The 57,671-nt window shown below is 51.2% G+C and carries 52 protein-coding genes, 2 tRNA genes and 2 pseudogenes (1 of these 56 running past the window's edge); 10 read left to right on the top strand and 46 right to left on the bottom strand.

Annotated features, from left to right (window positions below; translation table 11 throughout):
• From J3482_RS22155 to J3482_RS11480, 3 genes and pseudogenes are all read right to left on the bottom strand, one after another.
• Window positions 1–239: pseudogene (locus J3482_RS22155) on the bottom strand (AAA family ATPase); the annotation flags it as partial.
• Window positions 240–378: 139 nt separating this feature from the next.
• Window positions 379–508: pseudogene (locus J3482_RS22160) on the bottom strand (helix-turn-helix domain-containing protein); the annotation flags it as partial.
• Window positions 509–588: 80 nt separating this feature from the next.
• Window positions 589–1,188: a ParB N-terminal domain-containing protein gene (locus tag J3482_RS11480; RefSeq protein ID WP_206922443.1), complete on the bottom strand. Its 600-nt coding sequence runs from the start codon at window positions 1,186–1,188 to the stop codon at window positions 589–591.
• A gap of 283 nt (window positions 1,189–1,471) precedes the next feature.
• On the opposite strand from J3482_RS11480, the gene J3482_RS11485 reads away from it, so the two are divergent.
• Window positions 1,472–1,693 carry a type II toxin-antitoxin system HicA family toxin gene (locus J3482_RS11485; protein ID WP_206922444.1) on the top strand — a complete coding sequence of 74 codons (222 nt, stop codon included), beginning with the start codon at window positions 1,472–1,474 and terminating at the stop codon, window positions 1,691–1,693.
• A 34-nt stretch (window positions 1,694–1,727) separates the two neighbouring features.
• Window positions 1,728–2,207 (top strand): type II toxin-antitoxin system HicB family antitoxin, encoded by a 480-nt coding sequence (locus tag J3482_RS11490; RefSeq protein ID WP_206922445.1) that lies wholly within the window; start codon window positions 1,728–1,730, stop codon window positions 2,205–2,207.
• A gap of 93 nt (window positions 2,208–2,300) precedes the next feature.
• Here the strand turns inward: J3482_RS11490 and J3482_RS11495 are convergent, their stop codons facing one another.
• Entirely contained in the window at window positions 2,301–2,585 is a 285-nt protein-coding gene (locus tag J3482_RS11495) for a hypothetical protein (protein ID WP_236018171.1), read from the bottom strand.
• A 76-nt stretch (window positions 2,586–2,661) separates the two neighbouring features.
• Between J3482_RS11495 and J3482_RS11500 the strand changes: the two genes are divergently transcribed.
• Entirely contained in the window at window positions 2,662–2,895 is a 234-nt protein-coding gene (locus J3482_RS11500) for a tyrosine-type recombinase/integrase (RefSeq protein ID WP_146823912.1), read from the top strand.
• 58 nt (window positions 2,896–2,953) lie between these two features.
• On the opposite strand, the gene J3482_RS11505 is transcribed toward J3482_RS11500, so the two are convergent.
• From J3482_RS11505 to J3482_RS11635, 27 genes are all read right to left on the bottom strand, one after another.
• Window positions 2,954–3,030, bottom strand: a tRNA-Ile gene (locus J3482_RS11505).
• Window positions 3,031–3,040: 10 nt separating this feature from the next.
• Window positions 3,041–3,115, bottom strand: a tRNA-Gly gene (locus tag J3482_RS11510).
• A gap of 100 nt (window positions 3,116–3,215) precedes the next feature.
• Window positions 3,216–5,171 (bottom strand): ABC transporter permease, encoded by a 1,956-nt coding sequence (locus tag J3482_RS11515; RefSeq protein ID WP_206922446.1) that lies wholly within the window; start codon window positions 5,169–5,171, stop codon window positions 3,216–3,218.
• Entirely contained in the window at window positions 5,146–5,922 is a 777-nt protein-coding gene (locus J3482_RS11520) for an ABC transporter ATP-binding protein (protein ID WP_206922447.1), read from the bottom strand. Before J3482_RS11520 ends, J3482_RS11515 begins: the two co-directional genes overlap by 26 nt.
• 131 nt (window positions 5,923–6,053) lie before the next feature.
• On the bottom strand, window positions 6,054–7,205 hold the full coding sequence (locus J3482_RS11525; RefSeq protein WP_188332310.1) for a sensor histidine kinase: 1,152 nt from the start codon (window positions 7,203–7,205) through the stop codon (window positions 6,054–6,056).
• A 20-nt stretch (window positions 7,206–7,225) separates the two neighbouring features.
• The gene (locus J3482_RS11530; RefSeq protein ID WP_188332309.1) at window positions 7,226–7,960 is read right to left on the bottom strand and encodes a response regulator transcription factor; all 735 of its coding nucleotides are present in this window, start codon (window positions 7,958–7,960) and stop codon (window positions 7,226–7,228) included.
• The gene (locus tag J3482_RS11535; protein WP_206917151.1) at window positions 7,953–8,594 is read right to left on the bottom strand and encodes a cyclase family protein; all 642 of its coding nucleotides are present in this window, start codon (window positions 8,592–8,594) and stop codon (window positions 7,953–7,955) included. Before J3482_RS11535 ends, J3482_RS11530 begins: the two co-directional genes overlap by 8 nt.
• Before the next feature lies 1 nt (window position 8,595).
• Window positions 8,596–10,152: a glucose-6-phosphate dehydrogenase gene (zwf, locus tag J3482_RS11540; RefSeq protein ID WP_328702248.1), complete on the bottom strand. Its 1,557-nt coding sequence runs from the start codon at window positions 10,150–10,152 to the stop codon at window positions 8,596–8,598.
• A 215-nt stretch (window positions 10,153–10,367) separates the two neighbouring features.
• Window positions 10,368–11,511, bottom strand: a protein-coding gene (prfB, locus tag J3482_RS11545) for a peptide chain release factor 2 (protein WP_328702697.1) whose coding sequence is annotated in 2 segments (ribosomal slippage) — window positions 10,368–11,432 and window positions 11,434–11,511 — 1,143 coding nt in all. Because the reading frame shifts where the segments join, the coding sequence is not laid out codon by codon here.
• Window positions 11,512–11,705: 194 nt separating this feature from the next.
• Window positions 11,706–14,087, bottom strand: a complete 2,382-nt coding sequence (secA, locus tag J3482_RS11550) for a preprotein translocase subunit SecA (protein WP_206922448.1) — start codon at window positions 14,085–14,087, stop codon at window positions 11,706–11,708.
• 268 nt (window positions 14,088–14,355) lie between these two features.
• Window positions 14,356–15,579 (bottom strand): glycosyltransferase family 2 protein, encoded by a 1,224-nt coding sequence (locus J3482_RS11555; protein WP_206922449.1) that lies wholly within the window; start codon window positions 15,577–15,579, stop codon window positions 14,356–14,358.
• Window positions 15,579–16,388: a PleD family two-component system response regulator gene (locus J3482_RS11560; protein ID WP_206922450.1), complete on the bottom strand. Its 810-nt coding sequence runs from the start codon at window positions 16,386–16,388 to the stop codon at window positions 15,579–15,581. The genes J3482_RS11555 and J3482_RS11560 overlap by 1 nt, the downstream gene beginning before the upstream one ends.
• 263 nt (window positions 16,389–16,651) lie before the next feature.
• Window positions 16,652–17,206 carry a ribosome hibernation-promoting factor, HPF/YfiA family gene (gene hpf, locus J3482_RS11565; RefSeq protein ID WP_146823907.1) on the bottom strand — a complete coding sequence of 185 codons (555 nt, stop codon included), beginning with the start codon at window positions 17,204–17,206 and terminating at the stop codon, window positions 16,652–16,654.
• A 150-nt stretch (window positions 17,207–17,356) separates the two neighbouring features.
• The gene (locus J3482_RS11570) at window positions 17,357–17,743 is read right to left on the bottom strand and encodes a flagellar protein FlaG (protein WP_206922451.1); all 387 of its coding nucleotides are present in this window, start codon (window positions 17,741–17,743) and stop codon (window positions 17,357–17,359) included.
• 106 nt (window positions 17,744–17,849) lie between these two features.
• On the bottom strand, window positions 17,850–18,233 hold the full coding sequence (fliS, locus tag J3482_RS11575) for a flagellar export chaperone FliS (RefSeq protein ID WP_188332308.1): 384 nt from the start codon (window positions 18,231–18,233) through the stop codon (window positions 17,850–17,852).
• Window positions 18,234–18,250: 17 nt separating this feature from the next.
• Window positions 18,251–18,610 carry a hypothetical protein gene (locus tag J3482_RS11580; RefSeq protein WP_206922452.1) on the bottom strand — a complete coding sequence of 120 codons (360 nt, stop codon included), beginning with the start codon at window positions 18,608–18,610 and terminating at the stop codon, window positions 18,251–18,253.
• Between the two features lie 22 nt (window positions 18,611–18,632).
• Window positions 18,633–21,398 carry a flagellar filament capping protein FliD gene (gene fliD, locus J3482_RS11585; RefSeq protein ID WP_206922453.1) on the bottom strand — a complete coding sequence of 922 codons (2,766 nt, stop codon included), beginning with the start codon at window positions 21,396–21,398 and terminating at the stop codon, window positions 18,633–18,635.
• A gap of 95 nt (window positions 21,399–21,493) precedes the next feature.
• Window positions 21,494–23,248, bottom strand: coding sequence for a flagellin N-terminal helical domain-containing protein (locus tag J3482_RS11590; RefSeq protein WP_206922454.1), 1,755 nt, complete (start codon window positions 23,246–23,248; stop codon window positions 21,494–21,496).
• Between the two features lie 112 nt (window positions 23,249–23,360).
• The gene (flgL, locus tag J3482_RS11595; RefSeq protein WP_146823901.1) at window positions 23,361–24,323 is read right to left on the bottom strand and encodes a flagellar hook-associated protein FlgL; all 963 of its coding nucleotides are present in this window, start codon (window positions 24,321–24,323) and stop codon (window positions 23,361–23,363) included.
• Window positions 24,324–24,355: 32 nt separating this feature from the next.
• Complete coding sequence (gene flgK, locus J3482_RS21545) at window positions 24,356–26,218, bottom strand: flagellar hook-associated protein FlgK (RefSeq protein ID WP_146823900.1); 1,863 nt, start codon at window positions 26,216–26,218, stop codon at window positions 24,356–24,358.
• Between the two features lie 15 nt (window positions 26,219–26,233).
• Window positions 26,234–26,719, bottom strand: coding sequence for a flagellar export chaperone FlgN (gene flgN / locus J3482_RS11605; protein ID WP_146823899.1), 486 nt, complete (start codon window positions 26,717–26,719; stop codon window positions 26,234–26,236).
• A gap of 112 nt (window positions 26,720–26,831) precedes the next feature.
• A complete protein-coding gene (locus J3482_RS11610; RefSeq protein ID WP_146823898.1) occupies window positions 26,832–27,065 on the bottom strand; it encodes a hypothetical protein in 234 nt (77 codons plus the stop codon).
• An 80-nt stretch (window positions 27,066–27,145) separates the two neighbouring features.
• Window positions 27,146–27,871, bottom strand: coding sequence for a sigma-70 family RNA polymerase sigma factor (locus J3482_RS11615; RefSeq protein ID WP_146823897.1), 726 nt, complete (start codon window positions 27,869–27,871; stop codon window positions 27,146–27,148).
• 78 nt (window positions 27,872–27,949) lie between these two features.
• Complete coding sequence (locus tag J3482_RS11620; protein ID WP_223204216.1) at window positions 27,950–28,360, bottom strand: TIGR03826 family flagellar region protein; 411 nt, start codon at window positions 28,358–28,360, stop codon at window positions 27,950–27,952.
• Window positions 28,361–28,531: 171 nt separating this feature from the next.
• Window positions 28,532–29,314, bottom strand: a complete 783-nt coding sequence (locus tag J3482_RS21550; RefSeq protein WP_146823896.1) for a ComF family protein — start codon at window positions 29,312–29,314, stop codon at window positions 28,532–28,534.
• A 74-nt stretch (window positions 29,315–29,388) separates the two neighbouring features.
• Window positions 29,389–30,735, bottom strand: coding sequence for a sensor histidine kinase (locus J3482_RS11630; RefSeq protein WP_146823895.1), 1,347 nt, complete (start codon window positions 30,733–30,735; stop codon window positions 29,389–29,391).
• Window positions 30,732–31,460 (bottom strand): response regulator, encoded by a 729-nt coding sequence (locus J3482_RS11635; RefSeq protein ID WP_146823894.1) that lies wholly within the window; start codon window positions 31,458–31,460, stop codon window positions 30,732–30,734. Before J3482_RS11635 ends, J3482_RS11630 begins: the two co-directional genes overlap by 4 nt.
• Window positions 31,461–31,675: 215 nt before the next feature.
• On the opposite strand from J3482_RS11635, the gene J3482_RS11640 reads away from it, so the two are divergent.
• Complete coding sequence (locus J3482_RS11640; protein ID WP_146823893.1) at window positions 31,676–32,995, top strand: helix-turn-helix domain-containing protein; 1,320 nt, start codon at window positions 31,676–31,678, stop codon at window positions 32,993–32,995.
• 32 nt (window positions 32,996–33,027) lie between these two features.
• On the opposite strand, the gene J3482_RS11645 is transcribed toward J3482_RS11640, so the two are convergent.
• The 6 genes from J3482_RS11645 to J3482_RS11670 form a co-directional block, all read right to left on the bottom strand.
• Window positions 33,028–33,438 carry a glycosyltransferase family protein gene (locus J3482_RS11645; RefSeq protein WP_146823892.1) on the bottom strand — a complete coding sequence of 137 codons (411 nt, stop codon included), beginning with the start codon at window positions 33,436–33,438 and terminating at the stop codon, window positions 33,028–33,030.
• 51 nt (window positions 33,439–33,489) lie between these two features.
• Window positions 33,490–34,143: a response regulator gene (locus J3482_RS11650; RefSeq protein WP_146823891.1), complete on the bottom strand. Its 654-nt coding sequence runs from the start codon at window positions 34,141–34,143 to the stop codon at window positions 33,490–33,492.
• A 272-nt stretch (window positions 34,144–34,415) separates the two neighbouring features.
• Complete coding sequence (gene metK / locus J3482_RS11655) at window positions 34,416–35,609, bottom strand: methionine adenosyltransferase (RefSeq protein WP_146823890.1); 1,194 nt, start codon at window positions 35,607–35,609, stop codon at window positions 34,416–34,418.
• Window positions 35,610–35,945: 336 nt separating this feature from the next.
• Window positions 35,946–36,701, bottom strand: coding sequence for a WecB/TagA/CpsF family glycosyltransferase (locus J3482_RS11660; RefSeq protein ID WP_146823889.1), 756 nt, complete (start codon window positions 36,699–36,701; stop codon window positions 35,946–35,948).
• 361 nt (window positions 36,702–37,062) lie between these two features.
• Window positions 37,063–38,160 (bottom strand): bifunctional transcriptional activator/DNA repair enzyme AdaA, encoded by a 1,098-nt coding sequence (locus tag J3482_RS11665; protein ID WP_146823936.1) that lies wholly within the window; start codon window positions 38,158–38,160, stop codon window positions 37,063–37,065.
• A 276-nt stretch (window positions 38,161–38,436) separates the two neighbouring features.
• Window positions 38,437–39,882, bottom strand: a complete 1,446-nt coding sequence (locus J3482_RS11670; protein WP_206917094.1) for a gluzincin family metallopeptidase — start codon at window positions 39,880–39,882, stop codon at window positions 38,437–38,439.
• Between the two features lie 522 nt (window positions 39,883–40,404).
• On the opposite strand from J3482_RS11670, the gene J3482_RS11675 reads away from it, so the two are divergent.
• On the top strand, window positions 40,405–40,965 hold the full coding sequence (locus J3482_RS11675; RefSeq protein WP_223204215.1) for a nitroreductase family protein: 561 nt from the start codon (window positions 40,405–40,407) through the stop codon (window positions 40,963–40,965).
• Window positions 40,966–41,020: 55 nt separating this feature from the next.
• Here J3482_RS11675 and J3482_RS11680 read toward each other — a convergent pair whose 3' ends face one another.
• The 3 genes from J3482_RS11680 to J3482_RS11690 all read right to left on the bottom strand — a co-directional run bounded on the left by J3482_RS11680 (window position 41,021) and on the right by J3482_RS11690 (window position 45,058).
• Window positions 41,021–42,223: an MFS transporter gene (locus J3482_RS11680; protein WP_223204214.1), complete on the bottom strand. Its 1,203-nt coding sequence runs from the start codon at window positions 42,221–42,223 to the stop codon at window positions 41,021–41,023.
• A gap of 173 nt (window positions 42,224–42,396) precedes the next feature.
• On the bottom strand, window positions 42,397–44,136 hold the full coding sequence (locus J3482_RS11685; RefSeq protein ID WP_223204213.1) for a phospho-sugar mutase: 1,740 nt from the start codon (window positions 44,134–44,136) through the stop codon (window positions 42,397–42,399).
• A gap of 106 nt (window positions 44,137–44,242) precedes the next feature.
• Window positions 44,243–45,058 (bottom strand): dienelactone hydrolase family protein, encoded by an 816-nt coding sequence (locus tag J3482_RS11690; protein WP_206922455.1) that lies wholly within the window; start codon window positions 45,056–45,058, stop codon window positions 44,243–44,245.
• A 120-nt stretch (window positions 45,059–45,178) separates the two neighbouring features.
• On the opposite strand from J3482_RS11690, the gene J3482_RS11695 reads away from it, so the two are divergent.
• The gene (locus J3482_RS11695) at window positions 45,179–45,664 is read left to right on the top strand and encodes a MogA/MoaB family molybdenum cofactor biosynthesis protein (RefSeq protein ID WP_206922456.1); all 486 of its coding nucleotides are present in this window, start codon (window positions 45,179–45,181) and stop codon (window positions 45,662–45,664) included.
• Window positions 45,665–45,767: 103 nt separating this feature from the next.
• Here J3482_RS11695 and proC read toward each other — a convergent pair whose 3' ends face one another.
• Together proC and J3482_RS11705 are read right to left on the bottom strand one after the other, a co-directional pair.
• Window positions 45,768–46,586 carry a pyrroline-5-carboxylate reductase gene (gene proC / locus J3482_RS11700; RefSeq protein ID WP_146823884.1) on the bottom strand — a complete coding sequence of 273 codons (819 nt, stop codon included), beginning with the start codon at window positions 46,584–46,586 and terminating at the stop codon, window positions 45,768–45,770.
• Between the two features lie 66 nt (window positions 46,587–46,652).
• On the bottom strand, window positions 46,653–47,417 hold the full coding sequence (locus tag J3482_RS11705; protein WP_206922457.1) for an alpha/beta hydrolase family protein: 765 nt from the start codon (window positions 47,415–47,417) through the stop codon (window positions 46,653–46,655).
• 146 nt (window positions 47,418–47,563) lie between these two features.
• On the opposite strand from J3482_RS11705, the gene glnA reads away from it, so the two are divergent.
• A complete protein-coding gene (gene glnA, locus J3482_RS11710; RefSeq protein WP_146823882.1) occupies window positions 47,564–48,991 on the top strand; it encodes a type I glutamate--ammonia ligase in 1,428 nt (475 codons plus the stop codon).
• Window positions 48,992–49,300: 309 nt separating this feature from the next.
• Window positions 49,301–49,828 carry a mismatch-specific DNA-glycosylase gene (locus J3482_RS11715; protein WP_206917088.1) on the top strand — a complete coding sequence of 176 codons (528 nt, stop codon included), beginning with the start codon at window positions 49,301–49,303 and terminating at the stop codon, window positions 49,826–49,828.
• Window positions 49,829–50,026: 198 nt separating this feature from the next.
• Here the strand turns inward: J3482_RS11715 and J3482_RS11720 are convergent, their stop codons facing one another.
• From J3482_RS11720 to J3482_RS11730, 3 genes are all read right to left on the bottom strand, one after another.
• Complete coding sequence (locus J3482_RS11720; protein ID WP_146823880.1) at window positions 50,027–51,145, bottom strand: GntR family transcriptional regulator; 1,119 nt, start codon at window positions 51,143–51,145, stop codon at window positions 50,027–50,029.
• Between the two features lie 319 nt (window positions 51,146–51,464).
• Complete coding sequence (locus J3482_RS11725) at window positions 51,465–53,066, bottom strand: xylulokinase (RefSeq protein WP_206922458.1); 1,602 nt, start codon at window positions 53,064–53,066, stop codon at window positions 51,465–51,467.
• Window positions 53,044–54,453, bottom strand: coding sequence for a sugar porter family MFS transporter (locus tag J3482_RS11730; RefSeq protein ID WP_206917083.1), 1,410 nt, complete (start codon window positions 54,451–54,453; stop codon window positions 53,044–53,046). The genes J3482_RS11725 and J3482_RS11730 overlap by 23 nt, the downstream gene beginning before the upstream one ends.
• 519 nt (window positions 54,454–54,972) lie before the next feature.
• Here J3482_RS11730 and J3482_RS11735 point away from each other — a divergent pair.
• A complete protein-coding gene (locus J3482_RS11735; protein ID WP_146823877.1) occupies window positions 54,973–55,677 on the top strand; it encodes an L-ribulose-5-phosphate 4-epimerase in 705 nt (234 codons plus the stop codon).
• 30 nt (window positions 55,678–55,707) lie between these two features.
• A complete protein-coding gene (araA, locus tag J3482_RS11740; protein WP_146823876.1) occupies window positions 55,708–57,132 on the top strand; it encodes an L-arabinose isomerase in 1,425 nt (474 codons plus the stop codon).
• A 310-nt stretch (window positions 57,133–57,442) separates the two neighbouring features.
• Here the strand turns inward: araA and J3482_RS11745 are convergent, their stop codons facing one another.
• Window positions 57,443–57,671: the end of an arsenic transporter gene (locus tag J3482_RS11745; RefSeq protein ID WP_236018172.1), read on the bottom strand. Its footprint extends 1,073 nt past the window's final position; the window shows 229 of its 1,302 coding nt (coding positions 1,074–1,302); the start codon falls outside the window, past its right edge; its stop codon occupies window positions 57,443–57,445.

Here is a 57,671-nt window from a genome sequence, read left to right on the forward strand (position 1 = left end):
GCGATGACGAGGTCGTACCGTTCGAACCGGCTTTGAAACTGGCGCAGCGTATGTTCCGTGCGGCTTTCACGCAGTCGGTTCACGAGGATGGGCACAGTCATGAACCACACCTTGTGGCCCTCCTTAATGAAATCGAGGCTCTTTAACAGCTTAAGCTTCTGTTGCGCATCTGGCGGAAGGTCAGGCACAGACAAGTCCTCAAGGTATTTCTTGTACGTGAACTTCGGGTTCGTAACACGCTACCATAACTGATACAGACGCCAGAGTTCTCAAGCTCAGAATGAGCACCGACTTGATACTTGGGCGCCTGGACAATCCCCTCCGTCAATACGCCTATCCTCATTGGATCCTTGGTTCGAATTAACTCCTCCCGCTGCTGCTCATATTCGACGATGTATTTGCGAATCGTCTTTCTATCCATCCCTGTCCTTCTTGCAATCTCCCTTTGAGAAATTCCCTCGTGAAAATAGGCCAGCAGAATCTCCTGCTTCTGCTTCAATCGAATCATCTCCTCAACCACCTCACCGTAGTGAGGCTATCATAGGGTGGGGGAATTTTCGATTGTTCCAGTGGGGTACTTTTAGGCTATCAAATACACTCGTAGAACTCGCGTTCGCTCATGTGGTCGTTTTTGATACTTCCTGCCTCGCCCTGGTAGTTCACGTTGTACGGTGGGTCCGTGCACACCATTTGTGCCTTGTGCCCAGCCATGAGCCGCAAGACATCCTCTCTCCTGGTCGCATCGCCACAGAGCAGCAGATGTCGACCAAAACGCCAGATTACGCCGCGGCGTGTGTTTGGCACCACGATGTCCTCGAGCGCCTCATCCGCGTCGAAGTTGTCATCCCGGATCTCATCCTCGCTGGAGAGAGAGAAGTCAGTCATCAGTTTCTCGATCTCGCCTTCGATCTTGTTGAGTGCGAGATTCAGAGCTTTCTCCCGTGTCTCGTCCAAATCAACGATGACGACGTCTGTCTCCGCAACACCAAGGTCCTGCAGGATTTTCAGGCGTTGATGGCCACCAACCACTTTCCCGGTTCTCTGATTCCAGACAATCGGCTCCACCAGCCCAAATTCCTCGATGCTTCGCTTCAACTTCTCGTATTCAGGGTCCCCAGGCTGAAGATCAATACGGGGATTGTACTCAGCCGGTATTAGGTTTTCGAGCTTCACGGTTTCGATCCGCATCCCAAGTCCTCTCCTAACGGACGCCCGAACGAGCAAAGGTTCGCACGCCCTGACAACGCCTGGTCATAACAAATTAGGCGTCCATCTCGGACGCCCCAGGGGATATTCACCGTTGGTATCATGATAGCGCGTTTTTCGATGCAGAAAATCCAAAAAAACTCACCAAAAACTCTAATGCACGTGCTACGTACAAAGACACACGTGTTTTTACCAGCGCCCAATATTGACACGTGTTTTTACCAGTGTTATTATATAAGTGCCGAAAGGGGGATCGGTTCTATCGATGAAAGAAAAGCCGATAGTGGACAAAAACAAAAGTTACAGTTCGGCGGAAATCATTGCGATCCTCAAGGCGCACGGATGGGAACTGGACAGAATCAAAGGCAGTCATCACTGGTTCGTAAACCCGGACAAAGGGAAGCCCCCAATTCCGGTTCCCCATCCACAGAAAGATGTGCCGTATGGGACTCGGCGCAACATCTTTAAACAAGCGGGTCTTTGGTAAAGAGGCCCGCTCCGAAAGGAAGGGATATAAGAGGATGAGCAAGCTGCCTGACCGTTATGTATATCCTGCGGTGTTTACTTTTGAAGACGATGGCGTGTCCGTTGAATTTCCCGATCTTGAAGGTTGCTTTACCGGCGGCGCTGACTTGATGGAAGCTACACGACTGGCCAAGGACGTGCTCGCTGGTTTTCTCTCCATCCTTGAAGAAGATGGAGATCCAATCCCTCCAGCTAGTACGGGGGAGAACTTTGATGTGGCAGCAAACCAAAGAGTGATGTTAATCGAAGCCTGGATGCCGCCATACCGCGATAACTATATGGATAAGTCCGTTAACAAAACAGTCACTTTACCGCGTTGGCTAAAAACTGCGGCTGAGGAACGGCATGTTAACTTTTCGCGCGTACTTCAGGAGGCTCTTATGCATCATCTGGGCATCGAGGTACCGCGGTTTAGCGACGACGTGACAACAGGATCAAATGACGGTGACTCTTCTCACACGGAACCCGCTGGCTGAAGCACCAGCGGGTTTGTCACTTGCGGTCTGCAACTGGCGACCAAATCACGTTGCTCAGGCAGATCGTTAGTTTTTCCATCACACGGCTCCGAATCACAAAAATATTCTTCTCGCTGTATCCCAATGCCTCAGCGGTTCGCCGTATAGACCACTGCTTGAAGTACCGCACTTCCACAAACGAGCGTTCTTCGTCAGTTCACGTTTAAGCGCCTTGTCAATCGAATCGACAATCATCTGATAATGAGCAATCTGTTCGTGCAGGTCAAGCGCCCGCTTCGATTCGATCCGGTCAATGGCGTACTTTTCGGTCGACGACGAGATGAAGAACGTGCCATGAGACCCTTCAGCCAGGTCGTACCTAGCGGTCATGCTCGGCATGATGTAGTCCAGCTGCTTCTGCAGGTTCCGAATGCCCACCTTGTAGGACCTATAGCACGCAGGTGTCAAGGCCGCATTGACGGCACTCGATCTTCCGCTGGTGACGTTCCATGATTTACGCCACACGCACGCAACATGGCTTTTGGAAAGCGGAGTTGACCTTAAGACGGTGAGTCAACGTTTAGGTCACTCGTCAATCACGGTAACGGCTGACGTGTATAGTCATGTCACGAAGAGATTGCAACGCGAAGCGGTGGGAAAATTGGAAAAAATGATGTCGCACGAACGGGGAGGAAAAGAAGATTTGTAGATCATTTGTAGTTGAAAATAACAAAAACCCTTGATTCACAAGGGTTTTTGGCTTTTTGTGGTGGGCCCACTAGGACTCGAACCTAGGACCAACCGGTTATGAGCCGGCCGCTCTAACCAACTGAGCTATGGGCCCTTGTAAAACTTGGAGCGGAAGACGGGATTCGAACCCGCGACCCTCGCCTTGGCAAGGCGATGCTCTACCCCTGAGCCACTTCCGCATACAGGGAACAGGCTATATTATACGAAAGATGACTAGATATGTAAAGGGGCCCTTCGTAGGAACTGGCTGTCGTCAACAGCCAACCCGCATACCGCGCCTCAGCGGGCGCGGCGTGGGTCGTCGATGTGGAGTTGGCGGGGATACGTAATGCGCGCGGCGATGAAGTAAATCACCATGAACGCGAGATATGCGAGTAACACCGCGAGACTCACTGGCCACAGGCGACCCGGCAAGGCGAGCACGTGACGGAAGTCAATCATGGCAACGATAGCGTGCATGGCCGCCAGCACGAAGGGAAAGAAGAACATGACGCTAAACTCCACGGTCAGCACGCGGCCCAGTTCGCGGTGGGTGATGCCAATGCGGCGGAGGGCTCGAAACTGAATACCGTCCTCCGCCCGGTTGTTCAGGAGTCGGAAATACAACGTATTGCCACAGGCGAGCAACATCATCAGCGAGATGAACATGCCTGAGAAGATCATCGTCGAAAACAAGCCGACAAGCGACTGATCAGTTGGTTCTGCCACATTCACCTGCGACGAGGGGAACTGTTGTTTCATGGTGGCAGGTACCTTCGTCGGATTGGCGACCGTAAACGCATGCGCCGTCCAGATGGACGCGGGCGGTGCGATGGCTTTCAGGTGGCGGAAATCAGCGTCTGACACGACGAGTAGATTGTCGCTGATAGCAGTCGTACCGAAATTAAATGTGCGCTCGCTGATTTGTCTATCGACGACGACCGATGCCGCGTTGTCGCGACCGACGGTCAGCTTTGCTTGTGTGTCGTGAAATTCATTCGGCACCGTCACGGGGAAACTCGCCACGTATAAGGCATGCCCCACTGCGAGCTTCGGTACGTCAGGGTACATGTAGGCGACCTGTTTGTGGGCGGATTGGATAGCCGTCACAAAGCGCTGAAAGGTCGATCTCGACACCACACTTACCGGATACACCCCGCGCTGTCCTGTACCTTTTTGCAGTGTACCAGCGAGCGCGGTTGCGTCCAGTTCCTGTGTCACCTTGGCACCTGAAGCATTTAGTTGATGCGCGAGATCCGCGGATGTATGTGACAATGGATGATTGACGTTGGTCCAGGTCATCACCGCGAACGGCTGGCGGACGACGTCGCCCTGTTTGAGTACCGACAGAAACCCTAACATCGTGCCTGCCCCGGTCATCACCACGGCGGACAATGTCGCGATGACGGTGAGTGCCCTGGCATGGTCTTTCATGCGATAGGCGAGTCGGCTGACCGTCAACAGCGCGACGCCAGTGCGTACGCGCCCACGCAAACGCATGAGTACCCATACCAAAACCTGCGTGTAGATAAGGTACGTCCCGATGACCACGAGGGCGATAATGACCACGAGTCCAATGAGCGTTTCCAATGTCCGCACGCTCTGCGCGATGGCCAAGTAGTACCCGACGGCGACACAGACGACACCCAAGCCCGCGAGAAGAAGCGAAGGGTGGGGGGGTTTTTGGCGGGATCGGCTGCTGAATAGCAGATGCTTCGGACCGCGACGCCGAATGCGAAACGCCATCAAGGCACCCTCAAGCGCGAAGATGAGAATAAACACGATACATGTGACTAACCACGACTTGGCGGGCACAGCGAACGGGATTTCCATAGGCAGTACCAATAAATCGCCGACGGCCAAGAGAAACAGCTTAGTGAATAGAAGTCCGAAAAGAAGTCCCAGTCCAAGCGCGACACCATCAATCATCGCGCTCTCCCGAATCACCATGCGACCCATTTGCTTTGGGGTCATGCCAAGGACTTGCAGGAGGCCAAACTCCTGACCTCGCAATCGCAGCATCGCGGTGTGGAAGTAAAAGATGAAAAACACAGAGAATAAAGCGACGAGCCAACCACTCACCAGCATCACCATTCGGGCGCCTGCGGGCATGTAACCTCCGACGACCGCCGGGTTATACACGAAATTCATAAACATAAACAAAATCATCACGGACACGCTGCTCGACGCGATATACCCGATGTAAAGGCGCTTTTGGCGCACGACATTTTTACGGACGAGTTGGCCGAATGTCATGGCATTTCACCTCCAACACCGACAACGTGTGCAGAATCTCCTGAAAGAACGATTCGCGTGGCCCGTCTCTGTCGAGGCGGCTATAGACCTTACCGTCTTGGATAAAGAACACTCTGTCACTATAGCTCGCCGCAAGTGCATCATGCGTGACCATCAGCAACGTCGTCCCATGGGACTCGTGCAAAGAAGAAAATGTCTCCAAAAGTGTGCGTGCGGAAGCGGAGTCGAGGTTACCCGTCGGCTCGTCGGCCAGCACAATCGCAGGCTGGTGGACAATCGCACGGGCGACGGCCGCGCGCTGCTGCTGCCCACCGGAGACTTCGTATGGATAACGCCTTTGACTCTCCTGGAGTCCCAGCCGAGCCATAACGTCCTCCACTCGCTTGTGTACTTCGCGCGCTGGATATTTGTCAAGCGTCAGTGGGAGTGCCACGTTCTCGGCCAACGTCAGCGTGTCGAGCAGATTGAAGTCCTGAAAGACGAACCCAAGTTTGCGCCGGCGAAACAACGCCAGTGCATCCCCTGACAGCGTTTCGACAGATTGTCCGTCAACCACCAGTTGACCACCCGTCGGCTTGTCGAGCCCTGCCAAAATATTGAGCAGCGTCGTCTTGCCACTGCCGGACGGACCCATGATGGCGACAAATTCCCCCGGCTCAATGGCGAAATCCACACCGTCGAGCGCTCGAACTTGCGCGCCCGGCTCACCTCCGTATACCTTCACCAGCCGATTGGCTGTAAGAATCGGCATATCACTCACTCCTTGTCCTTTTGCCCCCACTCCTACATAGCGACACGGGGACGTGAATGTTGTTGTCCCCATTGTCACACGCGAAGAGCAATTGGCGCCTCGTGCCAACCTTACAGACCGTCGCTTATACCTTACAATTTTGTCACCTCACGACTGGATTCAACGTAAGGCGCGATAAAGGAGGATTTGGGAATGACGACCGACACCGTTGTCCCTTCGTGAAGAACCGATTCCGCGGACAACGTGATACCAAGGCGCTGTGCCGCCTCCGCAGCGAGATAGAGACCCATTCCTGTGGCGCGCGAGTGAGTTCTACCGTTTTCCCCAGTATAAAAAGGCTCAAACATCCGCCGCAGATCTCGCGGATGCATACCAATGCCCTCGTCGCAAAACGTCACACGGATCCATTCGTCGTCTTCCGTTGCAGCAATGACAAATGTGGCCGGCTCGTTCGTAGCGCGCCCAGATGTGTCGACTTTGTACCCATACTGCAAGGCGTTGCGGACGATTTGGTCACAGATGAATCGCAGCCATTTCTCATCGGATGTCACTTCCAGGTGCCCAGGTACGTCGAGGCGGGGATAGATTTTCTGGCGGATCCACGAAGTTTTATGTTCGTTGATAACTTGGCGCAATAACGGCGCCAACGGCAGCCGAACCATGCGCACGTCGAAGGAAAAGGATTGTAACCGCGCCGTGTATAGCATCGTATCTAAAGCCGTTTCCAACTTGGTGAGTTCCGCTTGCATCTCGTCGATAGTGGGTGAGAGCGCCTGCGCGGGCTCAGTGTCCCGCTGTACCGCGTCCGCCAAAAGTTCTTTTGTAAGGAGTCGCAAAACCGTGAGCGGGGTTTTCATCTGATGGGCAAAACGCGTCGTGAAATGCTCATAAAACCGGCGTTTTGATTCCGCCTGCTGCAAATCTTCACGGTATGCAGCCAGATAGGATTCTAGCAACTGGGTGATGTACAGATGTTCGGCAGTTGTCGCGTAGCGCCGCAAACTATCAGCGGCATCCAAAGGTAGATTCGATTGCACAAGTTGCCGCGTCACAACGGAAAGCAAACGCCGCCTGCGAAGATAATGAAAAGCAAAACCCATGATAGAGATGAAAAGTGCGAGCAAAAACCCGTAAAGCGCGTCCGAGACGCTGGCGCGTTGGTGGTGACCTCTGCTCACGCCCGCGAGCCACACCGTGCCGATACCGACGACGAGGCCTAGCACGACGCACATCACCGGTACCCAAATGTCGCGCGCATAGATTCGAATGGGCGATATTCGCATACGTCCTTCCCCACCCATCGTCATCCCAGAGATTCCTCTACCACCAACTGATAGCCGACACCGCGAACCGTGCGAATCACATCTGTCGCACCAAGCTCTGTCAGACGTTTGCGCAACCGCGTCACGTTGACCGTGAGCGTATTGTCGTCCACAAACGTCGTATCATCCCAAAGTGCCGTGAGCAACAAGTCGCGCGACACAACAGCACCCTTTGCTTCCATGAGCGTTCGGAGCAATTCAAACTCTGTCTTCGTCAGGGCTGTCCAATGTCCCTGAAACCCAACCTGCATCTTTCGAACATTCAGTTCAAACGGTCCAAAGGCCAACGACTCTACGGCGTCACGAACAACATCTGGCGCATTGGCGTACGATCCATAAGCTCTGCGAATTTGAGCGCGCAGTTTAGCGACTAGCACGTCCATATCAAAGGGTTTGACGATATAATCGTCGCCGCCGTTTTCCAAAGCGAAGACCTGGTCCATACCTGCGTTGCGTGCCGACACGAAGATGATAGGTGCAACACTCGATTCGCGAATGCGTCGACACCAGTAGAAACCGTCGTACTTCGGCAAGTTGATATCAAGTAAAACAATGTGTGGAGAAATGTCATCTACAGCGCGCGCAATATCCTGCCGGCAATCGAGAAGAACCGGTTCAAACTCGTAACGCACCAATTGGCGAGCTAACGTGCTCGCCAATTGGTCGTCATCTTCGACAACCGCCACCAAGAAAGGCGGGTGCGTGCGTTCAGTCAAGAAAGCCAACACCCTCAAACAGCATCACGCGCGCCGGTGCGGCGTCAATACCCGTCAACTTGAGCGGAGCGGCCACCATGAAGTACTCGCCAGCTGGCACGTTCTTCAACCGCAAACCCTCAATGATGACAATATCTTTGCTCAAGAGCGCAGTGTGCGTCTCATGGCCGGGTTGGGCGCGTTCTACACCCAATCCGTCAATACCGACGCCAGTAATGCCGATATCTGCCAAATACTCCGCGCCATCCTGTGCCAAGTAGATAAACTCGTAGTTGAATTCCTCATCCCACGAGTTTTTCGTCTTGAACAACAAAAACTCGCCTGGTTGCGGTTTGTGCGGTTCAAGATCCGCCCGGCCAATGCCACCCTCGACATCCGTGAGGTCTAACACGCGGCAGTTGCCGACCAACTGCTTCAACTTGACCGTTTCAATTGTCTTACCATCTGGAATCATGTGCAGGGGCGCATCAATGTGCGTCCCCGTATGTGCGTCCATGTGAATGCGCGTTTCGTGACTTGAACCCGTCGAGAAATCAGAGGTCGTCTCGAACCGCGGCCGTTTTTCGTCCTTGTTCTTATAGACCTGCACGCCCTCGTGGATGAGCATGCTCACATCATAAATCGTGCGAGCCATCTTAGTACTTCACCTCCACGGCGTTCGCGCGTTCACGGCTCACCACAGTTTCCACGGACGGGGTTTGATCCCCATACACTGGCCACCACAGCCCTGGGTTCTCCTTGACCAAGTCGTGTGCCGCCTGTGGGCCCCATTCGCCAGCCGCATAAGTGTACAGTGGCACAGCACCAGTGCGGAACGCTTCTGCAATGGGATCAACAAACTTCCAAGCGAGGGACACCTCATCCCAACGCGTGAAGAACGTGGAATCGCCAATCATCGCATCGTGCAACAGGCGCTCGTAAGCTTCTGGAGACTTGTCTGCCGATTGGCTAAACTCCATCGCAATGGGCACCACGACGTTGTCGGTACCCGGGCGCTTCACGTTCAACTGCATGTACATGCCTTCGACCGGGTTGATGCGAATAACCAACAGGTTCGGCCCGAGGTTGCCCGCTTGGTTGAAGTACAAGTGTTTCGGCATGTTGCGGAACTGCACCACAATCTCCGTCGATTTGACCGGCATGCGTTTCCCTGTACGGATGTAGAACGGAACGCCAGCCCAGCGGAAGTTGTCAATAAACAGCTTCGCCGCAACGAACGTGTCGGTTTGCGAGTTTGGCGCAACATTTGGTTCTTCCAAATAACCTGGCACAGCCTTGCCATTCATCTGCCCCGCAGTGTACTGACCGCGCACGACGTAGTTCTTCACTTCATCGACGCTATAGCGACGCAACGAACGAAGGACCTTCACCTTCTCGTCGCGAATCGCTTCCGTACGCAGACGGCTTGGTGGCTCCATGGCCGTCATCATGACCATTTGCAACATGTGGTTTTGAATCATGTCGCGCAGTGCGCCAGACGTCTCGTAGTACGATGCGCGGTCCTCGACACCCACCGTCTCACTTGAAGTGATTTGCACCGATGCAATCGAACGGTTGTCCCAGAGGGGTTCGAACATGGAGTTCGCAAAACGAATGACCTCGATGTTTTGAACCATTTCCTTGCCGAGATAATGGTCAATGCGGTAAATCTCTTCCTCTGCGAACGCCGTTGCCAGTTGGTCGTTCAACTCAGCCGCAGACGCGTAGTCGTGCCCGAACGGCTTCTCGATAATCAGTCGGCGCCAGCCCTTCGTGTCAGCCAGTCCACTCTGCTTCAGATACAGAGCAGTCTCGCCAAAAAAGCGCGGAGCCATGGATAGGTAGAACATGCGATTGCCGCCGTGATCAGCCTTTTGCTCCAATTCGAGCACAAAATCGCGAAGGCGCTCGAAATCTTCCAGACGATCCACATTGCCTTGTACATAGTGGATACGCTTCGCGAACGATTGCCACACCGCGTCCTCAATGTCTTCCTTCACAAATTCCTTCAGTGCTTTATGTACTTCATCGCGGAACGCCTCGTGCGTGTATTGCGAGCGAGCGGTACCGACGATGCTGATACCATCGGCCAACGAGCCCTTACGATGCAATTGATACAAAGCCGGGAAAAGTTTACGGCGTGCAAGATCGCCTGTCGCCCCGAACAATACAAACACATGTGGAGGCAATTGATGGGTTGTCTGATTCTCCACTCCAAATCACGTCCTGTTCTTTGTATATATTTCTGTTTATCATTGTACAACAAGCCAATTTAAACATGCAGAGAAACGGAAAAAGTTTGGTAAGGGCATTAAAAATATAAAGGATTAGAACGACGAAAACAAGTTCGCCACGCTGCGCGAACCGCGCCAAAGACCGCCCGACGTCTTGCCAAGCGGTCATCGCGCGGTTCTTCGTTACCTCTACCTTAACCCTGGTTCGCCTGTTCGCGCGCTTGCTCACGTGCCAGTTGCCAGCGCAGATACGCGTTAATAAACGGATCTAACATCCCATCGACCACCGCGTGAACGTTGCCGATTTCCTCGTTCGTCCGGTGGTCTTTCACCATCGAATACGGGTGGAACACGTACGAGCGGATTTGGCTGCCCCAGCCGATATCCTTTTGCTCCCCGCGCAGTTCCGCCAACTCCGCCTCGCGCTCTTCCCGCCGCTTCTCGGCCAGTCGCGCCTTCAACAAGTTCATCGCGACAGCGCGGTTCTGAATCTGTGACCGCTCACTTTGACAGCTGACCACAATCCCAGTCGGCAAGTGTGTAATGCGCACCGCGGAATCGGTGGTGTTGACGTGCTGTCCACCAGCTCCCGTGGAACGGTACGTGTCAATGCGTAATTCCTCTGGCCGCACCTCGATGTCCGAATTATCTTCGGTGATTTCAGGAATGACGTCGACCGACGCAAACGACGTGTGTCGGCGCCCAGACGAGTCAAACGGCGAGATGCGGACCAGGCGGTGCACGCCCTTCTCCGCTTTTAGATACCCGTACGCATTATGCCCCTTAATCAACAAGGTGACACTTTTGATGCCTGCCTCGTCACCCGGCAGATAGTCAAGAACATCCACTTTATAACCGTGATCTTCCGCCCAACGGGTGTACATACGCAACAAAATCGACGCCCAGTCCTGCGACTCGGTGCCACCTGCCCCAGGGTGCAATTCGAGAATGGCATTGTTCGCGTCATACTCGCCGGAGAGCATCAGCTCTAATTCAAACGAATCCATGCCAGCCTTGAGTTTCGCTGCCAACTCGTTCGCTTCGGCGAACAAGTCCATATCGTTTTCCTCTTGTGCCAATTCCAACGCAACCTCTGCATCGCTATGCAGTTGCGTCATTTCGTTCATCTTTTCCACAACCGACTTCAGCGCGTTGACTTCGGAAATCACCTTCTGCGCTTTCGCTTGGTCATCCCAGAAGTCCGCCGCCGTCATCTGATCTTCTAATGTTGCAATGCGGGTCTCTTTGGCAGCGACGTCAAAGAGACCTCCCGAAGTCCGCTAAACGAGTAGCCATAGTCTTTAAATCTTGGCGAAGCTCGCCAAATGTCTCTGCCACAACTGTCACTCCTTCAAAATCGGCGTTCGGACACAGTTTCGGAGGCGACACCAAACTGGCGCGCCTCCGCTCGGCAACCGAACTGCCTACAAAACGTTGCGTGTGTCATTCATTGTATCAAATCCGGCAAGTTGATGTGCCACGCACATCAACCGCACGAGCGCACGATAGAAGGTTTCGTCTCGTTTGACCGATTAACCACCGACCGAATCGTGCATCTCAATAGGTTGTGGTGCCTGTTGAACCGTCGCCTTGAATACGTAGAGGACAACTTCCTCTTCGATGCTGTGAATCATCGCCTCAAACATCTCAAAGCCCTCACGTTGGTAAATGACGAGCGGGTCAGCTTGGCCATACGAACGCAGGTGGACGCCTTGGCGGAATTGATCCATCGCGTCGATGTGATCCATCCACTTGGAATCGACCGTCCGCAACAACACAAGCCGCTCCAACTGTCGCAAGAACTCACCCAGTTCCTCCTCGCGCGCGTCGTAATTCTCGACGAACAGCGCCATGAGTTTCTCTTGGAGCTCGTCCCGTTCCAGTTTGCGAAGCTCTTCTTCTTGCACCTGCCCCGGTGTCAAGAAATGCCGCTCTGCGTACTGAAGCAGCCCTTTGATATCCCAATCCTCTGGAATCTGCTCCTCGGAGCAATACACATCCAGCATGTGGCTGATGAGATCTTTGCCCATTCCCTCGATAATGCTCCGCAGATTTTCCGTCTCGAGAATCTGGCGGCGCTGCTTGTAAATCACTTCACGCTGCTTGTTCATCACGTCGTCGTAACGGAGGACGTGTTTGCGCGTGTCGTAGTTGTTGCCTTCGACTTTCTTCTGCGCCCGCTCCATCGCGCTCGTCAACATGCGGTGCTCAATTGGCTGATCTTCTTCAAGCCCCAGCCTATCCATCATCCGCTTGATGTTCTCCGAACCAAACAGACGCAGCAAGTCGTCTTCGAGCGACAAGAAGAACTGCGACGAACCCGGGTCCCCCTGGCGCCCAGCGCGACCACGCAACTGATTGTCAATCCGTCGGCTCTCATGTCGCTCCGTCCCGATGATGTGCAAACCGCCTACTTCTGCGACGCCTTCACCGAGCAGGATGTCCGTACCGCGCCCAGCCATATTCGTTGCAATGGTCACCATCCCAGGTTGGCCCGCGAGCGACACGATTTCCGCCTCGCGCGCGTGGTGCTTCGCATTCAACACCTGGTGTGGCACGCCCTTGGCGTGTAACATCTGCGACAGCCGCTCCGACTTGTCCACAGACGTCGTACCGACAAGCACCGGCTGCCCCTTCTCATGCCGTGCTGCTATCTCGTTGACCACCGCGTTAAACTTGGCCGCCTCTGTCTTGTAGATGACGTCTCCGAGGTCTTGGCGGCGAAGTGGGCGGTTCGTCGGGATGGTTACGACATCCATGCCGTAAATCTCGATAAACTCCTTCTCCTCCGTCTTGGCCGTACCCGTCATACCCGACAGCTTGTTGTACATGCGGAAGTAGTTTTGCAGCGTGATAGTCGCCAGCGTCTTCGATTCGTTTTGGACGCGGACGCCTTCCTTCGCTTCAATCGCCTGATGCAAACCCTCGCTGTAACGGCGCCCTTCCATCAAACGACCCGTAAACTCGTCGACAATGCAAATCTCATCGCCCATTACGACATAGTCCTTGTCGCGGTGCATCAGACCATGCGCCTTCAACGCCTGCGTGATGTGGTGCATCAGCGTAACGTTGTCAGGATCAAACAAGTTCTCGACCTTAAAGTATTGCTCGGCCTTATGCACACCCGAATCCGTCAGGTTCGCCGTGCGCATCTTCTCGTCAATTTCATAATCCTCGTCCCTGCGCAAACGGCGGACAAACAAATCGGCGCGGAAGTATAAATCGGCCGATTTCTCCGCAGGACCCGAAATAATAAGCGGAGTCCGCGCCTCGTCGATCAGAATCGAGTCGACTTCGTCGACGATGGCGAAATGGAGTGTCCGCTGTACCATATCTTCGAGCGACATCACCATGTTATCGCGCAGGTAGTCAAACCCAAATTCATTATTCGTCCCGTACGTCACGTCGGCAGCATACGCTTCTCGCTTTTGCTGCGGCGTCATGTCGTGGCCATTATAGCCAACGGTTAAACCGAGAAATCTGTGTACCTGTCCCGTAATTTCCGCGTCGCGCTTAGCCAAGTAATCATTGACCGTCACGACGTGCACGCCCTTGCCCGTCAATCCGTTCAAATACGACGGAAGCGTAGCGACCAAGGTTTTCCCTTCACCAGTCTTCATCTCCGCCACACGGCCTTCGTGCAGAACGATGCCGCCCATCAGCTGTACGTCATAATGACGTTGCCCCAAGACGCGCTTGGCCGCCTCCCGCACAACTGCAAATGCTTCAGGAAGCAGGTCGTCAAGCTTTTCCCCGTTCTCCAGTCGCTGGCGGAACGCCGGTGTCATCGCCTGAAGTTCCTCGTCCGACATATGTTCAAACTGCGCTTCCAGGCCATTGATCTTCTCAATTTTCCGGCGCAAACGTGCAATATCGCGTTCGTTGGAGTTAAATACTTGCTTGAGGAGTCCCACCGAACGGTTACACCCCCATAAAGATTCCTAGAGCCGTCGATCCCCCATCTACGCCCCCACAACTGCATCCATCCGTCAAGTTTCGACAGACAGACGAAGGGACGAGGTGAATCGCAATCAACCTCTAATAACAGATTGTACCGTAGGGGAAGGCAATATCACAACAGGAAGGTGTCACTGGGTACAAAAGTACAGGTTAACTTAATATAACCAGATCATTTCCAATAGCCGAAGTTCCTACCCTACCGCGCTTGACTGCCACCCTCATTTAAAAACGAATGGTCTTGTCCCAAGTGACTTCCGCGTGCGACAAACGATGCTTGATGTGCTTCAGCGACGCGCGAACAAGCAAATAAATCCACATCTGCGCATACGAAAAGTACATCAAGGATACGCCAATGACATTTCGAATGGTTACATTTGAATCGGTCATCAGTGCGCTAAAAATTTGGAGGGAGTACAACAACCAAGATTCGGCCCAAATCAACAACAAAGGTGTTCGAATGTACTCCGTATGTACCACACCAAACAAACCGAGAACAAACCAGACATCAGAAACCAGCAAAAAGAACACAAAACACACGTAAACCAGGAGCGTCTGCAGCGTGTGGATGAGCACTCTGCCCCGAATCCAGCTCGGCGTCCTCAGCGTCTTCTCGATAAGATACAAATTGCCTTGCATCCACCGCGTACGCTGCCGCAACCACACCCGCACAGTTTCCGGCTCTTGTTCCCAAGTGCGGGACTCCGGCACAATCGGCAACAATTTGCCTTTAGCAGTCAACTGCAGCGTCAATTCTGCATCTTCGGCGAGTGCATAGGGATCCCACCCCCCCACATCCAATAAGTCTGACCGCTTAACGAGCATATTGGTTCCCGTCAGAGATCCCAGTTTAAAAAAACACCATCTCCCCGACTGCATCAAAAGTTGAAATGTGGAAAACTCAAGAGAAATCATCCGCGTCAACCAGTTGCGCTGCTCATTGAGCGTTTTCACATACCCCACCGCACCTGCGGCACCAGGTGTTCGAACCGCCGCCTCGACCAACAATTTCAAGGCCTGCGGTTCAGGCTGATTGTCAGCGTCGTAGACCGCCACATAGTCTGACTTGGCGAGAGAGAGTCCATAGTTGAGCACCCGAGACTTCCCTTGAGGACTGCCTGAAGGCACTCGAACATGTTGAATCCTGGTGAATACCTCCGCATACGCATCAGCCACTTCTCCGGTCTCATCCTGAGAATTGTCATTTAACACGTACACAGTCAAGTCACCCGGATACACCAACTGAACCATCGCTCTCAACGTGTTCCCCAAAACTTTCCCTTCGTTGTGAGCCGGTATCAAAACGCTCACACTCGGATAGCTTTCGAGCGCCAAAGAAGACTTAGACGATGCCTTGGCTCGAAATATCGCACCCCCAATAGTCAACACTGTGTAATAGACCAACAGCACCCAAAAGGCGATTGCAATCACGAGTAACGTAATGGTCATTACAGCGCGCTCCGATCTACAAATGTGCCTCGCGGATAATACGCCTCTAGCAGACGGACAATTTCTCCCCGCTGATTAATCAGATGATACGAAGAGATCTCTAACATCTCTGTTGCCTTTGCGTTCAACTGCTCACTCAGCAAATGAAAAAATCTATCCGTTACAATGGACACGCCACGCGCATCCGTGTTCTGAAGCACGAGACCAATCGTGTCATCAGCCAATTTCCCCACAATATCAAACTTACTTCGGACAGATTGCAAAGCAGCTCTTTCCAACTGAGCGACAAGCGTATCCACCAACTGAAAGCTTCTCTGGTCGTTGACCACCCGCAAGAAAAGCACATAAGCGCCTTCTCCGCGCCGCCTCGCGCCAGTATATACATCATCCAGCCGATATTGAAACTCATTCACCGTTAGGACACCCTGAGTCATAGTATATTTTTCTAAACGTTGGACTCTTTCGATAGCCTGGCGATACTGCAAGACCATTCTTCGCGTAAACGTCGCAGTCAACCACGTCGTCGTGTACAACACCGTAATAGCCATGTGCTTTGCAATGAACAGTGCCTGGAGTTCAAGACCCGTTGGTGCAATCCACGAAATCAATACAAATAAAAAACCGACACATGCGATGCCAGTCGATAGAGCAATGAATCCATACATCGGTTTTGCATAGTACGACATCACTGCAAAAGCGACTGCAATGAGTCCCAAGAATATAAAGATCTTCGTTGGGTAAAGCACCGCCAGCAGCAAGATTATCGCTAGCTGAATGGCATAGAGCCCGATAAAAGATAACCGATTCATTATAATGTTCCCCTACCGCGCCGCTATATTTGTAGCAGCGTACGACTCCTGCACATTCATACGCCTCTACGGTGACTCTACTAGTATAAGTCGAATTTTGTCGAAAGAAAAAGTAAATTTGTGCATTTTGTCATCAATGATGTGAAGGGCGAAGTGAGATTCGATAGAACAGACGTGAATATACAACAGACGCCCGCGAGTCGCAGGCGTCTGTAGAATCTTGTATAAATGTCCTTCACTCATACATAAACCACCAGAGGCAATCAACCCTGTGGTTCAATCAAGCCATAATCCCCGTTTTTCCGGCGATAAACGACGTTCACCTCATCCGTTTCGGCATTGGTGAAGACGAAAAAGTCGTGGTCTAGCAAGTCCATCTGCAACGTGGCCTCTTCCACGCTCATCGGTTTAATGGGGAAACGTTTCACGCGCACCACTTTGGGCTCGTCCACTTGGTCTGCTGTATCTGAAAGTCTGCCGTGAAGCGTGGTCTGGCGAATCTGCGTCCGCAACCCTTTCTCGCGAAAACGGCGGTTTACCTTTTCCTTGTAACGCTGTACCTGTAATTCAAGCTTATCCGTAACCAAATCAATGGAGGCATACATGTCTTGCGACTTCTCTTCCGCCCGGAAGATCACGCCATGCACGTACACTGTCATTTCCACGCGATGAAACGTTCCTTCAACGGACATGGTTACATGGATGTCCTTGTCAGCTTCGCCCTCAAACAGCCGCGTAAGCCGTCCAATCTTCTTATCCACATAATCCTGGAGCGCCGAGGTGACAGAAATGTTGTCGCCATGAACTTGAATTTTCATAGACAACTCCTCCTTCGTGTGGATATATTATACCGCAGTTGGGGGAGTTAGAGTAGTCACCGATGTTTGAATTTACAGATATCCATTCCAAACCCACACTTCTCAACAAAAGCTAACGCAAAGCGTGGATGCACCGAACAAACCAAACAATCACGTGCGTACATCCGTAACAAGGCCGTTCGCCTGTTTATGCTCTTTCAGCATACGCATGGCCTCAGGCGGGAACTTGTACACGACCTGTCCAGTCGAATTATCCACCAGATTCATCCATATTTCGTTTGTCGGTGCATCTTTCGCAAATTGCACGCTCAAATTCGGTTGAATCGCGTGCTGTTTCCAATCATCAAGCAATTTATCAAAGGTTGAGGTTGGTTCAGATTTTGCTTTTTCAGCGTTCACTGAACTGGACGCTTCCTCTGGCTGCTCCACCGAAACTGTTGGCGGAGAACCAACAGGGAATCCGTTCTGAATGGGTTCCACATCATTCGGAGTCATACTTGAACTGGAGTTTACGTTGAAAATTGGTTGAATGGTCATTTTGTTCCCACCTTAGCGACTTGCGCGTAGAAGGAACCCGCCTTGGGTGTATGTCGTTGAAAGTCTTGGGCCGCACCGTACGCGCGTCAAGTCAATTCGACTTATCTTAGACCATCGAAGCGCCCAATTGTTTAATAGCTTGTTCCCAAGTATCCCGCAATCCCTTCACGATGGGATATTGCTCCACAATCGGCTGAACGCTCTTTTGGACATTCGCTTCAACCAACTGCCGTAGGAAAAACTCGTATAATTGACGAAGTTGCTTGGACACCTCATACTGCATGTCCAACGTATTGTTCAACTCATTCACGATATTCTGGGCTTTGACTAACTGCGTATGAGCTCGCGCCAAATCACCAGTCTCAATTGCATCTTTCGCAATCTCCAATGCTGATAGCCAGCCGTCATACAACATCACAACCAACTTCTCGTTACTTGTTTGTACCGCAGTTGATTTGTACGCCATTGAGGCACGACTCGCGTAACTCACAACAATCATCCTTTCACTTAAAGTTCGATATCCACCATACGCCCCTGTACAGTAGGCAAAGACGATTTTGCGAAACGCTGCGAAGCAGAGACTTTCGCCATGGCCTGCCGGACACCTTCTCGACGTTCAGAAATCCCAAGAGAGATGCGTGCATTTTGCTGCAGTATTCGCTGAAGCTCATCCGAACAACTGAATAATTCCCGCTTGTCCAGCAGCATCTCAACGACCTCCTGGAATTTTTCAAACGCGGTCTCGCGCTCACACAAACCACGTTCGATAGATTCGAACGAGACGCTGGCGTCCTCCAACTGGGCAAGGATACGTTCACCAATCGACTTCATCTTCTCAATTTGGCTCATCAGTTCTTGCTGACCCACTCAGCGTCTCACCTCAAGTCGTTTAACTACTGGACCCACCCATCATCGACACAATGTACGATGATTGGGCGTTCACTGCCTCAATTGCAGATTCCATATTTGCATACTCCGTTTGATAGCGTTGTTGCAACTGCTGCAATTGTTGGTTCATCGCCGTGGCTTGGGAATCCATCGTCGACACTTGTTCTCCTAAGAAACTCGTATTCGCAGAATCCAGGCTGAATAAAGTCGTCAAATCGGCATTCGGGTCAATCAACGTATACGCGAGCAGGTTACTGTCATCCGTTGTCGAGGACGAAGAGGTCGCGTTCGCGTTCGGCCCGGTAGGGTCATACGTATCTCCCGTACCCGCTTGCTGTTGAATTTGAGTGATGCTGTTTGACGTAGTGGTATATAACTGTTTCGCAATCCCTGTACCGGATGAAGTAAACAAATTCATCACTGCAGTCGGATCCGCCTCGACCGCCGCCTGCAGTTGCGCTGTGTTGATTTGCAACAACCCGTACGTATTGTACCCGGAAGTCGTCACACCTGGCGCAGTGGCTCCACTGCTGACGCCATTCATCACGTCAATGGGTGAAATACCAATCGATGCGAGCGAATTAAGCGTCGTCTGTTGCCCATTGATATTGACCGTAGGCTGCCCAGGAACAGTCGAGCTAATGACGTTCTTAAGATTATTCATGACGCTGCCAAGCAGCTGATCATTCTCCAGCATTCCTGCTTGAGCCTTCTGATTCCACTCAGTAATCTGAGTATCTGTCATTTGCGATGCCTGCGCTTGCGTTAATGGCGCGTAATCGTAGTTTCTCGTCGTATTGTATTGTCCCTGCATATATTGCAAAGTCTCGTTGTACTGCTGCACGAAATTGGTGATGGCCTGAACGATAGCGTCCGTATTGGCGGAAACCGTAACGTTCACGGAGGAACTCGGTCCCGTTACCCCATTTAAATTAAATGTGATATTGTTGTAGGTCGCCTGATTTGACTGACTGGACGTGACATACCCGTTGACAGAATAGTACGCATCCGATCCCGTTTGCACACTCGTCGGCAATCCCGTGGACTCAATGGTTCCCAACATTGTGTCGGTCACTGAAGTCGTCGTCGGATCAACCGTCGGGTCTGTCACCGCGATACCGGAGTACAACTGCGTATCCTGTACATCCGTCGCGCCAGTGCCGGATACCGGAGCGGAGGCATACTCGTACGTGATGTCCAACGATTGCGAGCCATTCGACGTCGCCGTAGCCGTCACCACATTCCCGCTCGCGGTACCGGTAGCACCGCCGGTGAGCGCCTCGGCCACAGCCGTTGCAATACCAGACGGGGTCTGATTGTTCACATCAATCGCCGTAATGTTCGTACCGGTCGGCGCGGATTCAGTGGAACTATCATAAAATTGAATTGTCTGTCCCGCAATGGTCATCGAATCCCCGGCTGCCGGAACACTCGAAAATGTGATATTTTGCGTCGTCGGCGTACCAGAGGAACCCGAAGTGCCAAGCGTCTGTGCACCAAATGTCACGGTTGCATTGCTTGGCGTATATTGCGTCGTAAAGTTACCACTACTACCATACGACGTAGCATTCAAAATGACACTCGTTCCATTAACGACCGTCGCACTCAACTCATTCTCCAGCGTCGTATCGCTACCAATATCACTCGCCACAGCGGAAGCGACATCCTCAGGCGTTGTGACCGCACTCAAATCGATTGTGTAATCTGCCGTGGGTTTCGTCCCGGTCGTGCTATCGTAAAACGCAATCGTCTTCCCATCTACATTCAGCACATCACCTGCGGACGGCATTTGACTGAAATTCAGTGTCTGACTTGCCGTCGTAGCACCAAACAATTCCAACTGATGATTTGTCGCATCGTATGTAGCAGAAACACCTGTTTGTGATGACTGTGCGGTAATGAGACTCGCAATCTCACTAAACGACTGACCAGCCGTAAACGCGAACTTCGTTCCATTGATATCGACGGTCCCATCTTGAGTAGAAACGTCCTCTCCATTTTGCGTGGTGTAAGATGCGTCAATCACCATCGGTTGTGATGCTGACCCCGCTGCATTCGTCTGCGCCAGCCCAAACACATTGGAAAAGAGTCCCGCTGTGTCATTCGAGACCTCAATCTTTGCACCGGTCCCGGTCGACGTCGTCTGTAAGACAACTTTACCCGTATTAGTATCGTAGAATCCGGACACGCCAGCCGACGGGTGCGCATTGATTTGTTGCAAAATCGTATTAATTGTGGCCGTCTGCGGATTAAACGTGAACGTTTGACCATTCAGTGTAAAACTTTCACTAGTAGACTGACCAAAACTCGAAGACAGTTGGGCCAACGGTGTATCAGCGTATGAACTACTGGTCGACAGCGTCTTCGAAGACGAAACGGTTGCCCCAGACGCTAATTGGTATGTTTTCACACTGTACGAACCACTGGGAGACTGTGTGTTCGACGTCGCCGATACGAGCGAGCTATTACTAGATGACGTGGTGGTTTGCAAGAATGTGGATTGCAGTTGTAACGACGACAAATTACTCTTCAAATCGTTGAGCGTATTATCCACCCGTTGATAGCTAGCTTGTTTCCACTGAGTAATTTGGCGCTGTTGCAACAATTGAATCAAAGGCTCCTGCGCCGACTCCATCAGCCCTTGGATAATGCTATCCGTATCAATACCAGATGCGAGCCCTGAAATACCGCCCGTAAAATCAATTGCACTGGAAGAACTGCTGCTAGACGAGGAACTTCCACCTGATAAAGTACCAATGTATGTCAAGCCAGTCGCCACCCTTCGAAAGAATTCAAGTGTCGTAACTCAGGATGAGCCGGACGCGACGAATGCGCCCGGCCTCTGTTGGTGATACAAAGAAATCAGCTTAAAAGTTTGAGGACCAACTGTGGCTGTTGGTTTGCTTGTGCCAACATCGAAACCGCAGCCTGTTGAAGCACGTTGTCCTGTGTAAATTCAGCCATGGTCGAAGCCATATCCGTATCCGTAATGCCAGACTCAGCAGTCGTCAAGTTTTGCGAGGTAGACGACAAGTTGCTGATGGTGCTTTGGAGGCGGTTTTGTACGGCACCCAAGTTTGCCTGCTCGGTCGTGACTGTTTGGATGGCATTATCAATGGTGTTGATAGCTTTATCCGCACTATCCGTATTCGTGATATCAAGTGCCGCTTCCACATTGTTATTATCTGTGCCATCGTTGACATCGTTCACCGCACCATAGCCAGCCGTGCCAGCCGTGCTCGTAATTCCCAAAGCCTCAGCCCGCATGTCTCCGATTTGCAACGTCATCGTTTGACCCGTATTCGCGCCAATTTGGAACGTTAAACCACCGCCCTGGCTGCTGCTGCTTTGGTTAGCCAGACCCAAAAGTTGGGATGCATTGCTATCATCGAAGGATACCGAACTTGCGTCCGAAGTATTGCCACTTTCTACTTCGAGTTTCCCGTCTTTAACCCCTACTGTAACATGATCAACTTGACCAGATGACGGTACAGTCTGGTTATAAGCATCAATTGCATTGTTGAGGTCATCCTGAAGTTTCGAAGCGACATCAGTCATATCTGTGGAGGTGGTGTAGCCGCCTGCTCCGGTCTCCGCAAGGTTAACGTTAATGGATTTCCCATCAATCGTAGCAGTCAAGCTATCAGTGGGAGAAAGAGCGTTCAATTCTGCAGCACCAGTTACACTCAACTGTCCTTCGCTACCTGTAGCCTGAAATTCTGTAGCAGAGGTTGGAGCAGTGATACCGTTGAGTGCACTCCAGATATCATCTCCTGCTGCGTCAGCAGTAAATGATAACGTAGAGGTGTTACCAGATGTGCCAGAAGTGATTTGAATGCTACCATTTTGGCCGTTTGCATCAGCTCCCGGATCCGTCACCGTTACATGCGATATCGACGTGCCATTTTGTTTGTTGTAGGCGTCAATACCCGCATTGATATCAGATTGCAATTGTTTCGCCAATCCGTCGGTGTTGACGTTGGTACCGTCATCAAACGCTTTATACGTAGTTGGATCAGTATTAAAGGAAATATTTGCTCCATCTACAGAAATCGTTGCGGTACTTGAGGTTAGATTAGCAAAGTCACCTGTCGCTACAGGGCTGCCCGTCTCAATCGAAGCCGAAGTTGGGTTCCCAAGCGCCGAGCTAAACACTGCAGCATTCTGCGACCCCGAAGCTGTCTGTGAATCCAAGGAACCATCCAAGAGATTCTTAGTGTTGAACTGAGTGGTATTGCCAATGTTATTAATCTGGCTAGCCAACTGATTGAACTCAGTTTGCAGATCTGACCTATCCGAATCAGTAGTAGTACTATTCGAAGCCTGCACAGCCAATTGGCGCATCTGTTGAAGAATGCTCGTCGTCTGCGACAACGCGCCAGATGCAGTTTGAATCAACGAAATCCCATCTTGCGCATTTTGTGAAGATTGATTCAAGCCATTAATCTGCGCCTGCATCTTCTGTGAAATTGCGTATCCAGAAGCATTATCGGCTGCGCTGTTGATTTTCTTACCGGTCGACAGTTGTTGCAACGCGTTTTGCAGTGCATTGGAGTTGCTGTTCAATGCAGACAACGCGTTCATTGCGCCAAGGTTGTGGCCAATGGTCATTGCCATATCGGTTCTCTCCCTTACGGTTTCAACTTCAGCTACCACTCTAGTAGCTGTTCATCTAATACATCCGTAAATCCGGGTAAAACTTGCACACATCGACAACTTTTTCTTGGCTTTATTTCAGAAAGTTGACGAGCGTCTGAGGTAAGGCCTGCGCCCCCACTTCCAGGCTCGCCTCCTGAACGGCCATTGCCGAGTTCAATTGTGTCAACACAGTGGCCATATCGGCATCTTGAACGTTAGACAGCTGTTTGGTCACACTATCCGACAAGTTCGACATTCTGGTTTGCATCATCTCCGCTCGATTGATCAAAGACCCCACATTGGCCTGTTGCTGATTCATATTGTCAAGAACGGAGTCAATACCGGAAACCAAGTTACCTACTTGCGTCGTGTCACCATTGTTCAGTGCCGTATACAGTTGACTCAACAACGAAAACGCGTTCTGTGATGACCCGGAGGACGCCCCCGAGGAAGACGAGTCAGACGGTGCTGCTTGGAAAAAATCACTGCCCGATGCACTGACAGGCAAGGTTACACCATTGCCCAGACTCACATATACCTTGCCTGAATTCGTCACCTTCGTTGACGGATCTAAGTCTCCTGTCGCCTGATCAGGCGTGAGATTGGCCGCCTGCGGTGGATACGGAGGGGTATCCGTGTCCTGTCCATTGAAGATATATTGCCCGTTGTACTGTGTGTTTCCAATAGTGACCATTTGGTTATAAAGTTGTCCAACCTCCGCAGCGATGGCTTGCATATCACTTGGCGTTTCCGTGGAATTAGCGCCTTGCAGCGCCAAATCACGAGCGTTGCTGAGGAGATTTTGCGCTTCTGTCATCGTACTGCTCACAAAGTTGAGCTGAGCCTGTGCGTTTGTTGCGTTTTGTTCGTACTGCGAGTCAAACGACGTCTCATTCGTCAACTGAATCACCTGTTGAACACCAATAGGATCATCAGATGGCGCGTTAATCTTATGACCCGTCGCCGATTCGTTCTGAAGCGTACTCAATTGTTGATAGTTGTTCTGTATGTCGGACAGGATTTGACTACTCAGCATCCCCTGTGTTACACGCATCGAAAATCCCCACTCTCTATGAAAGTCAGCATTTAGACATTCTGCATCAATGCGGTCAGCATGTCGTTTATGGTCGAAATGACTTCCGCAGAAGCGTTATAGGCCTGCTGATAGCTAATCATGTTTGTCATTTCTTCGTCGGTCGACACGCCTGATACACTTTGTTGCTCATTGCTCAATTGTTGGACCAAACTAGTTTGGGTCGACACCGTATTGTTCGCTTGTTGACCCTGAAGGCCCAGTTGCCCTACCACCGAAGTCAGATAATCGCTCAATGTCCCAGTCAATTGGCTGGACGACGGCGTCACACCAGGAGCTGATGGACTTGGGAAGGACATTTTTGTATTCGCCATATTCGCAATCAAAGTGGCGAGCGAGCCATCACCAGACACCGCAACCGGTGGATTTGCACTGGAATCAGCGACTGTTGTTCCCGCTGCGAGATCAGACGCTTCCAACTGAACCGTGATGTTGGATGCTGAAATAGGCTGACCATCCGCAGTCACAGGTGTCGTAAACAGGGGTTTACCCGGTCCGTTCTCGGAGTAACCCAGTTGTAGGAGTTGATTGAGACCAACACCCACGATTGTCGTACCTTCCGGTAACTGCGACTGTCCATAATCACCGATTGTACTCTTCGTTCCATCCGGCAATACAATTTGAAGATTGTCCAATGCGGACGGCGTGCTTGACGTGATGTCCATGGCACCGTCCAAAGTCACCGACATCGCTCCCAACGTCGTCGTGATGCTGGTTCCAGAAGGGATGGTGTAACTACCATCGGGATTTGGCGTTAGCGTCTTTACGTAATCACTTAAGTTCTGATTGGAAGACCCAACTTCCATTGTGTTGTAAGGCGGACTGTTCACCGCATCACCAGGAATCGTCCAATCGCTTGTCAGTGTCGAGGTGCTAGGACCAGCCAAACTCTGAGCCAATACGTCCAACTCGTTCTGATAGCTTTGAATGTCGGCCAAAGAATCCTGATACCCCTGAATTTCCCCGCTTTGGCCGGAGAGAACCGACGTCCCACTCAACGTGGAGTTGCTCGTCGGGACAACTTCCAGTTCACCTTTACTCGAAATGGAAAGGTTACCCACAAGATTCGCCGGCGGCGTCGACTGACTAAAATCCGTTTGACTACCATCAATAATTGGGTCAGACATCCCCGTCAGCGTCAGCGAAAACTGGTCATAGGAAACGCCCCCAGCCGATGTCGTCGTAGTCTGCGTTTGGAAACTGACATATTGAGAAAGTTGATTGAGCAGTGCATCCCGTTGGTCCAGTAGACTATTTGGCTGCGCACCAGACTGCTGAACCTTTGCAATTTCATTGCTCACACTGGCGATTTGACTCAACAAACTGTTGGCCTGAGTCACCGAGTCAGACAAGGAAGACGAAACATTCGAGGAGAGCGAACTTAATTGATTGGCCGTTTGATTGATAACCTGCGTCAGCGTCTGTGCCGCATCGACGACAGCTGTACGGGAGCTAAGATCTGACGCATCTCCGCTCAACGTGTCCCAAGCCTGGTAAAATTGTTCAAGCGCATTAGAAATACCGGTACTAGACGGTTCATTGATGATCCCAGAAACCTGATTCAAGGTGGTTTGCTCCACAGTGGCTTGACTTAATAACGAGTTTTGTTGTTGGTACTGAGCATTTAAAAATTGATTCGTCACGCGCTGAACTTGGACAGCTTGAGCACCCTGCCCCACCATCACATCATTTCCACCCGGTATCTCGAGTGAGGGCATTTCACCTATGTCCACGATTTCACGCGCATAGCCAGGCGTATTTTCATTACCGATATTATTAGAAACCGTATTAATCCCCGCCTGCGCCGTCTCAAGACCGCGTAGCGAAGTCTGTAATCCAAGGAATGTTCCGAGCACGAGAACCCGCCCCTCTCAAGTTCTGACACTAATAAATCGACTGTACGGTAAAGTCGCTGAGCCATATGGCTTCGTCTGGGCGTTCTGCTGCAACATGGACAACACGAAATCGGAATATGCTTTTGCATGAAGCGCCAAGGCTTCGATTTCGTCCCGCAACTGAACAATCCCCTTCACAACTTGACGCAGCCTCGTTGTGACGAAAGCCAATTCTTCACGTATAGAAAGAAGAGATGGCAACTCTAATAACTTGTTTGCGGTTAGTGCCGTCGGGTCCAACCCTTCGACCTCTGCAATCTCACGCACAACGGCTTCCCGCCTCGATTCAGAGGCGGAGACTGAGGAGCACAGTTGTTGAATCTCGTCCAATATCGATTCCGCCGTCACCTCACGGCCCGCAATCAACAGTTTCTTATGTTGTTCCATCAAACAACAAATGCGTTCCTCGCATTCGAGCGTCTCTTTCAATACGTCAAGAAGGCGTGCGCTTAATTCCGGCATGATGTCCCTCCGGTCTATCCAATCAATCTAGTGGTACCGTCAAACAAGGAAATATGCACCATTTCGTCCAACCCGTGCGTCATTCCCACGCCCGGGCGCAACAAGCCCAAACTCACGCCTGCACGTCAATAAATGCACCCTTTTTCAACATGCTGTCTGCTAACGCGTTCAGATTCACAGGCTCGCCCGACTGCATTTTCGCCTTCAGTGCATCGAGACGCGCCTGGTTGGACGCGGTTTGCCCCGTTGTCTTCGCGCTCGTCTTGTTGTCAGCGCGCACATTTTGATTTTGCGCCGCATACGGTGCTTGCCCGCTACGCGACTGTATCGAATCGGATATGTTCATCCGCTTCACCCCCATCATGAGTCCATCCACAAGTATCTACGTCATTACATCGGAAACCGAAGCAAAAACTTGCACCGGCGTCAGTCTTCTTCGGCAAGCAGCTTTTGCAATGCAGACAATGCCTTTTTGTGTGTGCGAGAAACCTGCGACTCACTGAGGTCGAGCACGTAGCCAATCTCTTTGAGCGTCAGTTCCTCTTGGTAGTACAGGTAGAGCAATTGTTGTTCGCGCTGTGGCAACTTGGCGAGCGCGGCAACCAACAATTGCTTCGATTCGCGCTTGAGAAAGTGGAGTTCCGGTTGGCGGTCGGTGGTGGTGTCGGCGTGATCGAACGAGGAGCGCTCAGCGAGGTCTTCGAGCGACGCCCTATCGCGCATACCGATGTCAATCAACCAATGGTTCAACGTTTTCATCTCAATGCCAATCTCAGTAGCCAGTTCCGCATCTGTCGGCTCACGCATCAATTCTCGTACGAGCTTCTCCTCGGCGTCGCGAATCTTTCGGTACTTATCCCGAACCGCTCGGGGTTCGTTTTTATGACGCGCAATTTCATCCAGCATCGCCCCGCGGACAAACGGTTTGGCGTACGCCCCGAACGTACTTCCGCGGTTCTCCTCGAAAGAAGCGGCGGCCGTATAAAGGCCAAGGACACCTGTATGAACCAAATCCCCCATCTCCAACCCGACGAGAGTCGCTCGTGGTGCGAGACTCGACGCCAGGCTGTAGACGAGCGGCAGGTGTGCCTCAATGCGGTCGCTCTCCTGCTGCTTATCCCATGTTTGATATGCTTGATATGCCATACTCATGGCTTCATCAACCTCTATGTTTATTCAAAATTCTATATCCGAACAGGCAAAGCTGATACGCGTTCAATGACACACACATCAATCAAGTCGTCCCACGTCATTTCGGCTATAAAAACCTTTACCAGACTTCGTCTGCGCGTTTTTCGCCCGGAGTTCTGCGCTCGCCGCACTCAAGCTGCGCGCCAGTTCTTGCGTACAACTCCCACAGAAGCGCCCTGATTGAGTCGGCTTGCCGCAGCGCTCACAAGCGTACGACATATTTGGATGATTTCTGAGAATCAGCCGCCCATCACGAATCATATCGACAATAATCTCGTATTCGACATGTGTGCCTTCGGCCACCTCCGCGATATTGGCAAGTTTGTTTTTGCGCAAAAAATTCCGGATTTCCGTGAGCATCCTATCTTCCTCACGGATGCAGTTGGGGCAGATATCGCGGCCCACTCGGTTGTACATCCGCCCACATCGTTTACAGTTTGTTATCGGCACTGTCCATTCCTCCCGCTGCCGCTATTATATCTGCAAAAAATGTCGGGAAACATCGAAGAATCGTAAATCGTTGTCGTTTCGTCACACAAATGGAGTCGACATGTCAGATCAATCTCTGAAAAAGACTAATTCGCCATCCCCCTAGTCCAATCCCTGCTGGACATGGCAAGCTTAGAGAACTCGAGCAATCACGATGGCACACACAGATACTGCACCAGCATGGTACAGTCGCTCGGCACAAGCGGCGAGGGTCGCGCCCGTAGTGACAATGTCGTCCATCAGCAACACGCGGGATCCGCGAACAGAAATTTGCTTATTGTGTTCATAAGCCCGCATCAGGCCTGCCTGCCGATCAGCTCGCGTCTTGGCCGTCTGCGACTGGGTAAAGCCTGAGCCACTTGTTTGAACGCGAACTAAAGCCGGCGCCGTGCGAAGCGCCAGGTGGCTTGTGGCGTGTTCAAGCAGGAGCCGGACGTGATTGTAACCGCGTTTGCGCGTTCGCTCACGCGTGGAAGGAACCGGCACGGCGACATCAAACGCAAGCGATTCCGTTTCGGTGAGGGCGTCGAGCGTCTGGGCGGCCATCTCGCTGAACCACTGGGTCAACTCAATGACACCGTCGTATTTCCAAGCACGGATGAGATTTCGGATGAAGTGGTCATATGGAATGCAACTGTAGACGTCAAGCGGACGCTTCGGGGATTGAAGCTGCAATTGTTGGTGTGCTGGCTGTGGCGCGCAACCTTGCGCGTCCTGTAGACAAAAGAGACACATCTGGCGCTTGTCCCGATGTGCCTTCGCATGCGAATGTTTGTATGTCGTCGCAACGACAGGTGCCTCGACGACGGGACGCCCACAAAGTACACACAACGTTTCATCGGTCGGAAACACCCAATTGAGCATCACGTTGCTCAATTGACGCAAGCGATACCGCCACGCGATGCGCTCGTTCACTGTGCACGCACATCCTTTCGTCGCCGTCGAGACGCGACGGTTTCACAAACGCGTACCGCCGACGATAGGCCTTATCACTTGATGCCAAATGGCAAGTTGACGATATTCGTATCCAGGCGCGACAGGGTGAACCAGAAGTCGCTGCCTTCCCCCTCGACACTGTCGACGCCGACCTCGCCGCCAAGCGCCGTTACGATGTGCTTGACGATGGCAAGTCCCAGCCCCGTACCGCCCGATGCGCGGCTGCGATGTTTTTCAACGCGATAAAAGCGCTCGAATACGCGATTTAAAGATTCTTTCGGAATGCCTGATCCGTTATCGCGGACATGGACTTTCACTCTGTCGATGAGCACATCCCACGTCACCGTCACCATACTGCCATCTGGTGAATAATGGATGGCGTTGGCAAGCAGGTTCAGGAAGACTTGCAAGAGCATGTCCGGATCAGCCCAGACATTCACACGCGGCACGTGCTCCAAGCGAAGTTCAATGTGGCGAGCCGTAGCCGTGTGACGCACGCGTTCGAAAGCCCTATCGACAATCGATTGCAGGTCGACAGAAATAGGTTCGACGCGACTATCTGTCGCCTCCAACTTCGAGAGTTCCAGCAAATCTTGCACGAGATTCCCCATGCGTATCGACTCGTCGTAAATCGTGCGCAGGAACTTCTGGCGCATGGAATGGTTCACATCCTGCGCAGGGGCCGCATTGGATGCCTCCTCCTCTTCGTCAAGGAGCGTCTCAGCAAACCCGCGGATGGCCGCAATCGGCGTTTTCAACTCATGTGAAACATTGGCGACAAATTCACTGCGCATATGTTCCAGACGCCGCCACTCGGAGACATCTGTCACAAGCATCAGCACATCGTGTGCGTGGTCTGGACGGTTTTGCGTGCGCGCACTCGATAAGATAGGCACTAATCGGATACGCACCGTCGTCCCCTCGCGAATCACCAACTCGTCCGTCCATGGCGTGCCAAAGAGCAAAGCGTGATCAACCGCCGCACCCAGATGATAGTTGCGGAACACAGTCCAGTGATCTCTGTCACGCCATTGCTCAACAGGCCGCCGAAACAAGCGCGCCGCAGCCTCATTGACCATTTGCACCTCGCCGTCACTGCGCAAATAGATGACGCCCGTCGTCATGTTCTGCAGAATGTGGCGCAACAAGTCGCGCTCCTGCGACATCTCCTCAAACGTTCGCTCGACGTGCTCACTCATGCGGTTGAATGCGTCAAACACCGGCATTTCCGCACCGGGACTTCGATACGGGTACATACGCACGTCGTGACGACCCGACCCAATCGCTTCAAGCGAATCAATGAGGTGCTGCCGCGTCGCTTTCGTCGAACGCGCGCGCAACCAGAATGGAATTACCATTACCAACAGGCCAACGAGGAAACCAATAAAAAACGTCGTCATGAGGTAGTCGCAGCCTCGGTAAATTTGTAGCCAATCCCCCGCACTGTACGGATGTACATCGGGTTTTTCGAGTTTTGCTCAATCTTCTCGCGCAAATGAGAAACATGAACGTCGACAATGCGCGTGTCCGTCGCGCTACTGTAGCCCCAAACGCGGTCGAGCAATTGGTCGCGAGAGAGGACATGCTCTGGGTTCTCCATAAAATATTGAAGCAACTCGAATTCCTTCGGCGTGAAATCCATTAGTTCACCACCGACGCGCACCTCGTGGCGAGACACATCGAGCGCGATGTTGCCCACCCGCAGAATCTTCTCCGGTTTCACAGTCGTCTTCGCCGTTTGCTCCACCGCAGACGTCTCACTGCGCCGCAACACCGCGCGAGCGCGGGCGACCAGTTCGCGCGGGCTAAAAGGCTTAGTCACATAGTCGTCAGCGCCCAACTCGAGGCCAAGTACGAGGTCGACTTCCTCGTCGCGCGCAGTCAATAGGATAATTGGCACGGAAACTTGTTCCTGACGCAATTTGCGGCAAATTTCCATGCCGTCCATGCCTGGCAGCATCAAATCGAGCACAACTAAATCAAATCTGTCCGCTCTGGACCGCAGAATATCATAGGCGGCCTTCCCATCTCCGACGGCTTCTACATCAAAGCCAGAGCGCTGAAAATTGTATTCCACCAATGTACGGATAGATTCTTCGTCGTCGACAATTAGAACAGTTGGCACTGGCGTTCCTCCATATCAGTGTTTCTACGCGTATTGTACCGAAGACACGCCTAGAGGTTCTAGTGTGGTTTTGTAAAGATTTTTTCCAAACCACCACAGATATACGACAGATAATTGAAAAAACACGGAGTGACGAAAAATAGATGGATAGCTTGTCAAATGACGCGTGCTGTGTGAACATAATTAATGAATTTGTCAGAATTGGGTGATGACCAATGACTATCGGAGAGAAAATTCGAGAGATTCGAATAAAGCGGGGCCTCACGCAGTCTGACCTGGGTGGAGATCTCGTGACCCCAAGTATGATCAGCCAGATTGAAGCGGATAGAGCAAAGCCTTCCTACCCACTACTGATGGAAATCGCCAATCGGTTAGGCATGCCCGTGGAGTATTTCATGAATGAAATGGATGATCAATTTCTCTTCAACGCCCGACTCACCATCGCGACCTATCAATCAGCTATCGGCGACGCAGTGGCCGCACGCGAGCAACTAGAGTCGATTCAGTCGGCGCCGGAGCAAGGCTTAACGCACCAAGAGTATGTCCTTACACTGGCTCAAACCTACCGGAAGCTCGGCCAGTATCACGAAGCAACAGGCCATCTCGAACACCTCCGCGAACTGGCGTACAGAACACAGGACCAGCGCCTGCTGTTTTTCGTCTGCAAGGAGTCGGGTTACGTCGAAGCAGGGCTCACGAATGTCGACGGTGCGATGCACGAGTGGTCGCGGGCGCTTGAAATCGGCCATGCGCTCCGCCAGAGCAACGCGATGGCCAACATGGATTTGATTGTATTGATGACAGAAATTATGTTGCAATTGCAGCAACTCATAGAAGATCATCCAGGCCACTTTCCGAACCCAGGGAACTATCTGCAACAGGCCCGCGCATTGACGGCGGAAACGCCTGATTTGCGTTCGGTGTGTGATCGCCTTGTGGCCGACGCATTGGACTGTATCACAAGTGACCCCGCCCGAGCCAAAATCCTGGCCGACAAAGCGAATACCCTGTTCACCTTCTCCCGACTCGTCGAGCATGTCGTCGTGATCCAAACGCGTCTCTCAGATATCGAGGGAGACAGCATCGAGCGTGACCCATGGCAGCAAGCTGCACTCGCCATGACATCTATCTACCCAGATGCGTTCCTCGTGACAGCGTGCGAACAAATTGAAAAATTACTCGCGTCAGGCCAGTTCGATCACGCCGAACACCGCGCCAAACAAGCCCGCGAAGTATTGCGAGCCTTAGCGAATTATCACTCACAACGAGATTTGGCCGAAAACACCATCCGTCTGGAGATCATTGATGCCCAACTAGCTGTCATTCGCGGCGATATTCAAAGCGGTATTGACCGACTCAAGCCGCTCGTCGACGATTATCCCCCATCCGCCGAGACAAAACACCGCATCCGCGCCTGTGCACTGCTCGTCCTCTGGTATGGGGAACTTAGCGAGACGGACTGGGTCATTCATTACTGCCGACAAATGGAGCGCCTGATGGCACCACAAACGTCACAAACCCCGCTCTACCTCTGAGCGGGGTCGCTTGTCTCGGTCAATTTCTCGCCTTAGCGGACGATGGTGGTCAACCCTTCGTCCCGTTTCACTTGGTAAATGCAACGAATGGCACCCGCTGATTCTCCATACCTCCCCGCTATGGTTAGCGCTTCATCGAGCGTTTGTGCACATAACATATCAAGCGGCAAGCCCTTGCGCGCCATCCGCTCTGCAATGGCGAGGGTTAAATCTGTGGAACCGGCATCGACGAGACACACGTACGTCGGGTACGCGATGGATAGGCACTTGTGGTGAATCCGCCGAAGCACCATCTCAATATCTCGTTCCGCATTTTCAGTGACGATGATAAAGTACACAGATTTCCCTTGTTCATGGTTTTTCACAAGCCACCCCCACAACTGCCAGGCGATGACGAGAACCCCATATACGGCAAACGCCGCAACGACCATTAGTGCCCACACAAGCGTCACCCCCTGCCACAACATATGTGGGAAGAGGTGACGGCGGCACCGTCAGAGATTGACCCAACGGTGCCGCAGGGCATGCAATGATGCCTGCGCCCTATCGGGGACATTCAGTTTTGCGAGAATGTGCGACACGTGATTCTTCACCGTCTTGACGGAGATGTGTAAGTCCTCCGAGATTTGCTCGTTGGTCCTCCCCTTTGCCATCTCGCGAAGCACATCGTATTCGCGAGCGGTCAAAATCTCCTTCCAAGACTCGTTGAGACGACTCATCTGGGCAACAGCGTTCAATAGAATGGGTGTCACTTGCGGGTGAACCATCGCGCGGCCCGCCGCCACCTCTCGAATCGCCCGAACGATATCGTCTGCCGCGCCGTCCTTCACCAAGTACGCCGACGCACCATAACGAAGACTTTGCATCACCACATCTTCGTCATCGTGCATCGTGAGCATGATGACTTTTGTATCAAGCGGTCGCTGATTCAACATCCGGACCGTCTCAATGCCGTCCATCACCGGCATATTGACGTCGAGCAGCAAGATATCCGGCTTCATGTCGCCAATTTGCTCTATGACTTCACGGCCGTTCTTCCACAATGCGACGACAGCCATGTCTGGTTCATACTCGACGATGTCCCGAAGCATCACCCGAAACGCTTCATTGTCTTCTGCAATCGCAATACCCCACACACGTTCCTGCACCAGGCCGACCACTCCTTTTATGTATATTTCGGACCGGCTACATTACAGGATAACAGGAATCGACAAATGATTCACGAGGACTTCTGGAAAAAGCGAGGCTTTTTTGCACAAAAAAAAGGGCGCCAGCACCATATGGCACTGACGCAAAACATGGGGTAAGGGTGATGCTATAATGTTCGTCCTCCCCCACGACGATGTGGGGGTCGTCCGAAAAAGATTTTAGATTTTTTATCGTCCAAAATGCACTGGGCAACACCCTACAGTTGACGCTCTCAGTTAAACGCCGCCGCACGCGCCGTCAGCGCGTCCACTTTGTCCGTGCGTTCCCATGGAAGCTCGACATCCAAACGTCCGAAGTGACCGTAGGCCGCGGTTTGACGGTAAATTGGGCGACGCAGGTCGAGATCGCGAATGATAGCCGCCGGGCGCAAATCAAATTCCTCACGAATCATCTTGACAATGGCCTCGTCCGAGATACGACCCGTACCGTAAGTATCGACCGCGATGGACACCGGTTGGGCGACACCAATCGCATATGCCACTTGCACTTCGCACTTGCGCGCCAAGCCAGCAGCCACGACGTTCTTCGCGACGTAGCGGGCGGCGTATGCACCACTGCGATCAACCTTCGTCGGATCCTTCCCTGAAAACGCCCCGCCACCATGCCGCGCATAACCACCGTAGGTGTCGACGATGATTTTACGACCGGTGAGTCCAGCGTCGCCCTGCGGTCCGCCGATGACAAAACGTCCGGTCGGGTTAATGAGGTACTTCGTATCTGCGTCCAAGAACGCTTCTGGCACGATAGGTTTGATGACGTGCTCCTTAATATCCCTCTCCACTTGCTCGAGAGACACTTGCTCGTCGTGCTGGGTCGAGACGACGATGGTGTCCACACGCACGGGCTTGTCGCCATCGTACTCAATGGTAACCTGGGTCTTCCCGTCTGGGCGCAAATAGCTGAGCACGCCGTCTTTGCGAACCTGCGACAGGCGGTGCGACAGGCGATGTGCCAAAGAAATCGGAAGCGGCATGAGTTCTGGTGTCTCATCGCACGCAAAGCCGAACATCAACCCTTGGTCGCCAGCGCCAATTTCGTCGATATCCGAGTCACTCAATTGACGGATTTCCAAGGCCTTATCCACGCCCTGGGCAATGTCTGGGCTCTGCTCGTCAATCGAGGTAATCACCGCACAGGTATCGGCGTCGAAGCCGTACTTCGCACGCGTATAACCAATATCGCGAATCGTCCTGCGAACGATTTTTGGAATGTCGACATAGCAATTCGTCGTAATCTCACCAGCCACCATAATCAGGCCGGTCGTCGTCGCCGTTTCGCAGGCGACACGCGCGTTGGGATCATATGTTAAAATCTCATCTAGCACTGCATCCGAGATTTGGTCACAAATCTTGTCAGGGTGTCCTTCAGTTACGGATTCCGAGGTAAATAAACGTCTTTGCCCCAATCTGGTACCTCCTTTAGTTTCAAGCCGCCGATTATCGCCTACGGTTGTTTAAGGACAACCCTAAAACAGTCGCTGCTTCCTCCGACGCTTGTCCGATTGCAAAACAAAGCTATCGTAGTATAAAGCCAAAGTTCAGTCAATCATTTTTGACATCTTGTCGAAAAATACCGAGGGTTCATTGGCACGCCGAAACTCCATGGATTGACGATAGCTAGAGCCGCCAGAGGCGATACGCAGCACAGGCCGGTTAGCGGACGTTCGCCGGAGAACTGACCACGCACCTCGGTTTAGCGTGACTGCCCGATGGGTGCCATTTTGGAAATTACCGGGTGTTCGTCAACTCCGCCCCGCACGCCCCCGCATTACCCGCAGCGCAAATCGCGGCAAGGCCATCTGCCTGCGAAGGCGGCTAGGCTGCGTCATCAATCGATAGAGCCACTCGACGTTCAATCTCCGAAACACTGCCGGTGCTCGTGCGACAGTGCCGCCCCATACGTCGATAGAACCGCCGATGCCGATTGCCACGCATGGCTGTAATCGCCCTAACACGCTGCGAATGAACTGCTCTTGTCTTGGCTGCCCCATTCCGACGAGGAATAGGTTTGGCTCAAACGCCCGCACCTGCGCCACGACGTCGCCCACCTGCTCAGCAGTGAAGTACCCGTTTCTCCCTGCAAATTCAACGCCCGGAAACCGTTCCCGCAACACGCGCAGGCACGCTTGCAACGAATCCTCCGACGCGCCCAGTAAAAACACTCGCAGTGGCTGTTTGCGCGCATGCGCCTCTTCAAGCAGCGCCAGTACCATTTCCACACCCGTTACGCGTTCCGGCACTGGCCGTCCGCTTCGCGCTGCTGCCCAGACCACACCAATGCCGTCCGCCGTCACAAGATCTGCCGAGTTGACGAGTTGTTTTAAGGATTCGTCTGCTAAGCAGTGCATGACAAACTCCGGCCCTGCTGTGACCACCATGTGATGGTGTCCATCCTGCACCCAATACAGAATTTTTTCGATGGCTTGTCCCATGGTGACGCGGTGAAACCGCACGCCTAGCACGTCCACCATATCTTCTGCGAGCAACTGAGTCGACAAAGTCTTTGCCTCCGTTATCGGTTATCCGTTATGCCAATGGTTCGTCCTTCATCATATCACGATGACGCAAGGCGCGTCGCGATGGGGGACGATGCGGTGGGCGATGTTTTGCGCTGCCAAGATGGGGGGCTAAGGTGATGGGGACGGCACGCGGGCGTGCGGCGGTGCACGGCGACAGCGGGCGTCCACGCAAGATGTGCAGGAACTAAGACAAATTTCTCCCGAGCATTGCATTAAAATTAGTCAAATTGAAGAAACAGGTTGCCCTGTCCATCAACGACGTGTTGCGCAAATTATCCGTACTGTCGGGACTAAGAAGGCCACACAGCATTAAAGCGGATAACCTTGGTTGACTGATCCCCTAAGCGTCCCGACCAGACCCCACCGAACGAGACCGGGTCTCATGCTCCAGTAGCCACTGTTTCCGCGCCAGACCGCCACCATATCCACCGAGCGTGCCATCTTGCTGGACCACGCGATGGCACGGTATGACAATGGCCAACTGATTAGATCCATTAGCTCGCCCCACCGCGCGCACTGCCGCAGGATGGCCGATGGCGGCTGCGATATCGCTGTACGATCTCGTCTCACCCTGCGGAATGTTTCTAAGCTCATCCCATACATGCTGTTGAAACGGTGTGCCTAACACGTGGACAGGCGTGGTAAACGAGGCCAACGAGCCCGCAAAGTACGACGACAACTCGCGTTCAATCATATCGATTGGCGATGTACGGCCAGGAATCACTGCACATTTGGTCCGCTGTCGAAGTCGTTCAATTTCACGCTCGAGCCCGCGCCGGTCCACAAATTCCAGCAAATACAGTCCTTCTTCGTCCGCAATGGCCAGCATCGGTCCAAGCGGCGTATCGAGCCAGTGTGCGAATAACACCCTCCCCGTCTCAATACGCGATGGCGGCGTTCCCATGATGCGTGAAAACGCGTCGCGGAAACCACTGCCTGATTCATAACCTGCTTCAAGTTGCGCTTCAATCACAGATTCTCCCCTGCGAATTTCCTTCATCGCAATCCCCAGCCTCCTCGCACGCGCGTACTGCACGAACGTCATACCGAAACGCTTGCGAAATTGCCGGCGAGCGGTCGACGCATGCACGGACAACGCTTCAAAGTCGGCATCGGTCCATCGCTTTTCCGGATTTCTCTCGACTGCTTCGACAAGCGTCTCAACGATACCAGCCACCTTGCCCGGATGTGACAGCGGCTCACACCGTTTGCATGGCCGATATGAGGCCAGCAAAGCTTCTTGAGCCGCACGAAAGAACTCACAATGTTCAAACTTGGGCTTGCGCGCCGGGCAGGTCGGTCTACAGAAGATCCCGGTGGACGTGACGCCGACATAAAATACGCCTTCGTAATCTGAACGCCGCTCGATGAGCGCCCTGTAGTACTCCCACTGCTTCTGAGTCGAAATCGGTTCCTTCGTACTGTGAACGTCTGCCATAAGCCCCATACCGCTCCTCCATAACTCGTGATGGTATCCACCCTCATACTAACGTACCACCCACACGTACAGCACCGAAAATTGAGCAGGTATTTTTCCGCTTGCATCGATGAATATGAATACGTCGAATGTTACGGTGCATCTCCGCTGCAGAGCAACACGCTCCTATTTGTACAATTGATCCGTCCCTGTGATCCGTCCCTGGTTCACCGGAAACCCGGTCGATGGCGGTAGACGTCGCGACCGGCGGATATCTCCCGCAGGATGTCCAGAAGACTACAGCAGCGTCACAATCGGATTCGCCGCATCCACTTCCGACTCGGAGGTGATGGTAACGCCAAAGAGCGTCGGCGTAGACTCGTAGAGGGTTTGGCCGCTGGCCAGGCTAATCCAGGTGTCTTCGAAGGAATAGAGACCGTCGCGCACGTTGAAGGCGAATCCGCAATCGGTCACCTTTTCACCTTGCCAGGTGAGGCGTCCACTTGGCGTCAGGGAAATATAGATGGTATTGGTGTCGGCCGGATCGATATCGGGTGTCGGAGACACCGCGGGCAGGGCCCCTTCGAGGCGACCGTCGCCCAGAACGGTGATTTGGTAGTCACCAGGCTTCGCCATCACTCCCTGCCACTCGGTCTTACCATGCTGCAAAAAGTCAATTTTGCCGGTGAACTGCGACGTGATATGAAAGCCAAGTGTCACACCGTCGTCCGCCGCCGCTGCCGATGCCCGCAGGAGTTTGGTTAGATTTGCGTCAAATGCCGACTCTGTTTGACCAAAAGCGGTGCGAAAAGCAGTCGCTTCATCCATGTGATTTTGCAATAAAGATAAATAGTGCTGAAGCGCAGGTAGCCCGTCCGTCGAGATGAGATCAGAGACTGCCAGCCAGTCCTGCAGTTCGTAGTCGTAGTCGGTTTGCCCAGACAAAATGACCGATTCGTCAGCCTCGAGGGGCTGCAATTGGTTTTGCTTAGCCACATCGACGATAGATTCCGCCAACTGGCGCTCGTACCCCGCATAAGCCATCGCGTTTTCTACCGACTTCTGCCCCGTCATACCCATGTACACCGCGATACCCTCGTTCATCCAGCTCGGCAGTGAACTGATGTTTTGGTTAAAGATAGCGTGAGTGAGTTCGTGGGTGAGGGTGTTGGCGAGATCTGCATTATCTTTATTTTGACCCAACGGAATGAGAATCGTGCTATTCTGCGTGAAGCCACCCGTATCCTTCGAAAGGCTCGACGCCTCCGACGCATTCACTCCAAGGGATGTGAGGGCTCCATCATAAGCCGACGTGTTACCAATCATTTCAATAGTCACCGGTTGCCGAAGTGGCATGCCCGTGGTCTTTTCAATAAGCAAAGGTGCGCCCACCTGTTCGAGCAGGCGCTTCGCGTTGGCGACATCCTCTGCAGTAGCACCCTTGCCCACGGCCTCGATGTGGATGTCATTCAGTAATGTTTGATTGGCAGGTTGTTGGGCGGATTTATCACGGACCGATTCGCCCCCCGACGCACGCCCTACCGCCCCCACGACAGTTTGCGCGGTTCCCCCTAGCCATGGGGACTTCGCATGCAACGACGACCAAATATGCGTAAAGCTCAGCACCCGACCGACAGCGGGTGGCATCTGCTCGTAAATCATAGAAAGGACAGAAACAATTGTCACGAAAATAGCAATCACAGCGATGGAGAGATGAAAAACTCGGTCTGGATGCTTTTTCATACGCGCACACCTCTTCGCCGGGAACTTAACATGCAGTCATTCATATAGTCAGTGTTGCCATTCACGCGCCCGCTCCAAACCTGACACGTAAGATTGAACACATACAATATTCTGCAAATAAGAGAGATGCCCCGTACATCTTGCCGCTTTTGGCAGCATTGCAAATCCGTTTATCCTATTTGTTATCCTCCATTATAGTGCATTTCATGATGAGGAATTCCATTCTTACGTAAAATTTGGAATCGTCCAGCTAAATACACAGGGGCACATATGAAACGCCTAGAACTGTCGCGCTCAAATAGCGGTATAAACAAAGACTTGATGACAACATATCTATGCCGCCCTGCGCCTTTCCATGCGCCACAGTTGAGTGGGGTGAAGCTGGGTTCAAAGTCAGCTACATCAGTTAGAAATCGTTCGTACGGTGCGCGAATCCGTCTGCTTGATTCACAATATAACAAATAGTAATGTGTTTCTTAAAAGTAATAGTTCGCAAAGAGAGCTATGCTAGGAGGATATCCCATGACTCGGCACGCAGATTATCCAATTGATAACCTATACCTCAACCGTTGGTCCCCCCGCGCCTTTTCCGACAAGAAGGTGTCGCGTGAGACGCTTTACACGATTCTGGAAGCTGCACGATTCGCGCCTTCTGCGTCCAATATACAGCCTTGGCGTTTTATGATTGCGCAAACTGAAGAAGAGTTGGCTACGTTTTCTGAGTTCATCATGCCGGGGAACCGTCTGTGGACGGACAACCATGTCCCTGTGTTCATTCTGTTGATTGCCGAGAAATATCGTCCAAACGGCGAACTAAATCCCTATTACGCATTTGACGCTGGCGCAGCGTGGCAGAGCTTGGCGCTACAAGCCAGTCAACTAGGTTTAGTGACCCACGCACTTGGCGGGTTCTCCAAGGATAAGGCAAGAGAACTGTTACAAATCCCAGATGAATATGAAGTATTGACATTGATTGCATTGGGATACCAAGGTGACAAGAATAGTTTACCAAAGGAACTCCAGGAACGTGAAGCGCCAAACGACCGCAGACCACTTTCCGAGAGCATCGTCTCCTTTAAATAACATCTAAGTAACATCGCGTAAATAAGTCAACAGAGAACACTAGGACATCGTCGCCTCACTTCGAGGCAACGTGTCCTACAGGTTCCGACTTCCCCAATTTGCGATTTAACGCCACCACCGCCGCATTGGCCAGGAGAAGGGAGAGTGTGATGTAAAAGACGGATCGGATACCATAAGCAGCGGCCACACTTCCTCCGACAAGTGGCCCTACGAGGTTGCCGAGAAACATTGAACTCGAGTTCCAACCAAAGGCAGTCGCTTGGATATTCACAGGTGCCAGTTTGCGGACGAGCACTTGCAGCGACGGAATCATGCCACCGAGGAATAACCCTAAACAAAACCGCCCCACAAGAAGCATGCCTAGACTATGCGCAATAGCTTGCGGAATAAACGAAAGCGCAGCGAAGATGAGCGCGAACAAAAGCACTTTTCGCTGACCAATTTTGTCGCCAAGGCGTCCGAGTGTTGGCGTCCCAATCAGGTTGGCGATACCAGACATGGCGACAACCAATCCTGCGATGATAGACAAATTTGCACCATGATAGATATCTCGTGTAAAGATGGTGACAATCGGCTCAATAGACATCATCGCGAGTTGTGTCATAAACGTAGCCAAAAAGACTGGCCAAAGCGGCACCAACTCGTGCCAACTCGCTTTCTGTTTTTGCCGTTCTTTTTGCGCCACCGGGTTCTCGTGCACAAACACCAGGACGATGAGGCTCGCCACAATCAGCATCGCACCCGTGAAGAAAAAGACGCCGTGATACCCTAGGGCCTCCGCGAGAACACCGCCGACGAGCGGGCCAATAAGGCTGCCGGACACGCTGCCCGTCTGCAACATTCCAAGCGCGCGCCCAGTTTTCTCCGGGGGTGTCACAGAAGCCTGAAGTGAGACAGCCATCGAGATAAAGCCCGAGAACACACCATTGACGAACCGTAGCAGCAGTAATTCCCAAGGCGCGTGCACAAGCCCCATCAAAGCGGTCATGACGCCCATCCCGAATCCAGCGCGCAACAACATCAGTTTGCGCCCGCGCCTGTCTGCAAACGCGCCCCAAACCGGTTGAAATACAAACGACGTGACAAACTGAGCGGCAAATACCCAACTGGACCAATGGGCGATATCCGTCTCCGAATGAACGCCTAAACTCTCGATGTACAAGGGGAGAAAAGGAATAATCAGACTCGTGCCAGCGGCCACACAAAAATTCGCCAACCACAAAATATAGAGGGTCCGCTTCCACTTTTCGATGCACATCATCCCCTAACGATTGCTTTAACTAAGTAATGTTCCGCCTCACGTGATATCCTTCCCCAGTTTAGCCAACCAGTCTAAACGCGTCAAAAAGAGCCGGTCGTGCCACCCATAGGGCAACACACCGGCTCTCATCATGATTGACAGATGGATTGGCAGGCGGGGCTATCCCACGCTCACAGCTGGACGCGTTTTTGAACGGCCTCCACTAGCGCAGCCAGTCGCTGCTTCGCATCCGCGTGGCTTGCGCCGCGCACTGCAGCGTACACTTTCATCTTCGGCTCGGTGCCAGATGGACGAATCGCGACCCAATCACCGCTCTCGTAGACGAACTTCTGGACGTCTGACTTTTGCAGCGTCAGTCGTTCATCTGACTTGTCCGCGCGGATGAAATGGCGGATTCCAGTTAAATAGTCCTCGACGTATAAAAGATCCATCCCCTCGACTACGAGCGGCTGCTGGCGCAAATCCGCAAGCGCCTTTTGCATACGCGCCACACCGTCGTCGCCTTCCAGCGCGATATTCAACAAATCCTCTTGAAAGTAGCCATAAGTTTTATAGAGGGCTTCAATCCGGTCGACCAACGTCAGTCCGTTTTGGCGGTGGAACGCGGCCATCTCCGCAATCGCAAGACAGGTTTGCACAGCGTCCTTGTCGCGGACGATAGGCGCCAAGAGATAACCGTAACTCTCTTCATACCCAACCAACAGTTGATGTGTGCCCGCCTGTTCATGCGCTGTGATTCTGTCTCCGATATACTTGAACCCAGTGAGCGTCTCCTCCACAGCAATGCCCGCACTCCGGGCTATCTCTGCGCCAAAATCAGATGTCACAATGGTTTTAAAGACAATTGGGTTCGTCACATGCCGCTGCTCAGCCAGCTTCGTGCAAGCGTAGTCGACGAGCAGTGCCCCCACCTGATTGCCCGTCAACAGTTGCATGCGACCCGATTTGGTGCGAACTGCAACGCCGACTCTATCTGCATCCGGATCAGTCCCCATGACCAACTCCGCCCCACGCGCCGTCGCAGCCTGAATCGCCATGTCCAGCGCCTCAGGTTCCTCAGGGTTCGGACTTTTGACTGTGGGGAAGTCCCCATTTTCCTCGGCCTGTGCTTCCAGCACATGCACGTCGCTGTAGCCAGCGCGCTCTAAGACCTCGCGCACGGGCACAAGGCCTGTGCCGTGCAGCGGTGTATAGACGATGCCCAACTGATGCCGCGCGTGCTGTCCCACGGAGATATCTTTCACGCATTGGACGATTTCATCGAGATAACGATGGCGGACGGCAATCGGCGTGGCGAGTAACAGTCCTTGTTCCACCGCGTCCGCTTCACCTAACATCGGGACGTCAAAAATATTCCCGATAGCAATCATCCTCTCGCGAATATCGGCCGCATCGCCCTCCAACACCTGCCCGCCGTGCTCGTTGTACACCTTATAGCCGTTGTACGCCGGTGGATTGTGACTCGCCGTAATCATCACGCCGGCAGCTGCGCCCAGTTGGCGAACGGCGAACGACAATTCGGGCGTCGGGCAAAGAACTGGGGACACATATGCCTTCACACCAGCAGCAGCCAACGTGCGCCCCGCAACGTTCGCGAACAACGCGGAGTTGTGGCGACAGTCATAGCCAATCGCAACACCGCGATGTCTCGCGTCCGGCACCTTCGCCAACACATGTTCGGCCAGCGCCCGCGTCACCCGACGAATTGTATAAATGTTCAAACGGTTGAGTCCAGCGCCCATCACGCCGCGAAGGCCACCGGTTCCAAAATCGAGATTCGCGCCGAACCGAGCTGTAATCTCGGAGACGTTCCCCTCAATCGCCTGCAATTCGGTCTTCAAATTATCCGGTAGGTGCGGTTGATTGAGCCACTGTGCGTAGTGACTCATGGCATCTATGTTTTCCCTCAAGTCGTTGCCCTCCATCATTCGCAGGGTATCATGCACTTATGATAGCACATCGATACCCTGGAGAGGTTGTGGCATCGTGCTACCAGTCGCTAGCGCACCACTTCGTTTAACGTGTGACTTCGTCAAAAAATGAAAGAACTTCTGCAAATGCCGCACGAACCGCCTGCGGGTTGTACGAAGCGCGTGTGTCATTGAAAAACGCGTGATGTGCATTTTCGTACACTTTGTATGAAAACGACTTGCCTTTTTCCTTCATCTTCTGTGCAAAACCGGGAACTTGACTCGTAATCCCTTCGTCTAAAGCCCCATAGAAACCGCGCACTGGACAAGCAATATTCGCAATCTGCTCTTCAGACGGTGCACGGCCATAAAAAATCGCTGCGCCCGCCAGTTTCTCATCCGTCGCCGCAAGAATGGCACTCAATGCTCCACCCATACAGAATCCAACTGAAACGATAGGTTGACCACTGGTTGTCGAATAGTGATTGCGGAGAAAATCCGTCGTAGATATCAACTGCTCACCGTAAGCATCCAGATTAAGCCCACCAAACAACGTGCCAAACGTCGTGCGAATCGTCGTCTGATCAGGCTCAGGCAGCTTGGACAACGCCTCTTCACGGGCGGAAGCATCGTGCCAAACCGCCGGTGACACTTCGTTCAAAAAACGTTTCACTGCCTCAATGCTTGAGACGTCGAGCCCCAGTCGGCGCGCGCCGTGTTCTGCATACAAATCTGGTGCAAATGCGACATACCCCGCTTGTGCAAAGCGCCGCGTGACATCCTGAATGTGATCATCTACTCCCCAAATTTCCTGCAATACGACAACAGCTGGTTGCCCATCCGCAGCCCGCTCTGGCTTTGCGAGATACCCAGAGTACACTTGTTCGCTTCCATACCGAATCCACTCTGTATGTAGTGACACAATGAACACCTCCTAATCCTTATTTTCGCACATTTGCCGCGACACCAAAAGAACGTTCTTCCTGTGTTATGCTTTTTGCTAGTTGAAGTATTTGCTGATGAGAGAACAGGAGGGTTATCTGTGACAAGACACACAGCGGCTGTCATCACCTTGAGCGACGGCGCACATTACGGAACGCGAAAGGACACGGGGGGGCCGCGGCTCGCCGCGAGATTGCGCGACGAGGCGTTTGATGTGATACACACACAAATCCTCCCCGACGACAAAGCAGCTATCGTCCAATGCCTGACGTACCTGAGCGATACGCTGAAAGTCGACGTGATTGCAACCACCGGCGGCACAGGCCTCGGCCCGCGCGACGTGACGCCAGAGGCGACCAGCGAAGTCATCCAGCGCACCATACCAGGGATGGCAGAAGCCATGCGCATGCGCACACTAGAGAAAACGCCATTCGCGATGACCTCACGACAAGTGGTCGGCGTGCGAAACCAAACGCTCATCATCAATTTCCCTGGCAACCCGAACGGCGTTGACGAATGCTTCGAAATCATTCAACCTGTCCTGCACCACGTGGTTCAACTCCTCCACGGCCACACGGCGCACTGAGTCTGCGTCCAGCGTGGCACTCCCGCAGACTACATAGTGGGTTGCGTACAGTACTCAACATCGGCGGGCTGCGCCGTTTGCGCAACAGCAGATTGACAGCCCGCTACTCGACCGCGGTGTACTGTTCCCCCATTTCGCGCGACCGGCCTTCCGCTTGCACTAAAGCCTGTGCAATCGCCTCGCGCATCCCTAAATTGCCGAGTACCGTTAAGCCAGCGTGCGTCGTGCCGTTGGGCGAGGTCACCAATTGCCGCAATTCAGCAGGACTCAAGCGCCACTCCTCTAGCACTTTCGCGGTACCGACAACCGTTTGAATCAATAATTGCCGCGCCAACTCCGCAGAAAAACCCAACTGGACCGCCGCATCCTCCATCGCTTCGAGGAAATAGCTGACAAACCCAGGCCCACTGCCCGAAAAGGCAGTCGCTGCGTCCATCAACTGCTCTTCCAACTCTACGACTATTCCGATTTTTCCAAGCAAGCGTTTTGCCACATCCGCACTTTCGCGATTCACACTCGCACCCGTCGCCATCGCGATGGCGCCCTCCAGTACCGCTACGGGCACATTCGGCATCGTGCGAATAATTTGCGCGCGTCCTAGCGTCACATCCTCCATGAATGCAATCGGAATGCCAGCGGCAAACGAAATAATCAACTGCCCATGTAAATACGGAGACAATTCAACCAGGGCCAATCGCATATCATACGGCTTCACCGCCAGGATAATTACCCCAGCCTCCCTGGCAGCTTCCATCGATTCAGCAGGCATCACACCGTATGTTTCACGCAGTTCAGCCAGCCTATCTGGCCGATGCCGATTGATGACATAAATCGACCTGGCATCCACCGCGCCTCCCTGCGTCACCCCTTTAATAAAGGACTCCGCCATCGCGCCTGCACCCAGTACAAAAATCTTATCCACCACAGTTCTCCTCTCCCTAGCACATCCGCTCAGTGAATCAAATACCAACTAGCCGCGACTCAAACTTCACTCTGCCGCTGCAAAGGACACGACGCGGCGAATCACTTCCTGCTCCCACGGCCGGCTATTAAACGTGTGATCAGCCCCTTCAATCAGCTGCAATTCCGCCGCATTCCCATAGACATCGTCCCGATATTTGACAGACACCTGGTACGGAACGACACTGTCTCCGGTACCATGAACCAAGAGCACCGGACCCCGAAATGGCTTCGCGCGGGCAAATCCGTCAATCCGCATCACATCCTCGTACAGACCGCGACCGACGACGTCTCCGCCGTGATCGAACTCGCGCGCGTCGTCTTGCACACCGCTCTCCGCCGCGACCGCCTGCATGATATCCCGCAAGTTTCCAGCAGGTGCCAACAGCATCAACTTATGCACTGCATCAGGCAAATCTCCAGCGACGATTCCGGCCACATACCCGCCCATACTCAGCCCTAAGAGACTAACCTTATCCTGCAAAATTCGTTTGTCACGCCGCACCATCGCAAGAATTTCTTTGGCATCCCGAATCTCCGTCGACGCCGTCATGTCCTCAAAGTCACCATCGCTCTCGCCACTGCCCATGAAATCGAAGCGGAACGACGCAATCCCCTGTGCTTCCAGCGCACGGCTAATCTTCAAGAACAACCGGTGCGGTTCAAGCTTCGTTCCGGTGAACCCATGAAACAAAATGACTGCCGGTACAGGGTTCTGTTCTGCGCCCTCCGGCACATGCTCCATGCCGCGAAGCGTCATTCCCTCGACTTCCAACGTGATGGCACGCTGCATACATTTTCCGCCTCCCGTGCAGAATTTGTCGAACCACGTAAAGAAACCTTACAAAACTTATTGACGTCTGCCGTCAATAATTCTTATGATCGTTGCATGTTTTTGAAAGAGATACAATCGATATCCTCGATGAAGGAGTGTAGTCCGTGAACACCCAGGAAATCTTAGATCTCATTCAATCTAAGCACATAGAGATGGTGGACTTCCGCATTGTCGATCCCGCCGGTCGCCAGCACCACGTCACCATCCCGGCGGTCGAGGTGACGGATGAACTGCTTGAAATCGGTGCGCCGTTCGACGGATCGAGTATTCAAGGGTTCAAAGGCATTGAAGAAAGCGACATGGTCATGCGTCCTGTATTAGACACCGCCTATGTCGATCCCTTCTTCAACGTCCCCACCCTCGCCCTTCAATGTCAAGTATATGACCCCTCTGGTGTACGGTACGACCGCGACCCTCGATATATTGCTGAAAAAGCGGAACAATATCTGATTGACAGCGGCATCGCCAACACAGCCTTCTTTGGTCCGGAACTCGAATTCTTCCTCTTCGACGACGTTCGCTTCCATTCTTCTCCTGAATCTTCGTTCTATGCACTCGATTCCGAAGAAGCCGTCTGGAACACAGGCAGCGCACAGAATGGCCCGAACCTCGCCTACAAAGTGAAGACAAAAGGCGGTTATTTCCCGGTACCGCCAACAGACGCCCTGCACGACATCCGCACGGACATCGTCAAAGAATTGATGAACGCAGGCATTCGCGTCGAACGCCACCACCACGAAGTGGCCAGCGCTGGACAATCGGAAATCAACTTTCGCTTCGACACTTTGACCAAAACAGCTGACAACACGATGCTTTACAAATACATTGTACGCCAGGTTGCACGCCGCAACGGCAAGGTTGCGACCTTCATGCCAAAACCGCTCTTCGGCGACAACGGTTCCGGCATGCACGTCCACCAAAGTCTGTTCCAAGACGGACAGCCGTTGTTCTACGACGAAGCGGGCTACGGCAAGATGAGTGATATCGCGCGCCACTATATCGCAGGTATCCTTTATCACGCACCTAGCCTCCTCGCGTTCTCCAACCCGAGCACCAACTCCTATAAGCGCTTGGTTCCAGGATTCGAAGCGCCCGTTAACTTGGTCTTCTCCAAAGGCAACCGCAGTGCCGCTATCCGCGTTCCTGTCGCTGCCATCTCACCAAAAGCGGCCCGTGTCGAGTTCCGCACGCCAGACGCCACAGCTAACCCATATCTCGCCTTTGCCGCGATGCTCATGGCCGGGCTGGATGGTATCCGTCGCAAACTCGATCCGACCGAACTTGGCTTCGGCCCCTACGACAAGAACATCTACGACCTGCCTGCGGAAGAGAAAGAAAAAATTCAGGCTGTGCCTTCATCCCTCGAGCGCGCTTTGGCTGCACTCGAAGATGACCACGAATACCTACTCGAAGGTGGCGTCTTCAGCAAGGACTTCATCCACAACTGGATTCACCTGAAGAAGACAACCGAGATTGAGCCGATGAACCAACGGCCACATCCATATGAGTTCCATCTCTACCTCGACTTGTAATCAATTACCTAATTCACACTAGCATGACGAGATAGCACCACGAAGACGGCTGTCCGGCAACGCGCCCGGCAGCCGTCTTTTTCATGCAAGTATCCTCCGGTGACTGACTCGCAGGCGACCAGCCCAGAGCATCCATCCCAACAAACCGAAGGCTTGCAGATTACACGTAAAGAGGGCAAGCTAACAACGAAGGTACAATCGTGCTTCGTGCGAGCGCTGATTGCGCTTGGGGTCCTTGCTTCACACGAGAGGCCTGAAACATGACATATGCAAAAACCCATACCCAACTCTAGGGACAATGGAGGACTGATGAACACGAAGCCCAAGACGGAACTCCTGAAGCCCGGATTACGAATTTTGTTTATCGGCTTCAACCCATCACCAGCTTCCGCCCAAACCGGTTGGAATTACGCTGGGCCCAACAACCGATTTTATCGGATATTATATGAATCCGGACTCACCAACCGCCTGTTCACACCCAGCGAGAGCCGGATTCTATTCGACGAATACCAGTACGGTTTCACAAACCTCGTACAGCGTCCGACGCCCCGCGCAAGTGACGTCACCACACAAGAATATCGCGAGGGCGCTATGCGCCTGCGGCAAACGCTTCAGAAATATGAACCAGCATTTGCGTGCTTTGTGGGGAAGGGTGTCTATCAACAGTATTCGCGCAAACAAAAAGTCGCTTGGGGCTTTCAACCCACAACCGACGTCACCTGCCACACGCAATTCTTCGTGGCGCCAGGTACGAGCGGCCTTGTGCGCATGAAACTCTCCGAACAAGTGGCCGTCTATCGCGATCTCGCCAAAGCCATCCAACAAGACAATGCATAGGGAACCTCAATGCGTAATGTGTGATATCGCCATTGCTCGATATCTCCTAATTCCTGCGCCCCTACCGGCAGCCGCAGGTCGCATGTTTGTGTACAGAAAGAAAAAATGATAATGATGCTAAATCTTTTTGGTTTTTAGGAGGTATTCCATTTAACCCGTAGCCAATCTCAGTCAGGGGAGGGGAACCGAGCGTATTTATTAATTTCCTTTTTCGCCTCTTTGAATTGAGTCCTTAGGCGAATGAATCGCTCTTACCGAACCCCTTTCAATCAATTCCGGCTCATATACCTTTGACGTGACGGGTTGGTTATTTATCAAATTAATAATCATTTTACCAGCGTCCAGGCCCATTACTTCTTGAGGATGCCGAATCGTTGTCAATCCAGGACTGATAAACTGCGAGAATTGATAATCATCAACACCGATAATGGAAAGATCGTCAGGGATTTTCAAACCGATTTCCTCCACGAATTTAATGATTTGAATGGCCAGTTGATCGTTGTAGCAAACGATTGCAGTTGGAGCAAACTTGGGCCTCGTCAGAATTGTATACAGCTTTTTAAATAAGTTGATTTTATTTTCTTCAGTCTGGTACATCATAATTTCACCCATATTTGAGATTTCGGGGTGAGCCTGATAAGCCTTAATATAACCATTCATACGATGGATTCCCTGTTTGTCATCCACCTTAAATATACCCACAATTTGTTTATGCCCATGGGAAATCAAGGTGTCCGTAGCCATTTCCCCAACCTTGACATCATCCATTACTAAATAAGGAATGTCCAAACCATCATAGATGGCATTAATAAAGAGCATAGGGATGCCCATCGATTTAATATTTTCGTAAATGCTTTTATTGTCGTTATTTAAAGCACTTCGAGTTGGCTCAATGATCAATCCCGACAGCTTATTCGACAACAAGTTTGTTAAACTTTTTCGTTCCCTCTCCGGATTATTTTGTGTATTGGCAATCAAAACGGAGTACCCGTAATTAGATATATAATTGTCAATTCCCGCGATAATATTGGGGAAAATATAATCTGCTATATGGGTTGTAATCAGACCAATTGTCTTATTATGAATGTTCGGTCGAGGTTTGTCCTTCCAATCGTTTACAAACATCCCTCCACCCTGAATCCGGTAAACAAAATTCTCTTTCTCCAGTTCACCAATCGCATGTCTAACCGTGAATCGGCTCACTTGATACATCTCCATGAGTTCCGATTCTGTCGGCAACTTCTCATTTACTTTATATACTTCTGAAAGGATTTTCTCTGTAATATCTTGCTTAATTCGCTCGTACTTTTTCGTCATGTGATTTCCCTTAATTCATCAGTTTAAGAAACAGTGATTATTATAATAATAACGCGAAATAACGCGAAAATAACTCAACTTCATTCATCAACAGGAAATCCTACTAATAACCATCCGCGACAGATTCGAGATTGATAGTACTTTAATTGTACCAGAAACTGCGGATTCGGTATGCCATACACCTTAAAATAAAAAAGCCATAGCCCGTGTCAATTTACATTTATCCGACGCGGGCTAGGACCCTTGTAATCTATCGCCAGGTTCCCTTTTTGTCTGATATCGTGACGGTTTGCACATTCGTAATTACAGGCTTCTGCTACTATGGAATGGACTGAATGGCCATAGACTCAATCGGCAACCCATCCTGGTATTTTTTTATGAACTGTTCATATCCCAAAACACCTTCAGGATCTGGATTCAACGTCACACTACCCGGGTCAGTAAACACCTCTTGATCTAAAAAGTCCTCCAAACTGACACGCTCACTTCCGCATTTGGAATAGACAGCCAATACTGCCATACCCCAAGCACCACCTTCACCAGCTGTACTCATCACAGTAATCGGTGTATTTAATGCATTGGCCAAAATTTGCTGCCCAATAACTTGTGTCTTAAATAGACCACCTTGAGCAATCAGCACATTTGTCTCAATCTGTTCCTCTTTTTTCAAAATGTCCATGCCAATTTTAAGCGGAGCAAATGCAGCATACAACTGTGTTTGAACAAAATTCCCTAATGTAAAGGAACTACTAGGGTGTCTCACAAAAAGCGGCCGTCCAGCGGGCATTTTGGTAATATTTTCGCCCGACAAATAGCTGTAATTGATTAATCCACCAGCATCCGGATCAGCTTTCACCGTAGATAAAAATAATGTTTCATATAAGCGATCCATGGTCAGTTCTATACCAAGGCGCTCTGCAAATTCTTTGAATAGATTTGCCCACGCATTGATATCAGATGAACAATTATTGATATGAACCATCGCCACAGGCGCACCGCTTGGGGTCGTAACAATATCAATATCTCTGTAAACTTTTTTCAATGGCTTATCAAGCACAACCATTGAAAAGGCAGAAGTCCCGACTGATATATTGCCAGTACGTTTACGCACGCAATTCGTACTAACCATGCCCGTACCGGCATCCCCTTCTGGCGGAGCCATTAAGCTGCCTTCTTGGAGGACACCATGAACATCTAATAATTTAGCGCCTTCCCGAGTCAGCCTCCCTGCATACGCACCAGCTCGTAAAACTTTCGGCAAGATATCCCGAATACTCCATTGGTATTGCGCCACGTTCTCTATACTCTCAAATTTGTCTAGAAAATCCGCAACGTAAGTTCCTGTAACTTCGTCAATCGGAAAAACACCTGATGCATCTCCAATTCCTAAAACCCGTTGTCCAGATAATTTCCAGTGTACGTAACCAGCTAAAGTGGTGATAAAACCGATATCATCTACATGCAATTCTTTATTTAAAATCGCCTGATACAGATGGGCAATACTCCATCTTTGTGGAATGTTAAAATTAAATAAGTCCGTCAACGCATCAGCAGCCTGCACGGTAATATGATTGCGCCATGTTCTAAAAGGTGTTAACAAAGTACCATTCTTCGAAAATGCCAAATATCCATGCATCATAGCGCTTACACCAATCGCACCGATTTTTTTCAAACCAATGTGGTACTTGCCTTGAACGTCTGCTGCAATTTGCGCATAACTTCGTTGAATTCCCATCCACACCTCATCTAATGAGTAAGTCCAAATTCCATTTTCAAATTTATTCTCCCAAACACAGCTTCCAGAAGCTATCGTATGAAAGTCATCCGTTATTAATACAGCTTTTATGCGCGTTGACCCCAATTCGATGCCTAATGAAACATTCCCTTGTTCAATCGCCTTAGACGTTTCTACCAAGTTCATTTAATTTACCCCCAGCGCTCTTTCCTCGAATTTTTTCAATTTCCTCCAAGGTATGTCCGCGAGTTTCAGGAACACATATCCGTATGAATAAAACCCCAAGTAAACAAATGACTCCGAATATTGCAAAAACAAATTCTTGAGACATTGAAGCAGTCATAATTGGAAACAATAATCCGACCAAAAAAGAGCCAATCCAGTTAAATGATGAGGCTAATCCTGACGCACGTCCACGAATGACCAATGGGAAAATTTCACCAACTATGACCCAAGTAATAGGCGCCCACGTGAATGAGTAAAGTGCTACATAGATACACAAGAAAGCAACAATCATCATGGGATTCGCATTCGGAATTAATCCATTCAATATTGCAGGCAAAATAAAGGATAACCCCATAATAGTGCCGCCTACCGTCAATAAAGTACGACGATTAAATTTGTCAGCGATCACGATGAACACGAGTGAGCCTGCCACGAGAATTACGCCTTGAATAATTGGCCACATCAGCGCTGAGCTCGCTGCGTGCCCTGTCGCCTTTTGCACAATTAAAGGGATGTAATAGAAAATCGCATTAGCACCTTGGAATTGTTGAAAGGCTGCCACTCCTACTCCAGCAATTAACAAATAGCGATATTTACCACTGAGCAACGTACTCCATGCTGTTTTTTGATTTGCTCTAGCCTCAACTTTAGCGGCCTCTTGAATTTGTGTGATTTCCACGCTAATTTCTTGGCTGGTGGAGCGAATGTAACTTAACACCTTACGCGCTTCATCAAGCCTGTTATTTTTTATCAAAAAACGCGGCGATTCAGGTAACCGTAATACGCCAAAAAATAAAACCAAAGCAGGCACTGCTGCCAGACTAAGCATCAACCGCCACCCAGTTGTTTCAGGTAAGTTTTTCAGTAAAAAATCGACAATATATGAAAGTAGCATCCCGGAAACAATCATTGTTTGATTAATACCGGACAGGCGCCCGCGCAAACGTGCAGGGGCCATCTCCGACATATAAGCTGGCACTAGCGCTGAAGCAGCACCAACGGCTAATCCTAATAAAATTCGAACTCCAATCAAATAACCTTGCCCATTATGAGGCGCTATTCCTGATAAAACTGATCCGACTACAAAAATTAAGGCGGATATTAAAATTGTTTTCCGTCGCCCTAAGCGATCAGAAAGTTGCCCGGCCAAAGCCCCTCCAAAAATCGCTCCAAACATAACCGCGGAAGTAATCCAGCCAATAACCCCAGCACTGTTTTGAAGATTCCAATCGCGTTCTAGAAAAGGCAAAGCACCAGTCATAACCCCTATATCGTAGCCAAAAAGAATGCCACCAAACGCTCCAAAAAAATAAATCAAGCGGCTCGGAATCTTCTTTTCCTCAACCATTTCAAATTCCTCCTCAACTTATCACTTTTTCTACAAAAAAATTCATACACAGTAATACGAATGCCGCTGCCGCCTCCTCTTGTTTCCGCTTACACCCAGGTGGAATTATAAGCGCTTTCAAAGCGAAATGTAGCATATTTATCCATATAAATCAATTATAAAATATAAGTCCGTATGATTTTACCTTTAAGCTACAGACTCGGTGCATAGCGTGTTTTACCTGTTCAGGCTTATAATTTACCGTTTCTCTTGATGTTTAGACGATATCTAATTATTTTCAAATACATGTATCAATAAAGCATCGATATTAGAAACACATGAAGTTAATTCCATCCTATACTCAAAAGCAGCATGCTGTGAATAATTTATACGAATAATTTTAAATACATATTGACTTATCCGTATAAAAAATATAGCATTCCTTCTGTAAGCGGTTAATACCTGGAAATTAACAGGAAAAACATTCAATCTAATTCATGATTCAACAGAAAGACTCCATATCAAAGGAAGGATCCCAAGATGTTAGAGGATTTAAAAAAACAAGTATACGAAGCAAACATGTTGTTGCCTCAATATGATTTGGTGACCTTCACGTGGGGAAATGTAAGCGGAATTGATCGGGATGCTAACCTAGTTGTAATTAAGCCAAGTGGTGTCAACTACGACACATTGTCCCCTGAAAAAATGGTAGTTGTCGATCTGGACGGAAACGTGGTGGAGGGTGATTTAAATCCGTCAAGCGATACACCCACACACTGTGTCCTCTACAAACATTTTCTCAACATCCAAGGAATCGTTCATACACATTCTCCTTGGGCTGTTGCATTTGCTCAGGCAGGACTTGATATTCCTGCAGCAGGTACGACACATGCCGATACATTTTATGGTCCAATTCCCGTCTCGAGACTTATGAAAAAAGATGAAATTCTCAATGAGTATGAAAAACAAACCGGAGATGTCATAGTAGAGACCTTTGAGAAACGTCAAATTAACCCTGATCAAATTCCGGCCGTACTTGTTAATGACCATGGTCCTTTTACATGGGGGAAATCTGCCCATGAGGCCGTACACAATGCGGTTGTTTTAGAGGAAGTGGCCAAGATGGCCTATCACTCGCTGCAACTGAACCCACATCATATTGATATAGACCAAAATCTTCTCGATAAACATTTTCTGAGAAAGCATGGTAGCCATGCTTATTACGGACAGAAGGGTATGCACTAATTGATCATTATCGCTTAAGGAGAAGATTCAATGCTAAAAACAAAAAATTATGAGTTCTGGTTTATAGTTGGTAGTCAACATCTATACGGCAAAAAAACATTGGACGCAGTTAAAGACAATACCGTGAAAATAATTGAAGAATTAAATAAAAGTAGGCATTTACCTTATCCAATCGTCTTTAAAACAGTGGCTACGACTGCTGAAAGTATTACTCAAATTATGAAAGAAGCAAACTATAACGATGATGTGGCGGGCGTAATCACTTGGATGCACACATTTTCACCCGCAAAAAACTGGATCAGAGGAACAATACTATTACAAAAACCACTTCTCCATCTGACTACACAATTTCTTGACCATATTCCATGGGACACCATTGATATGGATTACATGAACCTACATCAAAGCGCCCATGGTGACCGTGAGTATGGATTTATCAATGCGAGATTAAATAAAAATAATAAAGTCGTTGTCGGCCACTGGAAAGATGAGAATGTCCACAGTCAAATTGGAAGATGGATGGATGTTGCAGTGGCCTACAACGAGAGCTTCAATATTAAGGTGGCAAGGTTCGGAGATAATATGCGCAATGTCGCAGTGACGGACGGAGATAAAATTGCAGCACAGATTCAGTTCGGGTGGACGGTTGATTACTACGGCATTGGTGATCTTGTTGCAGAAATGAACCAAGTTACAAATCAAGAAATTGAAGTAACTTACACAGAGTGTAAAAATAAATATGAGTTTGTAATTGGAAAAAATGACCCGCAGTATTTTGAGGATCATGTGAAAGAACAAATCAGAATTGAAATTGCCTTACGCAAGTTCCTCACACGAGGAGGATATTCAGCATTCACTACCAACTTTGAAGACCTTTGGGGCATGAAACAGCTCCCTGGTATGGCTGTTCAAAGGCTGAACGCAGAGGGATACGGTTTTGCCGGAGAAGGTGACTGGAAAACTGCAGCCCTCGACCGATTAATTAAAATCATGGCGCATAACAAAAAAACTGGCTTTATGGAAGATTACACGTACAACTTAAGCAAAGGCCACGAGGAAATTCTCGGGGCACATATGCTTGAGGTTGATCCAACTTTGGCAAGTTCCAAAATCAAAGTAGAGGTTCACCCATTAGGCATAGGAGACCGTGCGGATCCGGCACGCCTTGTTTTTGACGGATCGGATGGAGATGCAGTTAATCTAACTATTTCAGACTTTGGAGATCACTTCAAACTGATCATGTACGAAGTGGAGGGTAAAAAGCCATCCGAACCCGCCCCAAACCTTCCTGTAGCACGACAGATTTGGACACCAAAATCAGGATTTTGCGAAAGCGTCCGCAGATGGATTGAAAACGGCGGCGGTCACCACACCGTGTTCTCCTTTGCCGTAACAACCGAACAAATAGAGGATTTTGCAAAACTGACAAACCTCGAATTTGTTAATATTAAATAAGATTAGATTATAATTACGCAATACTTAAATTCTGTTGAATTATATTTCGTCAACGGAATTTAAGTATTGCCTATTCCTTACTTATCCACCTTTCCGACTGCGGTATAACTTAAACCATAGTAGGCCATCGACATAGCCAATAGATATAGGCGAAACACCTGCCCCTGCATCTACCATGTAAAAGGACATTGTGTAATTGTATTTTCCACCAATTGCGTTTCGAGATTTCCAACTTCGACCATTTGGCTGCGGGACGACTTCTCCGTTCACAAAGATGAATCAGTGCCTTTTCACCAATTCCCCTCCAAAGTTAGTGAATGATTGAAACCCACAGATACAAACCCGATAACGTGACAAATAGCGTTGGAACAGTAAGGATGACCCCCGTCTTGAAATATTGACCCCAGCTAATTTTGACGCCCTTTTGTGACAAGACATGTAGCCACAAAAGTGTTGCTAGCGAACCAATCGGTGTGATCTTCGGTCCAAGGTCACAGCCAATGACATTCGCGTAAATCATGGCTTCACGCATAACGCCT

It is taken from the genome of Alicyclobacillus suci (genome assembly GCF_017329615.1).
Classification (GTDB): domain Bacteria; phylum Bacillota; class Bacilli; order Alicyclobacillales; family Alicyclobacillaceae; genus Alicyclobacillus; species Alicyclobacillus suci.

Coding starts and splice junctions, on each gene's coding strand:
- J3482_RS11670 (WP_206917094.1), bottom strand. CDS start 39,882: ATGAAAAAGCATCCAGACCGAGTTTTTCATCTCTCCATCGCTGTGATT.
- J3482_RS11495 (WP_236018171.1), bottom strand. CDS start 2,585: ATGCCGAGCATGACCGCTAGGTACGACCTGGCTGAAGGGTCTCATGGC.
- J3482_RS11715 (WP_206917088.1), top strand. CDS start 49,301: ATGAACACGAAGCCCAAGACGGAACTCCTGAAGCCCGGATTACGAATT.
- J3482_RS11640 (WP_146823893.1), top strand. CDS start 31,676: ATGACTATCGGAGAGAAAATTCGAGAGATTCGAATAAAGCGGGGCCTC.
- J3482_RS11560 (WP_206922450.1), bottom strand. CDS start 16,388: ATGAATCGGTTATCTTTTATCGGGCTCTATGCCATTCAGCTAGCGATA.
- J3482_RS11675 (WP_223204215.1), top strand. CDS start 40,405: ATGACTCGGCACGCAGATTATCCAATTGATAACCTATACCTCAACCGT.
- J3482_RS11590 (WP_206922454.1), bottom strand. CDS start 23,248: ATGGCAATGACCATTGGCCACAACCTTGGCGCAATGAACGCGTTGTCT.
- J3482_RS11520 (WP_206922447.1), bottom strand. CDS start 5,922: ATGCCGATTCTTACAGCCAATCGGCTGGTGAAGGTATACGGAGGTGAG.
- J3482_RS11720 (WP_146823880.1), bottom strand. CDS start 51,145: ATGACGAAAAAGTACGAGCGAATTAAGCAAGATATTACAGAGAAAATC.
- J3482_RS11535 (WP_206917151.1), bottom strand. CDS start 8,594: ATGGCTCGCACGATTTATGATGTGAGCATGCTCATCCACGAGGGCGTG.
- J3482_RS11730 (WP_206917083.1), bottom strand. CDS start 54,453: ATGGTTGAGGAAAAGAAGATTCCGAGCCGCTTGATTTATTTTTTTGGA.
- J3482_RS11725 (WP_206922458.1), bottom strand. CDS start 53,066: ATGAACTTGGTAGAAACGTCTAAGGCGATTGAACAAGGGAATGTTTCA.
- J3482_RS11680 (WP_223204214.1), bottom strand. CDS start 42,223: ATGTGCATCGAAAAGTGGAAGCGGACCCTCTATATTTTGTGGTTGGCG.
- hpf (WP_146823907.1), bottom strand. CDS start 17,206: ATGAAAATTCAAGTTCATGGCGACAACATTTCTGTCACCTCGGCGCTC.
- J3482_RS11615 (WP_146823897.1), bottom strand. CDS start 27,871: ATGAGTATGGCATATCAAGCATATCAAACATGGGATAAGCAGCAGGAG.
- flgN (WP_146823899.1), bottom strand. CDS start 26,719: ATGCCGGAATTAAGCGCACGCCTTCTTGACGTATTGAAAGAGACGCTC.
- J3482_RS11555 (WP_206922449.1), bottom strand. CDS start 15,579: ATGACCATTACGTTACTCGTGATTGCAATCGCCTTTTGGGTGCTGTTG.
- J3482_RS11610 (WP_146823898.1), bottom strand. CDS start 27,065: ATGAACATATCCGATTCGATACAGTCGCGTAGCGGGCAAGCACCGTAT.
- J3482_RS11735 (WP_146823877.1), top strand. CDS start 54,973: ATGTTAGAGGATTTAAAAAAACAAGTATACGAAGCAAACATGTTGTTG.
- J3482_RS11705 (WP_206922457.1), bottom strand. CDS start 47,417: ATGCAGCGTGCCATCACGTTGGAAGTCGAGGGAATGACGCTTCGCGGC.
- araA (WP_146823876.1), top strand. CDS start 55,708: ATGCTAAAAACAAAAAATTATGAGTTCTGGTTTATAGTTGGTAGTCAA.
- J3482_RS11485 (WP_206922444.1), top strand. CDS start 1,472: ATGAAAGAAAAGCCGATAGTGGACAAAAACAAAAGTTACAGTTCGGCG.
- J3482_RS11480 (WP_206922443.1), bottom strand. CDS start 1,188: ATGCGGATCGAAACCGTGAAGCTCGAAAACCTAATACCGGCTGAGTAC.
- J3482_RS11490 (WP_206922445.1), top strand. CDS start 1,728: ATGAGCAAGCTGCCTGACCGTTATGTATATCCTGCGGTGTTTACTTTT.
- J3482_RS11630 (WP_146823895.1), bottom strand. CDS start 30,735: ATGACGACGTTTTTTATTGGTTTCCTCGTTGGCCTGTTGGTAATGGTA.
- J3482_RS11525 (WP_188332310.1), bottom strand. CDS start 7,205: ATGCGAATATCGCCCATTCGAATCTATGCGCGCGACATTTGGGTACCG.
- flgL (WP_146823901.1), bottom strand. CDS start 24,323: ATGCGTGTAACACAGGGGATGCTGAGTAGTCAAATCCTGTCCGACATA.
- J3482_RS11570 (WP_206922451.1), bottom strand. CDS start 17,743: ATGACCATTCAACCAATTTTCAACGTAAACTCCAGTTCAAGTATGACT.
- J3482_RS11515 (WP_206922446.1), bottom strand. CDS start 5,171: ATGACATTCGGCCAACTCGTCCGTAAAAATGTCGTGCGCCAAAAGCGC.
- J3482_RS11665 (WP_146823936.1), bottom strand. CDS start 38,160: ATGGCAGACGTTCACAGTACGAAGGAACCGATTTCGACTCAGAAGCAG.